Annotated in this window: 53 protein-coding genes, 1 tRNA gene, 1 other RNA gene, 1 riboswitch and 1 other annotated feature; of the genes, 14 read left to right on the forward strand and 41 right to left on the reverse strand. The window is 37.1% G+C overall.

Going from position 1 to position 57,671, the window contains the following annotated elements; genetic code table 11:
• Positions 1 to 438 precede the first annotated feature (438 nt).
• The 4 genes from recR to HMPREF2603_RS02605 form a co-directional block, all read right to left on the reverse strand.
• Positions 439 to 1,035 carry a recombination mediator RecR gene (gene recR, locus HMPREF2603_RS02590; RefSeq protein WP_002480399.1) on the reverse strand — a complete coding sequence of 199 codons (597 nt, stop codon included), beginning with the start codon at positions 1,033 to 1,035 and terminating at the stop codon, positions 439 to 441.
• A gap of 6 nt (positions 1,036 to 1,041) precedes the next feature.
• Positions 1,042 to 1,359: a YbaB/EbfC family nucleoid-associated protein gene (locus HMPREF2603_RS02595; protein WP_002480398.1), complete on the reverse strand. Its 318-nt coding sequence runs from the start codon at positions 1,357 to 1,359 to the stop codon at positions 1,042 to 1,044.
• 209 nt (positions 1,360 to 1,568) lie between these two features.
• A complete protein-coding gene (dnaX, locus tag HMPREF2603_RS02600) occupies positions 1,569 to 3,299 on the reverse strand; it encodes a DNA polymerase III subunit gamma/tau (protein ID WP_060804207.1) in 1,731 nt (576 codons plus the stop codon).
• A 68-nt stretch (positions 3,300 to 3,367) separates the two neighbouring features.
• Positions 3,368 to 3,895, reverse strand: coding sequence for a GNAT family N-acetyltransferase (locus HMPREF2603_RS02605; RefSeq protein ID WP_002480396.1), 528 nt, complete (start codon positions 3,893 to 3,895; stop codon positions 3,368 to 3,370).
• A 224-nt stretch (positions 3,896 to 4,119) separates the two neighbouring features.
• Between HMPREF2603_RS02605 and HMPREF2603_RS02610 the strand changes: the two genes are divergently transcribed.
• Positions 4,120 to 4,305: a hypothetical protein gene (locus HMPREF2603_RS02610; RefSeq protein ID WP_002480395.1), complete on the forward strand. Its 186-nt coding sequence runs from the start codon at positions 4,120 to 4,122 to the stop codon at positions 4,303 to 4,305.
• Between the two features lie 48 nt (positions 4,306 to 4,353).
• On the opposite strand, the gene HMPREF2603_RS02615 is transcribed toward HMPREF2603_RS02610, so the two are convergent.
• Positions 4,354 to 5,535: an MFS transporter gene (locus HMPREF2603_RS02615; protein ID WP_060804208.1), complete on the reverse strand. Its 1,182-nt coding sequence runs from the start codon at positions 5,533 to 5,535 to the stop codon at positions 4,354 to 4,356.
• 126 nt (positions 5,536 to 5,661) lie between these two features.
• On the opposite strand from HMPREF2603_RS02615, the gene HMPREF2603_RS02620 reads away from it, so the two are divergent.
• On the forward strand, positions 5,662 to 6,570 hold the full coding sequence (locus HMPREF2603_RS02620) for a LysR family transcriptional regulator (protein WP_002480393.1): 909 nt from the start codon (positions 5,662 to 5,664) through the stop codon (positions 6,568 to 6,570).
• A gap of 95 nt (positions 6,571 to 6,665) precedes the next feature.
• On the opposite strand, the gene ffs is transcribed toward HMPREF2603_RS02620, so the two are convergent.
• The 8 genes from ffs to gltB form a co-directional block, all read right to left on the reverse strand.
• An RNA gene (ffs, locus tag HMPREF2603_RS02625) (signal recognition particle sRNA large type) lies at positions 6,666 to 6,933 on the reverse strand.
• A gap of 88 nt (positions 6,934 to 7,021) precedes the next feature.
• Positions 7,022 to 7,744 carry a trehalose operon repressor gene (treR, locus tag HMPREF2603_RS02630; RefSeq protein WP_371106795.1) on the reverse strand — a complete coding sequence of 241 codons (723 nt, stop codon included), beginning with the start codon at positions 7,742 to 7,744 and terminating at the stop codon, positions 7,022 to 7,024.
• Positions 7,745 to 7,786: 42 nt separating this feature from the next.
• Complete coding sequence (gene treC / locus HMPREF2603_RS02635) at positions 7,787 to 9,433, reverse strand: alpha,alpha-phosphotrehalase (RefSeq protein ID WP_060804209.1); 1,647 nt, start codon at positions 9,431 to 9,433, stop codon at positions 7,787 to 7,789.
• 97 nt (positions 9,434 to 9,530) lie between these two features.
• Positions 9,531 to 10,958, reverse strand: coding sequence for a PTS system trehalose-specific EIIBC component (gene treP, locus HMPREF2603_RS02640; RefSeq protein WP_002480390.1), 1,428 nt, complete (start codon positions 10,956 to 10,958; stop codon positions 9,531 to 9,533).
• Positions 10,959 to 11,096: 138 nt separating this feature from the next.
• Positions 11,097 to 11,486, reverse strand: a complete 390-nt coding sequence (locus tag HMPREF2603_RS02645) for a VOC family protein (protein ID WP_057510350.1) — start codon at positions 11,484 to 11,486, stop codon at positions 11,097 to 11,099.
• 178 nt (positions 11,487 to 11,664) lie between these two features.
• Positions 11,665 to 11,757 (reverse strand) — tRNA-Ser (locus tag HMPREF2603_RS02650).
• Between the two features lie 135 nt (positions 11,758 to 11,892).
• Positions 11,893 to 13,365, reverse strand: a complete 1,473-nt coding sequence (locus HMPREF2603_RS02655; RefSeq protein WP_057510349.1) for a glutamate synthase subunit beta — start codon at positions 13,363 to 13,365, stop codon at positions 11,893 to 11,895.
• Positions 13,366 to 13,389: 24 nt separating this feature from the next.
• On the reverse strand, positions 13,390 to 17,880 hold the full coding sequence (gene gltB / locus HMPREF2603_RS02660; protein ID WP_060804210.1) for a glutamate synthase large subunit: 4,491 nt from the start codon (positions 17,878 to 17,880) through the stop codon (positions 13,390 to 13,392).
• Between the two features lie 147 nt (positions 17,881 to 18,027).
• Between gltB and gltC the strand changes: the two genes are divergently transcribed.
• From gltC to HMPREF2603_RS02690, 6 genes are all read left to right on the forward strand, one after another.
• The gene (gltC, locus tag HMPREF2603_RS02665) at positions 18,028 to 18,912 is read left to right on the forward strand and encodes a glutamate biosynthesis transcriptional regulator GltC (protein WP_070501902.1); all 885 of its coding nucleotides are present in this window, start codon (positions 18,028 to 18,030) and stop codon (positions 18,910 to 18,912) included.
• 198 nt (positions 18,913 to 19,110) lie between these two features.
• Positions 19,111 to 19,506, forward strand: coding sequence for a hypothetical protein (locus HMPREF2603_RS02670; RefSeq protein WP_002480385.1), 396 nt, complete (start codon positions 19,111 to 19,113; stop codon positions 19,504 to 19,506).
• A 95-nt stretch (positions 19,507 to 19,601) separates the two neighbouring features.
• On the forward strand, positions 19,602 to 20,714 hold the full coding sequence (locus HMPREF2603_RS02675; protein ID WP_002480384.1) for a YibE/F family protein: 1,113 nt from the start codon (positions 19,602 to 19,604) through the stop codon (positions 20,712 to 20,714).
• Positions 20,711 to 21,493 carry a YibE/F family protein gene (locus HMPREF2603_RS02680; protein WP_060804212.1) on the forward strand — a complete coding sequence of 261 codons (783 nt, stop codon included), beginning with the start codon at positions 20,711 to 20,713 and terminating at the stop codon, positions 21,491 to 21,493. The genes HMPREF2603_RS02675 and HMPREF2603_RS02680 overlap by 4 nt, the downstream gene beginning before the upstream one ends.
• An 80-nt stretch (positions 21,494 to 21,573) precedes the next feature.
• Entirely contained in the window at positions 21,574 to 21,846 is a 273-nt protein-coding gene (locus tag HMPREF2603_RS02685) for a hypothetical protein (RefSeq protein WP_002480382.1), read from the forward strand.
• 358 nt (positions 21,847 to 22,204) lie between these two features.
• A complete protein-coding gene (locus HMPREF2603_RS02690; protein ID WP_002480381.1) occupies positions 22,205 to 22,501 on the forward strand; it encodes a HesB/YadR/YfhF family protein in 297 nt (98 codons plus the stop codon).
• Positions 22,502 to 22,590: 89 nt separating this feature from the next.
• On the opposite strand, the gene HMPREF2603_RS02695 is transcribed toward HMPREF2603_RS02690, so the two are convergent.
• Positions 22,591 to 23,598 (reverse strand): LysM peptidoglycan-binding domain-containing protein, encoded by a 1,008-nt coding sequence (locus HMPREF2603_RS02695; protein ID WP_002480380.1) that lies wholly within the window; start codon positions 23,596 to 23,598, stop codon positions 22,591 to 22,593.
• A gap of 518 nt (positions 23,599 to 24,116) precedes the next feature.
• Here HMPREF2603_RS02695 and HMPREF2603_RS02700 point away from each other — a divergent pair.
• Entirely contained in the window at positions 24,117 to 26,570 is a 2,454-nt protein-coding gene (locus HMPREF2603_RS02700; RefSeq protein ID WP_060804213.1) for a 5'-nucleotidase C-terminal domain-containing protein, read from the forward strand.
• Positions 26,571 to 26,660: 90 nt separating this feature from the next.
• Here HMPREF2603_RS02700 and HMPREF2603_RS02705 read toward each other — a convergent pair whose 3' ends face one another.
• Complete coding sequence (locus HMPREF2603_RS02705; RefSeq protein WP_060804214.1) at positions 26,661 to 27,440, reverse strand: arylamine N-acetyltransferase family protein; 780 nt, start codon at positions 27,438 to 27,440, stop codon at positions 26,661 to 26,663.
• Between the two features lie 106 nt (positions 27,441 to 27,546).
• Between HMPREF2603_RS02705 and merB the strand changes: the two genes are divergently transcribed.
• On the forward strand, positions 27,547 to 28,146 hold the full coding sequence (gene merB, locus HMPREF2603_RS02710; RefSeq protein WP_060804215.1) for an organomercurial lyase: 600 nt from the start codon (positions 27,547 to 27,549) through the stop codon (positions 28,144 to 28,146).
• A gap of 71 nt (positions 28,147 to 28,217) precedes the next feature.
• Here the strand turns inward: merB and HMPREF2603_RS02715 are convergent, their stop codons facing one another.
• Positions 28,218 to 29,366, reverse strand: a complete 1,149-nt coding sequence (locus tag HMPREF2603_RS02715) for a bifunctional cystathionine gamma-lyase/homocysteine desulfhydrase (RefSeq protein WP_060804216.1) — start codon at positions 29,364 to 29,366, stop codon at positions 28,218 to 28,220.
• Positions 29,367 to 29,388: 22 nt separating this feature from the next.
• Positions 29,389 to 30,288 (reverse strand): PLP-dependent cysteine synthase family protein, encoded by a 900-nt coding sequence (locus tag HMPREF2603_RS02720; protein WP_060804217.1) that lies wholly within the window; start codon positions 30,286 to 30,288, stop codon positions 29,389 to 29,391.
• 495 nt (positions 30,289 to 30,783) lie between these two features.
• Here HMPREF2603_RS02720 and HMPREF2603_RS12975 point away from each other — a divergent pair, with 495 nt between their 5' ends.
• Complete coding sequence (locus tag HMPREF2603_RS12975; protein WP_197408613.1) at positions 30,784 to 31,254, forward strand: CPBP family intramembrane glutamic endopeptidase; 471 nt, start codon at positions 30,784 to 30,786, stop codon at positions 31,252 to 31,254.
• 237 nt (positions 31,255 to 31,491) lie between these two features.
• Here HMPREF2603_RS12975 and HMPREF2603_RS02730 read toward each other — a convergent pair whose 3' ends face one another.
• The 4 genes from HMPREF2603_RS02730 to HMPREF2603_RS02745 form a co-directional block, all read right to left on the reverse strand.
• Entirely contained in the window at positions 31,492 to 32,823 is a 1,332-nt protein-coding gene (locus HMPREF2603_RS02730) for a sodium-dependent transporter (protein WP_060804219.1), read from the reverse strand.
• Between the two features lie 303 nt (positions 32,824 to 33,126).
• Positions 33,127 to 33,690 (reverse strand): TetR/AcrR family transcriptional regulator, encoded by a 564-nt coding sequence (locus HMPREF2603_RS02735; protein WP_060804220.1) that lies wholly within the window; start codon positions 33,688 to 33,690, stop codon positions 33,127 to 33,129.
• A gap of 281 nt (positions 33,691 to 33,971) precedes the next feature.
• A complete protein-coding gene (locus HMPREF2603_RS02740; RefSeq protein ID WP_082709473.1) occupies positions 33,972 to 34,697 on the reverse strand; it encodes an alpha/beta hydrolase in 726 nt (241 codons plus the stop codon).
• A 158-nt stretch (positions 34,698 to 34,855) separates the two neighbouring features.
• Entirely contained in the window at positions 34,856 to 35,356 is a 501-nt protein-coding gene (locus HMPREF2603_RS02745) for an isoprenylcysteine carboxyl methyltransferase family protein (RefSeq protein WP_023014918.1), read from the reverse strand.
• Positions 35,357 to 35,769: 413 nt separating this feature from the next.
• On the opposite strand from HMPREF2603_RS02745, the gene HMPREF2603_RS02750 reads away from it, so the two are divergent.
• A complete protein-coding gene (locus tag HMPREF2603_RS02750) occupies positions 35,770 to 36,387 on the forward strand; it encodes a LysE/ArgO family amino acid transporter (RefSeq protein WP_002480369.1) in 618 nt (205 codons plus the stop codon).
• A gap of 190 nt (positions 36,388 to 36,577) precedes the next feature.
• Here HMPREF2603_RS02750 and HMPREF2603_RS02755 read toward each other — a convergent pair whose 3' ends face one another.
• The 10 genes from HMPREF2603_RS02755 to HMPREF2603_RS02800 all read right to left on the reverse strand — a co-directional run bounded on the left by HMPREF2603_RS02755 (position 36,578) and on the right by HMPREF2603_RS02800 (position 44,100).
• Entirely contained in the window at positions 36,578 to 37,177 is a 600-nt protein-coding gene (locus HMPREF2603_RS02755; RefSeq protein WP_031262377.1) for an alpha/beta hydrolase, read from the reverse strand.
• A gap of 39 nt (positions 37,178 to 37,216) precedes the next feature.
• On the reverse strand, positions 37,217 to 38,206 hold the full coding sequence (locus HMPREF2603_RS02760; RefSeq protein ID WP_060804221.1) for a ring-cleaving dioxygenase: 990 nt from the start codon (positions 38,204 to 38,206) through the stop codon (positions 37,217 to 37,219).
• Between the two features lie 183 nt (positions 38,207 to 38,389).
• Positions 38,390 to 38,938 carry a hypothetical protein gene (locus HMPREF2603_RS02765; RefSeq protein ID WP_002480366.1) on the reverse strand — a complete coding sequence of 183 codons (549 nt, stop codon included), beginning with the start codon at positions 38,936 to 38,938 and terminating at the stop codon, positions 38,390 to 38,392.
• 166 nt (positions 38,939 to 39,104) lie between these two features.
• A complete protein-coding gene (locus HMPREF2603_RS02770) occupies positions 39,105 to 39,908 on the reverse strand; it encodes a DUF4097 family beta strand repeat-containing protein (RefSeq protein WP_060804222.1) in 804 nt (267 codons plus the stop codon).
• Positions 39,905 to 40,465 carry an HAAS signaling domain-containing protein gene (locus HMPREF2603_RS02775; RefSeq protein ID WP_023014914.1) on the reverse strand — a complete coding sequence of 187 codons (561 nt, stop codon included), beginning with the start codon at positions 40,463 to 40,465 and terminating at the stop codon, positions 39,905 to 39,907. The genes HMPREF2603_RS02770 and HMPREF2603_RS02775 overlap by 4 nt, the downstream gene beginning before the upstream one ends.
• Positions 40,458 to 40,781, reverse strand: a complete 324-nt coding sequence (locus HMPREF2603_RS02780) for a PadR family transcriptional regulator (protein ID WP_002480363.1) — start codon at positions 40,779 to 40,781, stop codon at positions 40,458 to 40,460. The genes HMPREF2603_RS02775 and HMPREF2603_RS02780 overlap by 8 nt, the downstream gene beginning before the upstream one ends.
• A 216-nt stretch (positions 40,782 to 40,997) precedes the next feature.
• Positions 40,998 to 42,122: a 5-methyltetrahydropteroyltriglutamate--homocysteine S-methyltransferase gene (locus HMPREF2603_RS02785; protein ID WP_060804223.1), complete on the reverse strand. Its 1,125-nt coding sequence runs from the start codon at positions 42,120 to 42,122 to the stop codon at positions 40,998 to 41,000.
• A 73-nt stretch (positions 42,123 to 42,195) separates the two neighbouring features.
• Positions 42,196 to 42,430: a binding site (T-box leader), on the reverse strand.
• A gap of 70 nt (positions 42,431 to 42,500) precedes the next feature.
• Positions 42,501 to 42,971 carry a 2-thiouracil desulfurase family protein gene (locus tag HMPREF2603_RS02790; protein ID WP_060804224.1) on the reverse strand — a complete coding sequence of 157 codons (471 nt, stop codon included), beginning with the start codon at positions 42,969 to 42,971 and terminating at the stop codon, positions 42,501 to 42,503.
• Positions 42,972 to 42,987: 16 nt separating this feature from the next.
• Positions 42,988 to 43,170: a hypothetical protein gene (locus HMPREF2603_RS02795; protein ID WP_002480360.1), complete on the reverse strand. Its 183-nt coding sequence runs from the start codon at positions 43,168 to 43,170 to the stop codon at positions 42,988 to 42,990.
• 75 nt (positions 43,171 to 43,245) lie between these two features.
• A riboswitch (SAM riboswitch) is annotated at positions 43,246 to 43,345 on the reverse strand.
• A 122-nt stretch (positions 43,346 to 43,467) separates the two neighbouring features.
• Positions 43,468 to 44,100, reverse strand: a complete 633-nt coding sequence (locus tag HMPREF2603_RS02800) for a DUF5067 domain-containing protein (protein WP_023014910.1) — start codon at positions 44,098 to 44,100, stop codon at positions 43,468 to 43,470.
• A 390-nt stretch (positions 44,101 to 44,490) separates the two neighbouring features.
• On the opposite strand from HMPREF2603_RS02800, the gene HMPREF2603_RS02805 reads away from it, so the two are divergent.
• Positions 44,491 to 44,961: a thioesterase family protein gene (locus HMPREF2603_RS02805; protein WP_023014909.1), complete on the forward strand. Its 471-nt coding sequence runs from the start codon at positions 44,491 to 44,493 to the stop codon at positions 44,959 to 44,961.
• Between the two features lie 52 nt (positions 44,962 to 45,013).
• On the opposite strand, the gene HMPREF2603_RS02810 is transcribed toward HMPREF2603_RS02805, so the two are convergent.
• From HMPREF2603_RS02810 to HMPREF2603_RS02855, 10 genes are all read right to left on the reverse strand, one after another.
• Positions 45,014 to 45,796 (reverse strand): (S)-acetoin forming diacetyl reductase, encoded by a 783-nt coding sequence (locus HMPREF2603_RS02810; protein ID WP_057510334.1) that lies wholly within the window; start codon positions 45,794 to 45,796, stop codon positions 45,014 to 45,016.
• Between the two features lie 140 nt (positions 45,797 to 45,936).
• Entirely contained in the window at positions 45,937 to 46,536 is a 600-nt protein-coding gene (cysC, locus tag HMPREF2603_RS02815; protein WP_002480356.1) for an adenylyl-sulfate kinase, read from the reverse strand.
• Between the two features lie 2 nt (positions 46,537 to 46,538).
• A complete protein-coding gene (gene sat, locus HMPREF2603_RS02820) occupies positions 46,539 to 47,738 on the reverse strand; it encodes a sulfate adenylyltransferase (protein WP_060804225.1) in 1,200 nt (399 codons plus the stop codon).
• A 15-nt stretch (positions 47,739 to 47,753) separates the two neighbouring features.
• Positions 47,754 to 48,668 carry a sulfite exporter TauE/SafE family protein gene (locus tag HMPREF2603_RS02825; RefSeq protein ID WP_060804226.1) on the reverse strand — a complete coding sequence of 305 codons (915 nt, stop codon included), beginning with the start codon at positions 48,666 to 48,668 and terminating at the stop codon, positions 47,754 to 47,756.
• A 158-nt stretch (positions 48,669 to 48,826) separates the two neighbouring features.
• Complete coding sequence (gene cobA, locus HMPREF2603_RS02830) at positions 48,827 to 49,588, reverse strand: uroporphyrinogen-III C-methyltransferase (RefSeq protein ID WP_060804227.1); 762 nt, start codon at positions 49,586 to 49,588, stop codon at positions 48,827 to 48,829.
• A 102-nt stretch (positions 49,589 to 49,690) separates the two neighbouring features.
• Positions 49,691 to 51,397, reverse strand: coding sequence for an NADPH-dependent assimilatory sulfite reductase hemoprotein subunit (locus tag HMPREF2603_RS02835; protein ID WP_002480352.1), 1,707 nt, complete (start codon positions 51,395 to 51,397; stop codon positions 49,691 to 49,693).
• Positions 51,398 to 51,415: 18 nt separating this feature from the next.
• Positions 51,416 to 53,251 carry an assimilatory sulfite reductase (NADPH) flavoprotein subunit gene (locus HMPREF2603_RS02840; protein ID WP_070501905.1) on the reverse strand — a complete coding sequence of 612 codons (1,836 nt, stop codon included), beginning with the start codon at positions 53,249 to 53,251 and terminating at the stop codon, positions 51,416 to 51,418.
• Between the two features lie 159 nt (positions 53,252 to 53,410).
• Entirely contained in the window at positions 53,411 to 54,136 is a 726-nt protein-coding gene (locus HMPREF2603_RS02845; RefSeq protein ID WP_070501907.1) for a phosphoadenylyl-sulfate reductase, read from the reverse strand.
• A gap of 279 nt (positions 54,137 to 54,415) precedes the next feature.
• Positions 54,416 to 56,314 (reverse strand): glycosyltransferase family 2 protein, encoded by a 1,899-nt coding sequence (locus HMPREF2603_RS02850; protein WP_060804228.1) that lies wholly within the window; start codon positions 56,312 to 56,314, stop codon positions 54,416 to 54,418.
• Between the two features lie 134 nt (positions 56,315 to 56,448).
• Positions 56,449 to 57,045, reverse strand: coding sequence for a complement inhibitor SCIN family protein (locus HMPREF2603_RS02855; protein WP_060804229.1), 597 nt, complete (start codon positions 57,043 to 57,045; stop codon positions 56,449 to 56,451).
• A gap of 163 nt (positions 57,046 to 57,208) precedes the next feature.
• Between HMPREF2603_RS02855 and HMPREF2603_RS02860 the strand changes: the two genes are divergently transcribed.
• A complete protein-coding gene (locus HMPREF2603_RS02860) occupies positions 57,209 to 57,613 on the forward strand; it encodes an NUDIX hydrolase (RefSeq protein WP_060804230.1) in 405 nt (134 codons plus the stop codon).
• Positions 57,614 to 57,671: the final 58 nt, after the last annotated feature.

Consider the following 57,671-nt stretch of genomic DNA (forward strand, 5'->3'; position numbering starts at 1 on the left):
TTGACATATTGTCATTCAGTTTTCAATGTTCATTCGGTTTATTTTTCCGACTCACAAGAATCAATTATACTCTCTTAAAACTTCAAAGTCAACACTTTTTTAAAAGTTTTTTAAGAAGTTTTTTCTATGTGATTGTTGAAGTTATTTGTTTCGTTCGTTCAACAGGTATTAACTATACTAGCTTCTGCGTTTTTTTGCAACCCTTAAAACCCATCTTTTTTCGCTCTTAAACTACTCGATGACGCTATTTTCCGTACTTTTATTCTGATGAAACTTGTAATGTTCGTTAAATATCCCCTTACATTTCTATAACCCTTCACAATCTCTTAACATTCCTCACAAAAACCAAACTTTATTTTTTCTAAAAAGTTTTAAAAAAGTGCAGAAGGGCATAATAAGAGGTAGAACCTCTAGTATTATGACACTTCTGCACTGATTTTACATCTCTGTTCTGCCAGCAATTGCGCGTGACAAAGTCACTTCATCTGCATATTCTAAGTCTCCGCCTACAGAAAGACCTTGCGCCAATCTTGTTACTTTAATACCGATTGGTTTCACAAGTCGAGAAATATACATTGCTGTCGATTCACCCTCTAAGTTAGGATTCATCGCAAGAATCAATTCTTTTACTTCTTCATCTTTTAATCGTTCTATTAATGAAGGAATATTAATATCCTCCGGCCCGATACCATCCATTGGAGAGATTGCACCATGCAATACATGATATAACCCTTTATACTCCCTCATTTTTTCCATTGCAATAACATCCTTGTCGTCTTCAACCACACAAATGACAGAACGATCTCTCTGTTTATCTTGGCAAATATAACAAGGGTCTTCTTCAGTAATATGACCACATGTACTGCAATATGTTAATTCACGTTTGACATCTACAAGCGCTTTTGCGAATTGAACGACGTCATCTTCTTTCATATCTAAGACATGAAATGCCAGACGTTGTGCCGTTTTCGGCCCAATGCCTGGCAATTTCATGAAACTATCAATAAGTTTCGAAATTGGTTCTGGATAATGCATGGCTTATCACATTCCAGGAATGTTCAAGCCTTTAGTGTGTTTGCCTAAGCGTTCTGATGTTAATTCATCTGCTTTATTCATCGCTTCATTTGTAGCAGCTAACACTAAATCTTGAAGCATTTCAACATCATCTGGGTCGACTGCTTCTTCATTGATTTCAACATCCACGACTTCTTTATGACCTGTTACAGTTACAGTCACCATACCGCCGCCTGCTGTACCTTTAACTCTTTCGTCTTTTAATTTTTCTTGCTCTTCAGCCATTTTCTTTTGCATTTTCTGCATTTGTTTCATCATTTGTTGCATATTTCCGCCACCGCGCATAATATAGTTCCTCCTTAGATTCTAGCTTTATTATTCAACATAAGTCTAAGATACAAGAGTTCAATCGTATTCAATCGATTTTTTTACTTATAATGGAAGAAACCCATTATTTACTCTCCTACCTCTTCTATTGATATGCAAATTATAACACAAAGCACACAGGTCTTTCGACAATGATGGTATCTGAAAGGCTGTGTGCTGTATTTACTTTATTCTTCATCCATGACATGAACAGTGTCTTCACCAAACATGTCTTTGGCTTTTTGAACAATATCATCTTGAGGTGCTTCTTGTTTCGTTTCTGTTTGGTTTGCTTGTTGATTACGTTTTCGATTTTGAAGATATTCAGAGCGTACTTGCATCCATTGGTCTGCAGGTACACCGACAACTGCAACATCTTTGTTGATAATACTGCGTACAACTTCTTCTAAGTTTTTACGTTTCTCATCATCGTCATTTACGATTTCACAATGAATCTCTGCTTCAAATTGAACCAAGACGCTTTTTTCACTCGCTGCGACTGGAATAGAGTTTTGCAATAAACTCACCAACGCTTTTTGATTGTGATTTTTCGCATGATCAATTACTTCTTGCCAATGCTCTTTTAATAATTGAATATCTTCTTTATTCGCATTATCTAGTACCTTCGCAATTTGCGTCATAGAGTAACTATTCTTACTCTTACGACGCCCTCTAGGGGCTGTATGTTGCTTAGGTGGTGTGTTCACTTGTGGAACACCTTGTTGTTTTAAAGCGTGCAATTCTTGCTCAAGGTGTTCTAAACGTTGTAATAAAGCACTATTAACATCATTGGCACCTGCTGTTTGCGTTGCTTGCGGTTGATTCATTGAAGTTTGAGGCTCTGATGTTTTAGAAGCTCCACCCGCTTTAATCAATTCCGCCAATTTAACTAATAATACTTCAAAGTGTACGTTTTGATTTACACTAAAACGCACAGATACTAATGTATCATTAATTAAATCAATCATTTTATATAAGGTATCAAAGTCAAAGCCCATCAAAGCATCATATTCTGTTTGATTTTGGGCTGTTTTATTCATAATCGTATCACGTACAAAGTAAATCAGATCATTAATTAAACGATTGACTTCCTTACCGTCTTCTATAAATTGATGATAGCGTGCAAAAGCTGCTTTCACTTCTCCATTTGCGACATCATTTAATAAAGCATTCAGAGAAGCTTCATCTACACTACCAGTTACATTCAACGCATCTTGCAATGTTAAGTGTTCATCACCGAATGCAATCGCTTGGTCCATGATACTCAATGCATCACGCATACCACCTTCTGATGCTTTCGCAATAAACGCAATCGCTTCTTCATCGAATTCAATATGTTGAGATTTTGCAACATAACGCAAACGATCAATAATTTGATCTAAACTGATAGCTTTGAAATCAAAGCGTTGCGCACGTGAAATAATAGTAGGCGGAATTTTATGCGGTTCCGTTGTCGCCAGAATAAAAATAGCATGTGCTGGCGGTTCTTCTAACGTTTTTAACAACGCATTAAATGCACCCGTTGTCAGCATATGCACTTCATCGATAATATAGACTTTATATTTTGATTGTGATGGTGCGTATTTCACTTTATCTCGTATGTTTCTGATTTCATCGACACCATTATTACTTGCTGCGTCAATTTCAATGACATCTGAATTAGAGCCTTGCGTAATACTCTTACAAATGTCGCATTCATTACAGGGTTCTCCGTCAACGCTGTTAGGACAGTTGATTGCTTTCGCAAATACTTTCGCAATACTCGTTTTCCCAGTCCCTCTAGGACCGCTGAAAATATAAGCATGCGATTGTTTACCTTTAGCAATCGCGTTACGGAGCGTCTTAGTTACATGCTCTTGTCCAACCACATCACTGAAACTTTGTGGTCGATACATTCTATATAAAGCTTGATAATTCACTTTCGCACCTCCGAATACAAATCATCATTATTATAGCACGCAGACAGGATGCAATGCGATGATAGAAATCAAACTTCATTTTCAAAGATTAACTGTCCTTGTGGATGCGCATCTAAAGTATCCCACAATAGATAAACACTATATTGATCTATATCTTCACCCTCTGGAACTTCTACACTGAAATTACTTAAAGGGATAAAACCGAGCGATCTAAAATAATCTGGTTCACCCTCTACAATAATTTCATTATAGCCAGCCTCTTTTGCTCGGCTTTCTACTGCTTCTACCAAAGCCTTGCCGATTCCATATTCTCTATAATCCTCTTTCACAGATAATGAACGTATCATTAAAGGGCGCTGTATATCTTCTTCATTTCGAATCAACTCTTGCATCATCAAAATATGACCGACGATTTCATTATCATCAGTACGCGCAATCATTTCAAAATCATGATTATAGTTAGGCAAGCGTCTTAATTCACGCAAACTATCTTCGTAATATTCCCCTTCGAAGAGCCCTTCACTGTCTTTTTTGTCTTTTAAGTGTGCAATCACTGGATAATCGTTTTCTGTTACTGTACCTAGAAATATCTGCATACGTTCCCCTCCGTTATTCAGTAAAAAGTAATAAGTACATTATAACGTAACTTACTTTTTTCTCTTATTAATATGGGTTTATGCATTTTCGTCAATCGCTAAAAACCCATGACGCTCCTTTTTTGAAGAAATTATATAATATTTGTAAAATTAATGTAAATTATGTGATAAGATATGAGTTAACTAAGTCAGCATTGTCAAAATCCATTAAGGGGGCGACACACATGGTAATGAAAAATAAAGCTTATACCCTTTTAGGCATCGTGTTTATTGTATTGTGTCTAGCCAATTTTGTTGTTTTGTATAATATATGGGCAGTTCTGCCAGGCTTGATTTGTGGCATCGTCTTTTTACGCTATGGTATTCAATTCAAAAGCGCAGAAGAAATTTTAAAAGAAAAAACACTTTGAACTAAGAACAATGCGGTATACCTCTTTACAGGTACACCGCATTTTTGATTAATATTCCATTGTTTTATGTTTACGACCATGCATGAAATAATAAAGCGCAATTACACCAACTAGTAATAATGCCATTAACATATAAAGGTTTCGATAGCCTACGCTACCAATTAAAATGCCGAGTAACGTTGGACCAGCACCAGCACCTAAATCCGCAAAGATATAGAATGTTGAAGTCGCAAGTCCAATCTTTTCAGGTGGTGAGGCTTGAATCGCAATCGTTTGGAAAGATGGAATTAATGTACCATAACCAATACCGATGAATATAGCTGAGAATAATAACATCCAGCTGCTATGCGTCACACTTAATAACACTAAGCCAATGACGAATAGTACTAACACAGGATAAACAACTTTATTCGCACCATAATTATCGAACACTTTACCTGTAATCGGTCTGACAACGAACGTACTAAATGCGTAAACCACAAAGAAGAAACTTGCGGCAGCCGCTAAACCAATGTGACTGGCATACGAATCTAAGAATGCGAGTACGCTTGAATATGCAATCCCTACAAAGACAATGACAATAGAAATCGGTATGGCCTGTTTTTGTAAAAATTGGCCGATGCCTTTAGCTGAATTCACTTCTTTATTCTCTGCATCTACCATAGGTTGTCTAATATTAGAGATAAAGAGTGATAAAACCCCAGCAAGTAAGATACAGATTAAACATACAATGAAGTTACTTTCAAAACTGAAGCGTTGGTTGATTAAAATACCTAAGAAAGGACCAATCGCTGAAGCTACTGTTGTACTTAGTGCGTAATAGCCGATACCTTCACCTTTTCGATCTTCTGGCACAATCGTAGATGAATACGTTCCTGTTGTTGTAGAAGCCATCCCAAATGCGATACCATGGATTAAACGCACAATGATTAAAACTAATAAGCTATGAATAAGGAAATACAACGCTATGGCCACAAATGAAAAGACCAAACTTGCTAAAAGTGTCTTTTTCAAATTAAGCTGATCAATATATTTCCCAGTAAATAAACGCCCGAATAACATTCCAATAATAAAGATACCAGCAGCTAAGCCACCCATACCTTCTCCCGCATGGAAAGTATCTATTGTAAAAGAAGTTACAGTTACGATTAAGGCGTAATGAATGATATACATTAAGAAGTTAATCAATGTAATAAATATAGAATCTTTCGTCCACAAATGACGATACATATTTGTACACTCCCTCTATACGTCACAAAATTTTCAATGAAACTATTATAATCATAAATAACACTAATGTATAATGGAATTTATTAATGTTTTCATAAGCAGAACTAATGAATAAGAGGTATAGTTATGAATTTCACACAGTTATATTATGTTAAAACAATCACTGAAACAGGTTCAATTACAAAAGCAGCAACCTTATTACATATCACGCAATCCGCGTTAAGTCAGTCTATCTCTCATTTAGAAGACGAGTTAAATTTAAAGCTGTTTCAACGTCAAAAAAGCGGTACGACTTTAACACCGCAAGGCAAAGAAATATATCCCTTCATCTTAGATCTGTTAGAACAAGAATCCACACTTTACGAAAAAATTGAAACTTTGAATTCAGAAATGAAAGGGACCCTTTCAATCGCTACAGTTCCAAGTTTATTTATGACTATCGTCCCAAGTGTAATGTCTACATTTAAAAGAGACAACCCCAATATTGATGTACAAATTACTGAAGCTGAAAATGATGAAGTTCAACGTTTAGTTGTCAGCGGAGAAGCTGACATCGGTTTATATACTATCTTAAAAGAAGAAGACTTAGACGTACGTGGTGCACGTTATGCGCCATTATTCTCTAGCGGTTTTACCGCTATTGTCCCAAGTGACTCTAAACTTGCTTACTATAAACAACTTTCACTAGAAGATATCAAAGGCTTCCCCTTCATTCTATATGATCGCAACTTCTATAAAAAGAACATCCAAAATTTCGAAGAAAAGAATGGTTCAATCAACCTATTATTTTCCACTGAAAACGTCGGTGTATTATTCAATTCTGTTGCGGAAGGCTTAGGTATCAGTATTCTGTCGGATTTAATGGTAGAAAGCACACCTTATTATCAACGCGATATGATTACTACAGTTTCTGTAGGTGCACCATTTAATCAAATGATAGAATACGGAGTCCTTTATATGGAAGATTCCGAGAAACAAAAACAGATTTCAGAGTTCACGAAGTATTTAGTTAAAGCTGCCCATGACAACCATTAAATAATCCAAATTAAAAAGTGCTTTCATAAGATAAGTTTCAACCTACCTTATGAAAGCACTTCTTTATATATTCGTTCATTATAGACATAAAAAAACCGCGCAACTTTGCTTTGAATGTGTATCATGAACGTTACCAAAGTCGACAGCTAAATCTCGGCTACCCTACGGCACATATGATAATCCACTTAATGCTGCTTCCGTCAGGACCTGACATGATTCATGGGTTCATATTGCATAGGACCGAAATCTTCAAACACCTCGTGCTTTGGGCAGACTTCACAAGTACACACCCTAGGCAAAGTATTCAGTCTCGCATAAGCGGATTTCGAGAATAGGGAACCGCTACCTCCCCACCTAGCACGGCAAGTTATATCTTACTATATATTAAGCAGGTAATGCAAGTATTAATGATTTGTAAATCTTCCTCTTAATAAGTGCTTCATTTTCTTCCTTATCTTCTTGAGAAATCCACAAATCTGAATTCAGTCGCAATATGTTTTGCGATATTGTATTGGAATTTCGTTGTATCTTTTAAATGCACGACACCTCTGACGGTGGCAGTGTAAGGTGGATTTACTTGTCCGAAAGCTTCATATTCCGCTTCTCCAAACGCCTCAAACGTAATGGCCTTACTAGAATAACTAATCTCTTGTTTAAGTTGTTGCTCAATATATTCATAAAGCGAATTTTTCACAATCGTTTCAGTTAAACCTGGAACGGCAGCTTCCACCAAGTAATCTTCATCTATAATTTTGACTCTGCCATCCATTTTACGATAACGCACAAGATGCCACAACACGGCATTGTTAGTTAAATCTAGTGCTTCTTGGACAGCAGGAACTTCTTGTGCTCGTACAGTTTCTAATAATTTCACTTCTGTTTCTAAAGTAATCCCTAAATTTTGTTGGACCTCTTTGAAACTTGTCAGCTTAGAAAACGGAAATTCTTTAACACCTTGATAAATCACAATTGAGCCTTTGCCTCTGATTTTTTGAATCATACCTTCACTGACCAATAAATTCAGTGCACGACGTACTGTTTCACGAGAAGCGTGATACATTGTGACCAAATCATGTTCAGAAGGCAGTTGTGCCCCATATTCCAACTTTTCATTTACAATTTGCGTTCTTAAATCATCATAAATCTTGGTGAATTTCTTCGGTTTCGTCATCATCGTTCTCACTCTATCCTTCATTCGTCTTAATCGTTATAGTGCCTAGTTATCCTCTTGTGCAATGACAATCGCACCATAACCTTCAATTTCTCCATCTACAATCGTACCGCGCTCTAAAACAACCTCTCCTGTTGTTTCAAGATCTTCTGGTAATAAAGCCACTTCTTTACTAAAGTTTGCGATTACCAACCATTGTTGATTTTGATACGTACGACGATAAATCATTAATTGCTTATCATCCATATATAATGGCGTTATATCTCCATACGTTATAATATCATGTTCATGACGTAAGCGGATTAATTCACGGTATGTTTGTAAAACAGAATGTTCATTTTCAATTTCATCTTCAACATTAATATAACGTGCGTTGTCTGGAATATCAATCCAAGGTGTACCACTTGTAAAGCCAGCATTTTCAGCCGGTGTCCACTGCATAGGTGTACGTGAATTATCACGAGATTTTTGCGCAAGAATCTGCATAATACGTGCTTCTTCTACACCTTGTTCTTTTAAATTACGATACGCATTCAACGATTCAACATCGCGATATTGATCAATACTTGTGAAATGCGGATTAGTCATTCCGATTTCTTCACCTTGATAAATATAAGGTGTCCCTTGCAGCATATGCAGTGCTACAGCTAACATTTTCGCACTCTTTTGACGTAATTCCTCTGTTGAATCATCTCCAAAACGAGAAACAACGCGGGGCTGATCGTGATTGCACCAAAAGATCGCGTTCCAACCGCCGCCTTCATGAATACCCACTTGCCATTCCATCAAAATGCGTTTAAGTGCTAAGAAATCATAATCTGCATACGTCCATTTTTCACCATTCTCATAATCTACTTTTAAATGATGGAAGTTAAACACACTATTTAATTCTTCACGCTCTGGTTTTGTGTACTTAATACAATTTTCAATCGTAGTAGAAGACATTTCTCCGACTGTCATTAAGTCTTTACCTCCGAATGTTTCTCGATTCATTTCATGAATGAATTCATGTACACGTGGACCATCTGTATAGAACTCTTTCCCAATCGCTTCAGAATCTTTGAATTCATCTTTAGAAATTAAATTGATAACGTCAAAGCGGAAACCATCTACACCGAAATCAATCCAATAATTGATCATGTCGTATAATGCTGTTCTCACTTCAGGATTTTCCCAGTTCAAGTCTGCTTGCGTCACGTCAAAAAGATGTAAGTAATATTCATCGGTTTTTTCATCATACTTCCATGCATTACCCCCAAATTTTGACTCCCAGTTTGTCGGAGGTGTACCTTCTTTTGCGGGCTTACGGAAGAAGTAATAATCACGATATGGATTTTCTTTTGATGAAATCGCTGATTTAAACCACTCATGTTCTGTTGACGTGTGATTGATGACGATATCCATCATCACTTTTAAATTATGCGCATGCGCTTCATCTAGTAAACGTCTTAACTCTTCTTTCGTTCCGAAGTCTTCATTAATATTAAAGTAATCACTGATATCATAACCATTGTCATTCATCGGTGATTGATACACTGGTGTTAACCAAAGGTAATCGACACCTAAATACTCTAGATAATCCATCTTTTCAATAATCCCGTTTAAATCTCCTACACCATTTCCTGTCGTGTCGTTAAATGATTTTGGATAAATTTGATAAACAACAGACTTTCTCCAATCGTTATGTTTCATAGTATGATCACCTTTTCCTCTCTCTTTATAAAAAAACAGAACACCTTTTATATGATGTTCTGTTTTTTAAACGTACGTTTTATATATCTATAATAACTTAATCTACCATTTCTTTTGCTTTTGTTTTCGCAAATTTTGAGAAGATGACTGTTAGAATGGCTGGTACAATCACCGCAATAACTGTACAAATCGCATAGACTACCCAGTATTCTTTTTGGATAGAAATGATTGCGGGCACACCGCCGACACCAACGTTACCTAATACTTTGCTGGCACCGATGAAAGCACCGAGCACACCTGATGTTAAAATTGCCGCAACAAATGGATATTTTAATGGAATGTTTACCCCGAACATTGCAGGTTCTGTAACACCTAGTAAACCAGACACACTTGATGTAATCGCTAAACCTTGTTCTTTCACCATCTTACGACGTTTGTAGACGTACCAAGCACCAAGCGCTGCTGAACCTTGACAGATATTTGAAATCGCAAGAATCGGCCATAAGTATGTCCCTTTTAATGAGCTACCCATTAATTGGAAGTCCACAGCTAAGAACATGTGGTGCAAACCTGTAATTACAAGCGGTGCGTAGAATAAGCCGTAAATCGCGCCGCCTAACCAACCTGCGCGGTTGAATAAGAATGTAACGACATCTGTAATACCTGTACCAATCCATAAAGCAATCGGTCCAATAACTAAGAATGCAAGGAACCCTGTTACTAATAATGCGATAGGGCCTACAACTAACATCTTAATTGAGTCATGAACGACTTTGTTTAAGCCTTTTTCAATTTGTGCTAAAACATAAGAAGCTAATAATACGGGTAATACTTGTCCTTGATAGTTTAACTGTTTTACATCTAATCCGAAGATATGCCAAACAGGAATCTTAGATCCTTCATTTAAAGCATATTGCGATACCAATTGCGGATGCATTAAGACAAGTCCTAATACTAAACCAAGTACTGGGTTACCACCGAATACACGCATACTACTCCAACCAATCAACGCTGGCAAGAAGATAAAAGCGGTTGTCGCAATCACGTTCACAATGTCTGCGAAGTCATGAATTTGCGGGAATTGTTTCACTAATGGTTGCGGACCGAATAAGTCTTCCATTGTTAAAAGGTTATAAATCCCCATTAATAAACCGGCAGTTACGATAGCTGGTAAGATTGGGATGAAGATATCCCCTAATAATTTTACGAGTCTCTGCAACGGATTACCTTTTTTCGCAGCCGCTGCTTTTACTTCATCTTTAGAAGCCCCTTCTTTACCGACTTCATTCATAAAACGTTTATATACTTCATCGACTGTCCCCGGGCCAATGACAATTTGATATTGATTATCCGCTTTAAATTGTCCTTTAACGAGCGGATTCTCACTTAATTCATCCTTATTTACTTTATCATCATCTTTTAATACTAAACGTAATCTCGTGACACAGTGCGTCGCTGTCTCTAAGTTTTCAGCTCCCCCGATTGCTTCCACAATCTGTTTAACATCTTTATCTTTTACAGCCATCTGACTCACTCCCTTTATTTTATCTTTGAATCTATTGTACTTGTCTAGACAAGTTATGTAAAGGCTTTCATCAGAAATATTTTTAAAAAAGCGATAATCCTACAAAAAGATTACCGCTTCTTCGCTAAAACACCATCACTATGGACGCTCTATAATTTGAATTAAATTACCGCAAGTATCATCAAACACCGCAAACTTTACACCATTTCCCATATCCATAGGTGCCATGGTGAACCCTACACCTTGTTCTTTTAAATTTTGATAAGTCGCTTGTACATCATCTACATCAAACATCGTACAGGGAATCCCTTCTTGCTTCAGACCATCCTGATAAGCCTTTGCGACAGGATGTTGATTAGGTTCTAATAATAATTCAGTGCCTTCAGGATTCTCTGGTGATACAATTGTCAGCCATCTGTATTCTCCCGCAGGTTCGTCTGCATGTTTTTGAAATCCTAATACTTCAGTATAAAATTTTAATGCATGGTCTTGATCTTCCACAAAAACACTTGAAACTTTAATTTCCATATGAGTGTACCTCCGTTGTTTCGTCACTCTTTCATTCCTTAATTTTGCACAATTTAAACCTATAGTTGAACCAAACCCTATAACGTTGAAGTTATAACAGAAACTAAAAAGGCAATCATTCAACGTAACAGTTGAGTGATTGCCTTTTTATATCTATTAGTCTTGGATTTAAAAATAATGGCGGAGGAAGAGGGATTCGAACCCCCGCGAGCCGTTAAGCCCCTGTCGGTTTTCAAGACCGATCCCTTCAGCCGGACTTGGGTATTCCTCCAAAATAAGCACAAGAACTATTATATGATATTTATAAAAAGAAGTCAACATTGCTTAAAAAATTAATGTTAAGTTTTGTGAGAATGACGCAAAATTAAAACACACAGCCATTTGATTATAGCTGTGTGTTGTATTATTAACTGAATACAGTTTGTTTTTGTAGATATTTGTGTACAGCTTTCGCAACACCGCGTCCTTCTTTAATCGCCCAAACGACTAAACTTTGACCACGTCTCGCGTCACCTGCCGCAAAGATATGCGGTTGACTTGTCGCATAATCTTTATCATTCGCAACGATACTGTTACGTTCTGTTTTTAAGTTAAAATCATTCGGTACGGTATTTTCAGTACCGATAAAGCCAATTGCTAACAAGACTAAGTCAGCTGGCCAATGACGTAAAGTATCATTCATTTCTGTTGAACCATCTGGTAGTTGTCGCAATGTTTGTGTATACACACCACGTACATTACCAAGCTTATCAACGTCGTAACGCATAGAGTTTTCACCATATGCACGTGGTTCAAAACCGAATTTTTCTTCGTATTCACTATGCGCATAATCCATTTTAAAGACTGGCATAGACATCGGCCAATATGGATTACCTTCTATTTCATAACGCTCTGGTAATCTTGTGAACTGGTTGAACTGTACAATAGATTTACAGTTTTCACGTAAAGCTGTTGCGACACAGTCGGCACCTGTATCACCGGCACCGATTACAATCACATTTTTACCTTCAGCACTGATTGTCGCATCTTCTGGTTTCAATTCACCATTTAAGATTTGTGTTTGTTCTGTTAAATAATCTAAGGCAAAATGGATACCTTGTCCCATACGGCCTTCAAGCGGTAAATCTCTCGCTTGATGTGATCCAGTACAAACGATAATCGCATCAAATTGTTCATCTAATGTTTCCCGGGAAATATCGACACCAACTTCAGTATCAGTGACAAATTTCACACCCGCTTCTTCCATCAAATGAACTCTGCGACGAACAACTGCTTTATCCAATTTCATATTTGGAATACCGTACATTAATAAGCCGCCTGGTTCATGTGCACGTTCATAAACTGTCACATCATACCCCTTCGCATTTAATTCATCCGCAGCTGTTAAACCAGCAGGTCCACTTCCGACAATCGCAACGGATTGTCCTAAGCGTTTCTCTGGTACGCGCGGTTGTACCCATCCATTTTCAAATGCTTCATCAATAATCGTTCTCTCAATCCCCTTGATTGCGATCGACTCTCGATTAATTTTCATCACACACGCTTGTTCACAAGGTGCTGGACAGACACGTCCTGTAAAGTCAGGGAAGTTATTAGTTTCAGAGAGACGTTCATAAGCCTCTCTGAAATCACCGTGATAAACTAAATCGTTCCATTCTGGAATATAGTTACCGATTGGACAACCGATTGTTTGTCGTCCTAAACTTTGACCTGTTTGACAAAACGGTGTACCACAATCCATACAACGCGCACCTTGACGCTGTGCATCTTCTTTAGTGAAACGCTGCTGGAATTGAAGATGGTTCGTTAAACGCTCTGCTAACGAAAGTTCCGGCAGTGCTTGTTTGTCATATTTCATAAAACCTTTGAATTCACCCATATCTAAACACTCCTTCTTATTTCGTTAATAAACAACTGAGAATGGTCCTTCTAAGTCTGTTGCTTTACGTGTATCGTAGAAGGCATTCAAAATTGCTGCTTTAGAATTGTCTGCTTTACGTTCTTGATCTTCAATTTTATGCATCATTAATTTGTAGTCTTTTGGAATAACTTTGACAACTTTTTGAGCCACATGATCAAAATCAGCTAATACTGCTTTGGCTTTTTTGCTGTCTGTGTATTGAACATGTTCTTCTAACATGTCTTTAATAATTGAAAATTCTTCTGGTTCAGTAATGGTATCGAAATCAAGTGTTGGTAATGCATTGTACGATTTGAAGTGTTCCACATCATCAGGGAAGATGTAAGCGACACCGCCACTCATACCTTGACCGAAGTTGTCACCGACATTACCTAATACGATGACACGACCGCCAGTCATATACTCTAAACCATGATTTCCGATACCTTCTACAACTGCATGAACACCACTGTTTCTGATACAGAAACGCTCACCGGCATAACCGTTAATAAAGGCTTTACCGCTTGTAGCGCCGTAGAAGCATACATTACCGACAATAATATTTTCTTCACGTTCTTCATTTGGCGCATTAATGATAATCTTACCTCCGGATAAACCTTTACCAACATAGTCATTGGCATCACCTGTATGATGAATTGTTAATCCTGAAGGTGTAAATGCACCGACACTTTGGCCTGCATGGCCTGTAGTTTCAACATAGATTGTATCTTCGGGTAAACCTTCCGCTCCATGTGCACGAGTAATCAAGCTGCCGGCAGTCACGCCTACATCACGTTGCTCATTGCACAACTTATATGTCCCTCTAAATAAAGTACCGTCTTGAATTGCTGCTTCAGCATCCGGAATCAATTCTGTTTGATCGAAACCTTTTTCTAAGTGATGCTGTTGCTCAATTTGTTTGAATGTCGGTCCTTCATTTTGATAAAGCAACGGTGCCACATCAAGTGAACGTGCTTTTTCATTAGCTACCGAATGATTTGCTTCTAATAAATCAGTTCGGCCAATCAATTCTTCAACAGAACGTAAACCAAGTTCAGCGAGTACTTCACGTAATTCTTGTGCAATAAAGTGCATAAAGTTAACAACGTGATGTGCACGACCGTTAAAGAGTTGACGTAAATCTTCGTTTTGTGTAGCCACGCCGACAGGACATGTATCTTTATGGCACACACGCATCATGACACAACCTAAAACAACTAACGGTGCTGTCGCAAAACCAAACTCTTCAGCACCCAATGCACAAGCATAAGCTACGTCATGTCCAGTTAATAACTTACCGTCTGTTTCTAAACGGATACGTGAACGTAAATCATTCATCATTAATGTTTGATGCGTTTCTGCTAGACCGATTTCCCAAGGCAATCCAGCATGTTGAATACTTGTTTTAGGTGAAGCACCTGTACCGCCGTCATAACCGCTGATGACGATTTTGTCAGCAAAGGCTTTGGCAACACCTGCCGCAATTGTACCGACACCACTCTTAGATACTAATTTCACAGCGATATTCGCTTGAGGGTTCGCATTCTTCAAGTCATGAATCAATTGCGCTAAGTCTTCAATTGAGTAAATATCATGATGAGGTGGTGGTGAAATCAAGCCGATACCTGGCGTTGAACCACGTACTTCAGCAATCCAAGGATAAACTTTCGTACCTGGCAACTGTCCGCCTTCCCCTGGTTTAGCACCTTGTGCGACTTTAATTTGAATTTCAGTCGCATGTTGTAAATAATCACTTGTTACACCGAAACGACCTGATGCAACTTGTTTAATTGTACTTGTATAATCTTCACCTTCTGGACCTTTCACATAACGTTCAGGGTCCTCTCCACCTTCACCGCTGTTACTCTTACCGCCAATTAAGTTCATCGCTTCTGCTAAAGTTTTATGTGCTTCGGCAGAAATTGAACCATAACTCATAGCACCTGTATTGAATCGGTGCACAATATCTTCAATCGGTTCAACCGCATCAATACTGATCGGTGTACGTGATTTGAATTTCATTAAATGACGAATACGATCAGTGCGTTGGTGATTCACTGTTTTTGAATACTCTTTGAACATGTCATAGTCATTTTCACGACATGCATGTTGCAGCAACCTAATAGTAGTTGGGTTGAAAGCGTGATATTGACCTTGTTGACGCCATTGGAACGTACTGCCTGATTCAAGATGTTCTTCTTTACGACCTTGACGTTTTTTATTTTCTTCATCAATCAAATCAATCGTTAAACCAGATAACTTAGATTGAGTACCTGTGAAGTATTTATCGATGACGTCATGTGATAAACCGACTGCTTCAAAGATTTGTGCACCTTGATAACTTTGAACCGTTGAAATACCCATTTTAGACATGACTTTTATAACCCCTTCAGCTAACACGTCTGTATAAGTTTTCACTTGTGCTTCAACAGGTCCGGATAATTCACCTTGTTCTACCAATGCCGCAATTGTTTCTTGTGCTAAATAAGGTACAACTGCGTTAGCACCATAACCTAATAAACAAGCGACATGGTGGACTTCGCGTATTTCTCCACCTTTCGCAACTAAACTTGTTTCTTGGCGTAAATCTTCAGTAATCAACGCCTGATGCAAGTAGCTGACTGCAAGTAAAATCGGAATCGCGTAGCCAGGTTCATCACGTAAACTGCTGTCATCTAATACTAAAATGTCATAACCCGCTTTAACCGCTTCAACCGCTTTCTCTCTCAACACTTCTAGCGCATCTTCTAAGCTGCCGCTATATACTGTAGATAAATGTTTCGCACGGAATGGTCCGTTCTCTGCTACTTTTAATTGCGCTTCTGTTAAAACAGGATGTTTCAATTGAAGACGATTCAACGCATCTGTATCAGGTACAAGCAAGTTACCTTCTTTACCCAAGTATGACAATTCACTTGTTACGATTTTTTCACGATACGCATCAATTGGCGGATTCGTAACTTGTGCGAATAATTGTTTGAAGTAATTGAATAATGATTCAGGACGTTCATTCAATACCGCAAGCGGGGCATCATAACCCATCGCACCGATTGGATCTTTCTTACCACGTACTAATTCAGCCATATATTTATGAATTTCTTCACGTGTATAACCGAATTGTTTTTGTAAACGTTCAACCGTTTCAAAATCCCAACCTTTTGATTCAAACGGCACTTCCAAATCTAAATCGACTTTATGTTTTTTCAACCATGGTTCATAAGGCAACTCGCTTGCGATTTCTGCTTTCAACATATGGTTATGTACCACTTCGTGTTTATCAAAATCAACTAGTAATAAACGACCTGGATTCAAGCGACCTTTAAATGCAACATCTTCTTCCTCTACATCGATTACACCGACTTCAGAAGAGAAGATAATATAGTTGTCTTTCGTAACTGTATAACGACCTGGACGTAAACCGTTACGGTCAGTCAAAGCACCGATTTTGTCACCATTACAGAAAGCAATCATCGTTGGGCCATCCCATGGTTCCATCATATAACTGTAGTACTCATAAAAAGCACGGACAGCACTTTGGTTAGCTTTGCTGTATTGCCATGGTTCAGGCACTAATAACATCGCAGCTTTCTCAGGTTCCATCGCAAGCGATAAAAACTCAAGCGCATTGTCGACAATTGCAGAGTCACTGCCGTCTACATCTAATACAGCATGTACTTTTGGTCGATCATTTTCATCAAAAATGGTTTCAACTAAACGTTTCTGACGTGCACGCATCCAGTTGACATTGCCTCGAATCGTATTGATTTCACCATTATGCATCAACAAACGGTTAGGATGGGCACGTTTCCAACTAGGAAATGTATTCGTACTGAAACGAGAGTGTACTAAACCTAATTTAGATTCATAATCAGGATGATTTAAATCTTCATATAATCCTTTAATTTGGTCAGAACGTAACCAACCTTTATATACAATTGTTTTCGGAGATAAACTTGTGAAGTATAGTTCCAACTCTTGTTCATCACCGTAAAATTCAATTTGTTTACGTGCGAGATATAAGCGTTTCGCCGCATCTGCACTATGATTTAAATCGATAAAGACCTGTTGAATGACCGGCATTGTTTCAGCAACATGCGGTGCAACAGCTGAAACATCCACAGGCACATCGCGATACCCGATCACGCGAAGACCTTCAGTTTCAAAATAGGCTTTAAAGATTGTTTCGTGTCTTGAACCTGCAATGCGTTCATTAGCGAAAAAGAAACCGACAGCGTAGTTACCTTCTTCAGGCAAGTCTAAGTCTGTCTGTTCTTTGAAAAATTTAAATGGAATTTCAGTCATAATTCCTGCTCCATCACCAGTCATCCCGTCAGCACCGATTCCCCCACGGTGATCCAAACGGCGCAGCATTTCTAGTGACTTAATGACAATATCATGCGATCGTAAATTGTCCATGTTTGCATAAAATCCTATGCCGCAAGCATCATGTTCGTTTCTTGCATCGTACAAACCTTGATTCTGCTCATTTACCATGCTTGCTCCTCCTTTAAATATGCGTTGTATGAATTTTCAGATTATTATCGATAACTATTATAATATAGGAGGGTATTCTTCTGTTCAATTCAAAAATTAGATGATATCATTCTAATAATTAGAACAATAAGTGTGGTGCAGAAAATCATGGAATTTAAACAACTTAAATACTTCATTGAAGTTGCTAAAAGAGAACATTTATCTGAAGCTGCTTTAGAACTGAACATTGCGCAATCAGCCATCAGTCGCCAAATTTCACAATTAGAAGAAGAGTTAAATACAAAACTATTCAGAAGAGAAGGCCGAAATATTTATTTAACCGAAGCTGGTCAACGCTTTATGACCCAAGCAACGAAAATTGTCGAACAAACTGAACAAACTTTAAATATGTTTCGACACGAACAAGAAGCTGAAGCTAAACGTATTAAAATCGGTTATGTCGAAAGCTATGTCTCACAACTCTTAACATTACTCATACAAAAATTTGAAAAAGAACATACAACAACACTCCTCCCTATGAGGCAATCAAATGAAACATTATTAAAATCAACTCTGAATCGTGATTTAGATGTAGCATTTGTTGATTTAACTTCTTTATTAAAGAAATATAATGAAATTGAAATCATACCGTTATTCGAAGATAACTATCAATTATATGTGCCAAAACAAGATCCATTAACTGCGACAGTCAATCCGCCTTTAAAACAACTGAATACACAACCGATATTTTTAATGACAGATTTACCTCAGCAACTGATACATCTTCTTGAAAACACAGCGAAATGTACTACATATCGTATTTCAACTGAACGTTTAGCAAACTATTTATTGAGACATAATCGCGGTTATGTCATTACACCACAATATATTGCTTTACCAGAAAGCGAACAGTTTGTACGTTTAAGCCTAGCGCACACAGAACTCAAACGAACGTTATGCGTAATCGTCAGAAAAGATAATCATAAACCAGAACTGACTGCTTTACTCAAAGAAATTACTACCCTGCTTTCTCATACTTCGGTTTATCATTAAAATGAACAATAATATTCTGTTCTTATTAAAACCTCTACGACATGTCGATATAATTCGGCGCACCGTAGAGGTTTCTTTGTTTGTTAATTTTGACTCTTAAATCATTTGAATTTCTATTAAACAAACGCTTCCAAAAATGACTACTTTATTATAGATTTAAAGTTATAATACAAATAAAAGATAGAAAGGAACTTTTCAATGCGTTACAAACTTAAAGAAAAAGATTTATTAGAATGTTTGAAACTTCATCATCCAGAACATGAATTTAAAGAGGGACGCTTACTCGTCGGTCAAAACAAACGTAACAATTTAGAAATTTATTATTTAGGAGAAGAAGATTTTTTCGCAGTGGTGACGGTTGATTTCTTCACTTTTGATTTCCTTGAAATAGCACTCGTAGACAAGACAAGCATTGATGAAATTTATTTGAAAGATGGTTTGCTGTATAGAAAAATGTTTGTGAAGGTCGGCGATGAAATCGTGAAATATAGTACATCTCGAATGTTGCTCACGGACTTCCAACAAGCACATTATAATAAGTTCATTGACGGACAAAAAGAACGTGTTATTTATAAAGATGGAAAGTTTTTGTAAAAATAATATATTTGAAATCATTGGCATTCTGCTTCCATTAAGCTTATAATCACGTTGTTAATATTTGATTGAGAATCTTAGAAAGGGTGACGATTATGTCATTCAAACAAAGACTGCATCAGCCGTTTTCTTGGGTGTTGATCAGCTTTGCGGTTATTTTTATCGCAAGTCTGCTATTCACATTATTTAATGCCCGTTTTTACCACATGCCTATTGGTGAAATTACAAAAATTCATCACCAAAAGTCGGTTGATGTAACGGATGAACATCATAATCAAGATACAAAATATACGGAACAGCTTAACTTCAAAGTATTAAATGGAAAGTTCGAAGGTCAAACCGGAACCATTAAGCACACTTATTATCAATCACAAGTGGACTCTGAAAAGTTTCATGTGCATAATAAAGTGCTGTTACATATTAATAAGCATCCGAATGATGCGACGATTATAGAAAAGAAACGCGATACATTAGTGGTAGCCATCACTGGTATCTTCTTACTGATAGTATTATGGGTTGGCCGCAAAGTCGGCATACAATCAATTTTATCGCTGATTATTAATAGTGGCGCTATCTTAGGCGCCATTGCGATTCACAATGCGGTACCCTCAGTCAGCCTCTTTTGGTTAATGAGTTTGGCAGTGATACTAGCAACTGTCATTACATTACTGTTAGTCACAGGTTGGCATTGGCGGACACTCATTACCGTTATCAGTACTCTATTCGGCACCTTTATTTGTGTCGGTATTGCAGAGTTGGTGATTCAAGCTACAGGCGGTTCTGGTATTAAATATGAAACAATGGATTTACTGACATTACCGCCTAAAGAAGTCTTTATGGCTTCAGTAATTGTCGGTACATTAGGTGCTGTGATGGATGTAGCAATTACTATCGCAAGCGGTATGTATGAAATCAAAGAACGTACACCTGCGATTGATTTAAAAAGATGGGCACTAGCCGGCCGACATATCGGCCAAGATATTATGGGTACGATGACTAACATCTTACTCTTCTCTTATTTAGCAGGCAGCTTGCCGATGATGTTGATCTATTTAAGAAACGCCAATACGATTACCTACACTATTTCTATGAACTGGTCATTAGAAATTGCACGTGCGCTCATTGGCGGAATTGGTATTGTGTTAACGATACCTGTCACGATTTTATTAATGGAACTCTGGGTGAAAGTAAGGGGTGAGCAAACATGAATGCGGTAGTTATTTTAGCTTTAATTCTTTTGATTTTAATGATCATCTTCGGTGGTAAGAAAGGCGCTATTTCTTACGCCATGTTATTTCTGAACTTTGTCTGTGTATTGCTTGCTTTGATTGCGATTGTATTGCAGTTACCCATTCCGATTATCGCTTTAATCTTCTGCATAGTAGTCGCAAGTTTGAACTTATTTGGTTTAAATGGCAATAATGTTAAAACACAAGCTGCCTTTTATAGTACTTGTATTACGACACTTGTTTTATTAAGCGCAATATATCTAGCCGTGGCATTCGGTCATTTACAAGGGTTTGCGGCCGAACAACAAGACGAAACCTACGTTTACTCTATGAATATCGGTATTAACTTGGTTCAGTTTATGGTCTTCACCACCTTGCTTGCGGTCATTGCGGCAGTGGTAGACCTTGCCATAACAATCAGTTCACCAATGTATGAATTAAGCGAAACGAACCCTGAATTAAATCGACGAGAATTGTTTAAGTCAGGCATGCGTATAGGCAGAGAAATTTTAGCTACTTCCGCAAATACCATTTACTTAGCATACTTTGGTGGCCAATTAACGTTATTCTTTTGGTTCTTTAAATTGAATTACTCTTTCGGCCATATCATTAACTCTAAAATATTCGCACAAGAATTTGTTTCTATCCTATTTGGAGGCATCGCGGTTGCGATGAGTATACCGATTACCGCCTGGATAACTGCTTGGCTAATCAAACGTCAAACAAAAGCTAAAGTCGTTCAGACTACACAAAACTAAGGTGAGTCAATCTATCGTCATACATTTTGCACAATGTTATAATGTGTAGGTATCTAATCAGGATAGGAGGTTTATTTTTCATGGCAAAACAACCTAAATCAAAATTACGTCGTTTATCTAATACGTTAAATATTGTCGGTTATGGTATTGAAGCTTATAATGCTTATGCCTATGATTCTAAAAATCGTAAATTATCAAGCATCGGTTTAGCGATTAACGTCACAGGAGGCATTCTTGATTTCTATACAGCATTAAAATCAGGACGCTTCCTTACAAAAGTATTCTCATTCGCTAACTTAGCAACAGTCGTTGTCACTTCTTATAACCGCTTCAAATCATTAAAATCAAAATAAATTTAAAATGAAGGCTCTATTTTATGTCACTTGGATATAAAATAGAGCCTTCATTTTTTCGATGATACAACTTATTCCACTTATTCTATTTGAAGTTCCACTGAATTAAATCGCTGTCTTTGGTAGTTATGACAACCTATTCATCCAACTTAACACACAAAGTTTCACTTTCATTCAACTAATTTGTCCAATCTATTACAACTGATTATCAATTCATTTTTTAATAGCTTTAAATACAGATTGTGCAAGACTTTTCTTCAAAAGACTGCTATAATCGGTGGTAAATAGAGATATATTTCAATAGTACTTCTGCCTATCGACACAGTTTAGTATGCAGCAACACCTAGGAGGTAACAACATGAAACTTCAAATCACTGACGAAGCATTGAAATGGTTTAGAAACGAATTAGACTTAGAGCCAGGAGATAAGGTCAACTTCTACGTACAAGCTTATGTACACACTGGTTTACATGAACATTTTACAACTGCATTCAAGATTGAACCGCATGACAAAAACGCATCTGTATCAGTTACAGTCGACCGCATCACATTCTATATCAACGATTCTGATGAATGGTTCTTCAAAGGACTAGACTTATTAGTAGATTACAACTCTGAAACAGATGAAATTGAATACAAAAGCACAAAACTATAAAATAACGAGAGGCATTGGTATAACCAGTTCCTCTCGTTTTTCATATTAAAAACCCAGAGGCCTATCCACCTCTGGGTTTAACATCCAAATTAATGAATGAAATTATAATAGCCGACTTGGCTTGCTGGAATTGTACGGTAAGTTGTGTAACCTGGGTTGCCTGTAAAGTTCATTTCAGACACCAATACACTGCCGTCACCATTAATACGTTCTACGAAAGCAACATGGCCGAAGTAACCTGCATCTGATTGTAAGATTGATCCTACTGTCGGGTTGCGGTCTACTGTGTAACCATCTGCACGTGCTGCGTTGTCCCAATTGTATGCATGCCACCAGTAAGTACTGATTGGTTTGCCGATTTGAGCACGACGGTTAAACGTATGCCATGTACATTGACCCCAGTCGTATAAATTAGAGTGATTGAAAACTGGTGAATAGTATCCACCTGTTGATGTTGATACACCTGGTGATGGCGAATTTGTATTCGCTGCAGTTGTACCTGTCACTTTTAATTTTTGACCTGGATAAATAAAGAAGTTATTCAAACCATTTAAACTCATAATGTTTTGGTAAGTTGTGCCGTATTTAGATGCGATCAATGATAATGAATCACCTGGTTGCACTGTATATACTGAACCACCTGAAACACGTGTCGTATTAGAAGTTGTCGTACTGTTAGACGCTGTACCTGACACCTTTAATACTTGTCCTGGATGAATTAAGAAACCGTTTAAACCATTTAATCGCATAATATTTTGGTAAGTTGTACCATATTTAGACGCGATTAATGATAATGAATCACCCGGTTGTACTGTATAAGTTGAACCACCTGACACAGATGATCCACCTGAAGTACGTTGACTGCTTGTATTAGCAGAACCAGCTACTTTTAAGACCTGGTTCGGGAAGATTAAGTTTGAACTTAAGTTGTTTAATGATTTAATGTTCGCAATTGACGTATTATGACGTTGAGCAATTGACCATAAAGAGTCACCAGCTTGGACTCTATAAGTCGTAGCTGCATCTGCAGCTCCAGCTGTTGCGATAGCGGAAACCGCACTTGTTCCTACAACAGCAGCAATAATTTTCTTTTGCAATGGAAATGCCTCCTGACAATAGTATATTCTCTCTTTCAGTCTTGAATCTTCTGTTCTGCCCCAACAGAAGTTCAATAACCGTTTTCTCTCTTTTCCACCTATACACTTAATTATTATACACATCATTGAGCAAGGCTATATTATTATTAGATGACATTTGTATTACAAAAGATTCTTTTAACTTTTTTAAATAGTAATGTAAGCGCTTAACTTATTGATGTAATAGCTTTGTGTAGACCTAATAATCCTGAATCTCATACTATTCGTATCTCTTCTATTTAATACATTTTTGAAAGATTACAGCCTCATAACGTATTCAAAAACCTACTTTTCAAGAAGACTTTCTATCTTTTATTATCCAATACAAAGCTTCATCATATTAATCACACAATTTGATTAAATAATTTACAAAATTAACAAAAAGACAATACCCCTCTACAACTTTCATTGATAAGATAGTGTTGTATGCATGACATGCATATATAACTTCATACGAGATATAGAAAAGGAGGCTCCTCATGCACAAGCTACTTATCAGAACCTGCTTCTTAGTTGCGATGTTGTTCATGGTATTCAGTTTCACAAGTTTCGCGGCAGAAACAACGCAACCTGAAACTAATACAACAGATGTAAAAGTCGAACAGCCGGCACCGACACCTGCATCTGACACAACAACGCAATCAACACAAGCAACACCTGAACCTGTTCAACCATCAGCTTCACCAGAACAACCTGCAGAAGATGTTGCGTCAAAGACTGATTTAAATGAACCGGCAGTGACAACAGAACAGGCACCTACAGATAAAACAACACCACCAACAACACAAACACAGACGGTTGAACCTAAAACAGAAGCAACTGTTCAATCAAATGAACCAGCGCAAAAGACAGCACCTTCAACTGAAGCTACTCCAGATACAACACCAGCTGTATCTGAACCTAAAGCAGCTGAACCGGCACCTACAACGACACAACACACGAAAATTCTTCACACGAACGATATGCATGGACGTATCTTAGAAGAAGACGGACGTGTCATCGGGATGGCTAAATTAAAAACAGTCAAACAACAAGAAAATCCTGATTTAATGTTAGATTCTGGTGATGCTTTCCAAGGCTTACCAATTTCAAACAATACGAAAGGTGCAGACATGGCAAATGCTATGAACGAAGTAGGTTACGACGCAATGGCAGTCGGTAACCATGAATTTGACTTCGGTGTTGAACAAGCACAAAAGTACAAAGAACAATTAAACTTCCCTATTCTTTCCGCAAATACATATAAAGATGGGAAGCTTATGTTTGACCCTTACACAATCGTGAACAAAAATGGGATTAACTACGGCATTATCGGTGTGACGACACCAGAAACAGCTGTCAAAACACACCCTGATAACATTAAAGGTGTCACATTTACAGAACCGATTCCTGCTGTCCAAAACATCATGAATCAAATTAAAGCTCAAACAGATATCTTTGTTATTTTATCCCACCTAGGCATTGATCCTTCAACTAAAGCAGAGTGGCGCGGAGATACACTTGCGGATACACTCGCACGTGACCGTCGTTTCTATGACAACGAAATCATCGTATTAGACGGCCATTCTCACTCAGTTATTGAAAATGGCAAAATTAATCGTAATACTTTACTAGCACAAACAGGAACAGCACTCGCTAATATCGGTAAAGTTGAATTCGATTATCAAAATGGGACTATCTCTAACTTGAATGCTTCATTAATCAACGTTAAAGATACAGCAGATGTTACACCAGACCCTGTTTTACAACAACAACTTGATGAAGCTAAAGCGAAATTCGATGCTCAAGTTTCAGAAGTCATTATTCCTAATAATACCATTCAATTCCAAGGTGAACGTGATGACGTGCGCAGACACGAAACAAACTTAGGTAACGCAATTGCGGACAGTATGGAAGCATACAGCCAAAACGGCTTTTCCCATCCTGCTGATTTCGCAGTCACAAATGGAGGCGGAATCCGTGCTTCTATCGACAAAAACCAAGATGTTACACTAGGCGATATCATTACTGTCTTACCTTTCGGCAACACGATTTCACAAATCCAAGTCAAAGGGACAGATGTCGCAAAAATGTTTGAACATAGTTTAAGCGCACCTGTTGAAAATGGACAATTAGGCGCTAACGGCGCGTTCTTGCATATTTCTAAATCAATTCGTGTTTATTACGATATTAATAAAGCGCCCGGCGAACGCGTGTTAAAAATCGAAGTATTAAACAAACAGACACAACAATTTGAAGCGTTAGATCCTAACCGTACTTACTACATGACTACAAATGACTTTACCGCTTCAGGCGGCGACGGTTACGACATGTTAGGTGGTTTACGTGAAGAAGGCGGCTCTTTAGATAAAGTCTTCTCAGATTACTTAAGAGAAGCAGACTTATCACAATACGACACTGACAAAATCAGCCGTATTATCAACGGTCAACCACCTGTGGCACAAACAGAGGAACAAGCAGATACAGAAACACAACCAGCACCAAATACAACAACACCTGCAGTACCGACACAACCAGCATTACAACCTGTCGCAAGCACACAAACAACGCAATCAACAGCTTCAACTTCAAATGTAATTCCGTTCCCTGCAGCTACAACAACAGCACAAGCAGGTACATCACAAGTTAATGCGTCACAAAACAGCTCATCAATGACAGCACATCAAACAACTACAGCACAGGTTAACTCAGCTGTGACAAACCTAGAGACAATTCAGTCTCATCTAACAACAAAAGCTTCAAATGTTTACCCATTGCATGCCAACCATGCACAACAACAAGCTAAAACAGCTTCAACTACGAAAAATGACTCAAACACTGAACAGACTTTACCGGATACAGGAAGCAATGATCTTCCAGTATGGCCAATCGGTTTAGTACTGACAGGTTTAGGTGTGGCATATATCTCACGCAAACGAGATCATGCGGCATAAAAAACACAGCACAACTTCTGATTTTTCAGAGGTTGTGCTGTTTCTTTTTCTCACTTATGATTTTACTGTTTTCATCTCATAACTGTATGACTATTCAAATGTCTGAATCGTCATTTCAGGAATTCCAAAGTACTTCTCTAAGAATGCTTGATAATTATCAGGCGTTGTATCTTGAACAGTCTTCTCACCATTGACCAATAATGTTAAATGATTTTCAGTCAACGTATTACGTCCGACTTCGGTTGCTATTGTGATCAATAAACCTTGCACAAAGATAGAATCTGGACTGGATTGGTTAAATTCAATGCCATCTTTAAAATCATCTAATTGTTTTGGCTCATTTAATACACGATAACTAGTCTGCCATTGATGATTATCATTAGACCATTTTTCAATATCATAATGTGTCTCATCGACGTGATGCACACGATAACTGCCTGTCACGTCCTGCATACTCGTTTCATCCATCGGCAACGCAAACTTCGGCATATCTCCAAAACCGACATCTACAACATACGGTACACCTTCAATTACGACTTGAAGTGACATATGCGAACCTTCACGCGCCCACCCTTTTGGACTTAACACAGTTGCAGATAATGCCTTCACTTCAAAACCTTTATATTCCAGATAATGTTTAAAGAAATAATTCATTTCATAACAAAAGCCTCCACGTTGTTCATAAACAACTTTATGCATCATCGCTTCATCTGTTAACGCAAGCGGCCAGCCATTTTGTACATTGATATTCTCAAAGGGTACATGCAGCGCATATTGTCTGATATAGGCATTTAATGTTTCTAAACTTGTATCATGGTATTGATCAGTATCTATTTCTAAATATTGTTCTAGTCTTGTAAAATCCACCATACTTTATCTTCCCTTTCTATATATTTTGTTTTATTTGTTTAATATGTTTAATAGGCGTAGAATTAATTCGAAATTATTACGATTAAAGAGAAAGGAGTCGTTTTAGATGCATTACTTTAATTTTGACGCGTTACTTACACCGCATGAACATCAACAAAGACAATCTTTAATTCGAGAGATTGTTAAACAACCGACTACTCCCCCTGCATTTACAGACGCTTATCAAACATTACTTGATAAACATGTGATTGTTGTACAAGACCACCTTATCACTTGTCTCTATCCTTTTGCGACACATCCAACTTCATTTAAAGTTCAGTTTTCAAATCATACCACTGTCTATGCGATGTGTGCGATTGATGCATTAGGCATTCATTATGCCTTGAATGAACCGATTCATATAGAAGCACAATGCGCAGAAACGAAAGAACCGATTCAAATCTCACTTAAAAACGGTCAACTTAACACTGAGAATCCAGCTATCTATGTATTATTTAAAAACTTATGTTCAGAAACACAGTGTGCAGACAGTTGTTGCCCTGAAATTCAATTTTTCATCAATAAAAACGCATTAGATCAATACTATCACACACATATCAATCAAAATATTGCGGTCGAAAATCATACAACTTATCACGCTTTACCACTTACTGAAGCCGATACGGTTGCTAAAGAGATTTTCGAAATTCGCGAAATCAATGAATAACAAATTGCTTAAATAATAAAGGTGCCTCTCCGACTTGGAAGGCACCTTTATCTATACATCTTTATATGAAATTATTTTTGTAATTGGTCTAAAGCTTGTTTTAAATCAGCGACTAAGTCTTCTGTATCTTCAATACCAACAGATAAACGGATTAAACCGTCTTCAATACCTTCTTTTTCACGCACTTCTTTTGGAATAGAAGCGTGTGTCATTAGAGCAGGTACTGAAATTAAACTTTCCACTGCACCTAAGCTTTCAGCTAATGTGAAGTATTCTGTTTCACGAATCACTGCCTTTGCGGCATCAATATCAGAAACTACAAATGACACAACACCTGTATGACCTGATGCTTGGTTTTCATGTACATCGTGATTTGGATGACTTTCTAAGCTTGGATGATATACTTTTTGAACATTAGGGTGTTCCGCAAGCATTTTCGCAACTGCCACTGCACTACGGCTGACTTGTTCCATACGTAAACCTAATGTTTTAATACCACGAATTAATAAATAACTGTCTTGTGGTCCAAGCACACCGCCTGTTGAGTTTTGAATGAAGCCAAGACGTTCAGCTAAAACTTCATCGCTTGTTGCGAGTAAACCACCGATAACATCACTGTGGCCACCGATATATTTAGAAGCAGAATGTAAGACAATGTCTGCACCTAGTTTTAATGGATTTTGGAAATAAGGAGACATGAATGTATTATCCACTACAGAAATCAAATCATGCTTTTTCGCAATTTCTGCTGAAGCTTTAATATCCGTCACACGTAATAATGGGTTAGATGGTGTTTCAACCATTAACATTTTTGTTTCTGGTTTAATCGCTGCTTCAATTTTTTCAACTTCTGTTGTATCTACAAAGTCCGCATCAATACCGAAGCGATTGAACACTTTTGTCAACACTCGGAATGTACCGCCGTAGACATCAGAATTCACAACGATGTGATCACCTTTATCTAATAACATGATAACTGCAGACATCGCGGCTACACCTGAGCCGAATGCGAAACCAAAATGTCCATATTCTATATCTGCAATCGCACTTTCTAGGGCAGCACGTGTTGGATTACCGCTACGTGAATATTCATAACCCTCACGCAAATCCCCGATATCATCTTGTAAATAAGTGCTTGTTTGATAAATCGGTGTCGTTACCGCACCTGTATAATCATCTGTTGTATGGCCGCCATGTACCATTTGTGTTTTCTTATTCATAAATCTTTAACTCCTTTACGCCTTATTTTTTTCCCGAATAATTAAAAATCGATTTAGACATATAACGATCACTGCCGTCTGGGAAGACTGTGACAATCGTTCCTTTGTCTATACGTGCTTTAATTTCTAATGCACCTTGTAATGCAGCACCTGAGGAACTGCCTACTAACAGTCCTTCTTGTAGCGCAAGTTGTTTTACATTATGAAAGGCATCTTCATCTGTAATAGTTAAAATGTCCGTTACTAAACCTTTATCTAAGAAGCCCGGCCATTTTTCAGAACCGATACCTTCTGTGTCATGCAGGCGTTTTTTACCACCGTTTAACACTGACCCGACAGGTTCAACAATGACATTTTTAACACCGTGTTGTGCTAATACTTCGGCAGTTCCTGTAAATGTTCCGCCTGAACCGACACCTGCCACAAAGTAATCTACTTCCGGCAATTCTTTTAAGATTTCTTGTGCCATCGTATCTCGATACGCACCTGGATTATCTTCTGACTCAAACTGATTCGTATAATACGCACCATGTTCAGCCGCATAATCACGTGCCGCTTGTTGCGCACCTAACATACCGCCATTTTGCGGTGTACGAATCACTTTTGCGCCTAATGCTTCCATAATTGAAATCTTTTCTGCCGCAAAACCGATCGGCGCATAAATCACACATTGTAAACCATAGTGGTTCGCCGCAATTGTTAAGCCAATACCCGTATTGCCTGCTGAGGCTTCCACTATTGTGTCACCGCGCTTAATTCGTCCACGTTCCATTGCTTGTTCAATTAAATATTTGCCTAAGCGGTCTTTTACACTGCCGCCAGGGTTGAATTGTTCTAGTTTTGCATAAATTGATACTTTATCATCACTGAACGACTCTAATTTAACCAAAGGTGTATTGCCGATTAAATCAAATCCAATCATAGATGTCCTCCCCGTGTAATGCATGATGACAGGCCCGACTCCTGTTTCCCATCATTCATTCCCATTATTCCTATCTTACTGGTATGAATTATAGCGTAATGCAGTTGTAAATGCAATTTTCTCTTAAAGTGTAACTTAAAAATATTGATGTAACTTCATTGTGTCTATTCACAAATAATCAAAATAAAATTAAAAGTTAGGAGAGGATGCAACGTGCTTCACACGCACAATACTTTTAAAAACTTCATACAAACTATTTTTCTAGCAATTAAATGGATTATCATATCAATACTACTCATGAGTGCTTTTATGTATAGCTTATTATTTGCGACTGATCACTTTGAAAATCCGATAACACTATGTGTACTTTATATTATTATTCCGATACTCGTTTTATTCGTTTATCAGTATTATTTGAAAATATGTCATATACCTTCTTTATTCAACCCCAAATACGTTCAATCAACAAAATTAGGTTGATCTATCAAATTTCCCTTGATTACTGTTTCCTATTTTTCCACAAGTATTCTAAGTAGACTTGTTTACACAGGCGAGTCAGAGAATCAAAAGATTTTAAAAGAGAAAGCTGTTGATTTTCCTTCTTCATTTCTTGGTACTAGTTTTAATGCACCTATCATAGAAGAAGTAATATTTAGAGGTATGCTTTTTATCATTATTTTAACCGCCACTTCTTTTCTGTTTAACGAAACTAACCGCAAATCCATGTTTTTGAGAATGGCAATTTATGTAACACTTTCTACAATCATTTTCGGCTTTCTTCATGTGGTAGTCTCAGGCGATTACCAGCATGTTTTCCCTTATTTAGTTCCAGGATTCATTTACAGTATCGTTTTTGCATTAACTAGAGATATCAAAATCACTATCTTACTGCACACACTTAATAATTCTAGCGTTCACCTCTATGAATATGGCTATGAACAGATGTTGTTATTAATATCTTGTTAGTTTTAACTGCACTTATAGGGTTACTTGTCTATCTTAAACCTGATGACTTTAAACAGTTGCGTCATAAGTGGGAGCATCACCAATATATAAAGCTAAAGCGTAAATTCAATAAGGTGGAGACTCCATAAAACTTACTGGATACATTCTCAAATTAAGTTAGATATTGAGGTTAAATAGTAAAAAATTCCCGTTGCATACATGATGCAACGGGAATTTTCTTTTGTGATTCATTTTATTTTAATTAAAGAATTGGATGACGAAAACTAAGAGTATTACCACAGGCAAGACATATTTAACTAAGTAATACCAAGGCATAAAGATTTTCAAACGATCATTACCAAATACTGATTTCAGGTCTTCTTTTTTCAATAATTGACCGACAAATAAAGTCGTCGCAAGTGCGCCTAAAGGCATTAAAATATTAGAAACTAAAAAGTCCATATTGTCGAAAATCGTACCCGCTAAAAAGTGTATATGACTTAATGTACTAAATGATAAAGTTGCTGGGATACTGATAATAAAGACTAATATACTGCCGATTAACGCTACTTTACCACGTTTACGGTTGTCATTCTTAGTAAAGTTAGACACATTCAATTCCAGTAATGAAATGGATGATGTTAACGCTGCGAATAAGAATAAAATCAAGAAGATGAAATAAAATCCTGGACCAAAGCTCATTTTCTCAAATACATGCGGCAGTACTTTAAAGAGTAAGCCAGGACCTTCTTCTGGTTTATAACCAAACGCATTGATCGCAGGGAAGATCGCTAAACCTGCAAGTAATGCCACAATAATATTCATAATTACAATGGATAACGCAGAAGTTTTAATCGTCATTTCTTTAGGGGCATAACTTGCGTACGTAATCATCCCTGTCGTTCCTAATGAGAGGGCGAAGAATGATTGGCCAAGCGCAAAGAGAATACCTTCCATAGATAACTCTTCCATACGTGGTTCTAATAAGAAACGTACACCTTCAGAAGCACCTTCCAATGAGAGTGAACGTACCACAATTAATATTAAAAAGATGAACAGCAAAGGCATCATAACTTTAGATGCTTTCTCAAGCCCATGCTCAACACCTAACATAACAATTACCATCGTCACTAAGATAAAAGAACCTTGTCCTAACATGGTATAAAGCGGACTTGAGATGACTTGTTCAAATTGAATACTGCCAAGTGTCCCGTCTCTTAGTCCTATTATCTGCATCGCAACTTGTGCGATATAAATCATAATCCAACCACCAACAACGCTATAGAAACCAAATAAGACAAAGACAGCGAGGTTACCGCTCCAGCCGATAACATTTGTCCATTTCTTATTTGATAATTTACCGAAAATAGCGGTTGTATAAGTTCTTCCAAGCTTACCGATTGTAAATTCCATAATGAGTAACGGCAAGCCTATAAAAATTGTAAATATTAAAAACATAAGTAGAAACGCACCGCCGCCATAGATACCAGCCATATATGGGAATTTCCACATGGCCCCTAATCCGATGGCCGAACCTGCGCTTGCTAAAATAAAACCGGTTGAGGTTTTCCACTGTGATTGTTTCGACACGCTGCTCATCCTTTTCTGTTATTTTCAGGCTAAAAACTAATTTACTTTAAAGCGTTAAAGCGTTCATGTAAGTAAGTATACTATAACACAAATATAGCAATCCCTCAACTAGCAATTAAACAGAATATCTTGTTGTAACCTTGTCATCATAGGCTTTCTCATATATTTTTGATTTTTTCTACCCCGTATCTCTTAAAGCTGCTTAACATTGCTTATGCATTCATTTTCAACTCAAAATGGCATAAAAAAAGATTACCCTTTTAGATAATCTCATCTTGCTTTAAAGTTACGATCAATATGCACTTATTCTAATTCCAGCAAAGCGTTTAATGTTGCTTCAACATCTTTTTCCATAGTATATCTGCGATAACTTAATTCATCAAAGTAATTAACGAAAGTTGTTCTAATAAAGCCGCTTTCCATAATACCTAACATTAAATCTTTAAACTCTCTGATAGGCATTGAAATGTCATTTACCTCGTAATAAAGTTCTAAAATACGATTCAATTTACTATGCAGTGTAGCAATACCTTGATACAGTTGTTCTTTAAACTCATTTGGTGCTTGGTTAAATTGTATATACATACGTAAATAACTGATGTTAGGTTTAAAAACCATATCTATGATAAATTGACGTAAGTTTTCTAAAGTACGTTGCGATATATTTTCTTGTAAGTCTAAGATTCTATTAAAATATTGGATAATTCTATTTGAACATGCTTCATAAATATTAGCTTTGCTTGGGAAATAATAGTATAAGCTCGCTTTTTTTATAGATACACTGTTGGCTATTTCTTCTAAAGTACAACCATAGTATCCTTTTTTCGCAAATAGCTCAATCGCGTTGTTGACTATTTCGTTTTTCATAACGAAATCCCTCCAATTCATCTTTCTCTTTCTCTTCTTCTTGGGTGGAAATATCTATTTTTCAGGGTAATTAGTTTTTGTTTGTTGATTTACAATCGAATACTCTATATTTAACTATCACAGTCAACACACGGTTCGAGTGTTCGTAGAAAATTTAATAGTAAAAGTACTCTTATGGCCATCTTATCATATACGAACACTCTGAAAAAAACATTATCTTGTATGATTTTACGCTACTTTCGTTGTTAAGTAAAACGGTTTCACAAAAATTCATTTTAATCTTACATAAAATTAATGATTTTTTCTATGATTTTTTGTTTCTCTGTGCTTCTTGTCATTAAATGTCCTGAATCCTCAAAACATCCAGTTTCAATATCCGATGCATGAACCAACTTTTTAGCGATGCTATCTACACTTTCCTTATACGAAACATCATCTTTTCCACCGTATAATAACAGCGTCGGTGCTTTGATTCTGCCAAGCTCATTCATGGTTTGATTCACAAACGCTTCAAAATGGGCGGCACCCTCTTGATAAGCAGGCACATATGCCATTTCTTCTGCTTGTTCCTCTTCAGTACAACCAATATAGTATTGTAGTCGTGTACCATAATGGTTCAATCTGCTTAACACACCTTCTGCAGATTTATGATAAGGCACTGACATCCCAATCACACGATCTACGTCAAATTGTTCAGCTATTTTTAATGCAAAAATACCACCTAACGACACGCCAAGAACAGTGATTTTACGGTATCCCTTTGCATGTAGAAAACCATAAGCCGCTTCTGCATCTTCCCACCAATCTCTAATATCATATTGTACGAACTCAGAAACAGGCAGACCATGCCCCCTATAACAAGGCGCATAACAGGTATAATCCTCTTTATGTAATGCTTCTGCTACTTCTTTGACATCTTGTACAGTCCCAGTAAAAGAATGCAACAACAACACCGCTTCATCTCCCCCTTCCAAAAAGAGATGTTTCGGTGCTTTCACCTTCAACATACTTACTCACCTCCAACACATTCGTATTAATTCTATTATAGGTTCTCTTTCCTCCTTATTTCCACCTTCAATTAAACGCCATTAAATATTGTAAAACTCTTAACAAAAAAGACTAAGAACGTTTAAAATTTGTTCTTAGTCTTACACCGTTATGTTATTTATTTAAGATGTGCCATCGCGCTTTCTTCTTGTTGAATACGTACATATAGTGAAACTGCATACGGAATAAGCAGTACACTTACTGGATAAGCTTGTGTTAATAAAATCACACCGATTAATTCAGGAATAATATTTAAGAAGTAATTGGGATGTTTAACGAATTTAAAGAGCCCTGATTTTACAATATGATGTTCTTTAAGTATGTAGACCTTCAACGTCCAAATTGGACCTAGTGTACGAATGACCCAAAACAACATCACATAACTGACGATCAGTAATACGAGGCCAATTTGTGATACTACATTAAATGCGGGTTGAGCGATTGTCGCATAAACAAAGCTGACCACATAAATTAAAATATGTAATAACGCAAGATATTTTGAGTTCTTTGCGCCATATTGCACTGCACCTTGCGCAATCAATTCACGCTCATGACGAATAGAGATGGATAAAGAGTATAAGCGAATAATAAAGAATAAACCTAGAATCATTAAAACCATAAAAAGCGTAACCTGCCTTTTCTCAAAGAATTAAAAAATCCGAATTTTGAACGATAGCCAAAATCCGGATATCCAACGAATAAGGATAATTGGTTTCATATAGCGGTCAACTAATGAAAATCCATAGAAAATAATTACTTAATTTCCTATTTTCAGTGTAGCGTTTTGTATCTGCATACACCATAAACCAAAGTTTAATAAATTCTTAATTCGAGTTAACAAAATAGATTACAAACGAATGAGACACTGAATTATATACCTATCTTATTCATCTTTTTGTTATGCGTTGTTCACCGTTTAGTTTTTGTATATACTACAAATTAACTAACATACATACAATCCCTCTTTATGTACACGCTTAGCCCAATCACAAAATCAAAGAGACATTGTATAGAGAAAGTGGGCAGTCATTTATGTTACAAGCGATACTTCATGGTGTTTTGTTAGCGTTAGGTCTGATTTTGCCTTTAGGCGCACAAAATGTCTTTGTGTTTAATCAAGGTGCGAATCAGAAAAAATTGACGCATGCTTTACCTGTCATCCTCACTGCAGGATTTTGTGACACATTTTTAATTGTAGTCGCAATACTCGGAGTGTCTTTGATTTTAATGTCTATGCCGACGTTACAATTAGTGATCTATATCATCGGTTTTGTATTCTTAATCTATATGGCTTGGTCACTTTGGAAAGAAAAGCCTTCTAATATTGATGAAATTGAACCGATGAGTCCTAAGAAACAAATTCTATTTGCGCTCTCTGTTTCCTTACTTAACCCACACGCTATTATGGATACAGTCGGTGTCATTGGGACAAGTGCCTCAATCTATGAAGGGGATGACAAATTGGCCTTTTCTATCGCCACCATCTCCATTTCTTGGATTTGGTTTATCTTCTTGGCAGTTTTAGGACGTATAGTCGGCACTGTCGATAAGTCTGGCAAATTCATTTTAATTCTTAACAAAGTATCCAGCGTTATCGTTTTTTTGGTCGCGTTGATTATATTAAAGAATATTCTCGCTTTAATACTCTGAATTTAAAAAGATCTATCCGTATTAATTTAGCTTCTGTGTCTGCAGAAGCTTTTTATTATACTTTCACATATTAAAAAGCACTCAGCACTTTTTGAATTTTAGTCAAAAAGCCTGAGTGCTTGATTACGGGGTTTGATTGAATTGGTCTGGAGGTCCTTCAATCACGTGTCTATTAAGCTATTATTTAAGTTTATTGTTCGTTCACAACTTTCACTGCTTCATTAAGTGACTCTTCAGTAATGCCGTGTGATTGTGTCCAATGTGTTGTAACATTCGCACCTGAACGTTGGAATAAATCAATTAAACGTTCACTTTCAGATACAGGTACGATAGGGTCATGCGTACCCATTGAAAGATAGATGTCTGTGCCACTTAAATCTTTCACATGGTCAATGTGTGTTGGATAAAGCCCTGCGAATAATAATGCTTTCGCAAATTTAGTTTCCTCACGTAATAGTAAGTTAATCGCAATGTTCGTACCATTTGAGAAACCAACTAAGATTGCATTTTCTAAATCAAAGTCATATTCTTTTGCGGCTGCTTGTAAGAACTCATATAATTCTGTGCCGCGTTCTTCTAAGTCTTTCCAATCATATTGACCTTCACCATGACGTTTGAAGAAACGTGTCATACCATTTTCATCCACATTTCCTTTCACACCTAACATGTTATAGTTTGGGTTCAAACGTAATGCGAGCGGGAATAAATCAGATTCGTCTCCACCTGTTCCGTGTAATAAGATGAATGTAGGTTGATCTGAACTTTGACCTTTTCTAAAAATGTGCTTCATTGTATCTAAAGCCATGATACCTGCCTCCTTAGTGATAAATTATTGATTTGTACGGCCTGGTTGGTTGTGGCGCGTTGTTTCAATATGACGTACTTGTGCTTCGATTTGTTCTCTTTTTGGTTCCAAGAATGGTGGTAATGATAAGATTTCACCTACTGTTTCGTATGGTTCATCTCCCATGAAACCTGGACCATCTGTCGCAATTTCAATTAAGATACCTGGATAGAATTTAGAATAAAGCGATTTGAAGAAGTAACGTTCTACAAATCCAGAGTTGCCGATTTGATATTTATTCAAACGGTCAATCCAGACATCTAATTCATCTTTATCAGCCACACGGAACGCAGTGTGATGGATTGTACCATAACCTTGCATACCTGGGTTGCCGCCAAGTTTACGTACGATAACTTGTCCGCCGTTACCGCCTTTTCCTGTTTCGAATAAGTGATAGTCGCCTTCGGATTCAACTTCTTTATAGCCGTATACCTCTTCGAAAATTTGTTTGAATGGATCGAAACGGCTCACGTTTAATTCGATAGGTCCTAAACCGACAATCGCATATTCTTCTGGTACTGGCGCATTTTTCCAAGCAACACCTGGTTCTACACTGTCTGCTGAATCTGATTCATCAGAAATTAATGTGTAAAGTTGGCCATCAAAATCTTCAAAACGTAAGATTTTTTTACCAAATAGTTCTGTTGGCGCTTCATGTTTCACGTCAAACTCACTTAAACGGTCATTCCAAAATTCAATCGTCGCATCTGATGGTACACGTAATGTAATACGTGCAATTTCATCTGTTCCATGTGTACCTTTAGGAATTCCAGGGAAATCGAAGAATGTGACATCTGTTCCTGCATTCCCTTCATCATCCGCAAAGAATAAATGATACGTTTGGATATCATCTTGGTTTACTGTTTTTTTCACTAATCTTAGACCTAATACGTCTGTAAAGAAATCATATATTTTAATCGCATCACTTGTAATCGCAGTGACATGGTGCATACCTTTTAAGTTGTTGTTGTTCATTTATTTCATCTCCTTATCTTTGAATAACTTCCCTTTTCTACTCTTTTCTATCTTATAATGAGGACGTTGTTCTTCTGATATACTTATTATACTTCATATAATAATACTACTTTAGGAATAATGCAAGTATTTATGCTCATACATAAAAAAAGACCCCAAACTTGATATTTTGGAGCCCATTCACTATTGGTTAATCGCAGATTTTTGAACAAACTGCAATTCATAGATTGGATTTTCATCTAATTGATTGAAACTATCGATTTTACCGAATAACTCTATATGCTGTGTTTTACGGCTTAAGTTGTGTTTGAAGTTTATATCTACTTTTAAAGCTGCTTCATAGCCATTCTGTTGAATCGTTTCTTCTAATTCATGAAAGACACCTTCATTAATAGGCACAAGATAATACTCTTTACTTGGTAAAATACTGACATATTTCCTTTGAAGTACTTCTTCTTTACCCATGTGTGTGATAGTGACTATCACTTCTTTTGCGGCACCGCCGCCTAAGTTATACAGCTTTAAAAAGCGATTGCTATCTTGGTTTGCTGCGCTGATATTAAATAACTTCAATCGATCATTTTTACTTGTCTGCAGTAAAATTTGATTAAAACCAATGGCTGGCGTAAATGAAATACGCAGTTGATAGAGTTGAATCGATACAGACACTAAATAGAACAAAGCCATAATAAATGTCCCGATAGATCCAATGGCTGATAACAGATTAATCATATATTTCTCCTTTCTTTCATTTTCGCAAAAGACATTCTAACGTATACACAAACGAGAAAAAAGTAATTAAACTTATATACGAAAATAAATTTAAAAATATTAATTTTATCAATATAAAGAAGCACCTAGACAGAACTTCTCTGCTTAGGTGCTCATAGTGATAACTTTAATTAATTTCTACTGTACCTGTATCTGATTCTAATTCAATTGTGTGCGAAGCATTGCCATAACGTTTTGCTTTTAAAGCAGGTTGATGAATATCCATATCTACATCTTCTTTATGAATAACCTTAGTATTTTTAGGTGGTTCTGCATAATCTACCTCAATATCACCTGTGTCTGATTGTACTTGGAGATTCACATCGCCTTTGATACCTTTGACTTCAGTATCGCCAGTATCATTTCCAATTCTCATATTTTTGAAAAGTGTTTGCGTGATTTCAATATCACCTGTATCACTTGTTAAATCTACTTTATTAAGATTAGCTGCTTTTAACACTAACTCTCCTGTATCCAATTGCGCTTCTAAATGATTCGCTTTTAAACCTTCAATTGTCATGTCTCCTGTATCATTGTAAATTGTCACATCTGACAATTGACGTTCAGGTACTGTAATTGTGATAGTACTGTTTGTAATATTTCCAAATGTAAAATTGATCGTAGGGTTTGGAAGTTTTGATTCAACTGCTAATGTATCACCTTTGATAGTACTGTTAATTTTTGTTTTTCCTTTAATACCACCTTCCCCCTTAACATGGAAGTGGTCACCTTTTTTAATGATGACGTTTGATGTATCCGTATTGATTTTCAAGTTTTTTATTTTCGCATCTTCATGCTTATAGTCTTTTGTGTAATGAATTGGATTATCAGCTTTTTTAAGTTGTTTTTTTCCTTCTACATAGCCCGCAATTCCGAAACCGACTGTAATCACTAAGCCTATACTAAAGATAATCAACAATGCTTTTTTCATGATTGCGCACTTCCTTTCACAACTTTAATATTCCAACGTAAATATTTCATAAAGAGAACGAAGCTCCATTTATAAGCAAGGTACGTTACTGTAAATAACATCAATCCGATTCCAAAGCATGTAAATGAAACATAGATATCTAGAGGAATAATTTCTCCAAATCCATCTATCATGCCTTTGACCAGTAAGAATATAGGTGCAGCTAGAAAAGTAAGCGTCGCCACACCTAAAGATAAAAGCACACCGAACCATGTCGCAATTACAATGGTAATAACGAAGAAGTTTAAAATACTTAATCCCATAACCGCTAACACAGCATTCGTGACATTGCCGGCATTGCGAGAAGATTCTGCTTTATCTACCGCCGCATTCGCACTCATTTCACGCCCGATGTCTTTCGGATTACCTAATTCCCGGGAAATTTCTTCTTCAGTTTTTCCTGCTTCTTTACCACTGATGAAGTGTGTTTCATACTCGTTTAAAATATCTTGGCGTTCTTCCGGTGAAACGCGCGTTAAATAACGATTTAATAACTGTAAGTATTCTTGTTTACTCATCTCTCTCACTCTCCTCAATAAATAAATCTACAGCTTCTGTAAAGGCCTTCCATTCTTCAAGTAGTGCTTCTAAACGTTCATGACCTTCTTCGGTAATTCGGTAATACTTGCGTGCTGGTCCTTCTGTCGACGGTTTAAAATAAGTTGTTAAATAACCTTCCTTAACTAAACGGCGCATTAAAGGATAGACGGTACCTTCTGCGATTGTGATACGCGGTGTTATCTTTTGTACAAGTGAATAGCCATACTGATCTTCACCTTGAATAATAAGCAAGACTAAAAATTCAAGTGCGCCTTTCTTAAATTGTATATTCATAGCAAACCTCCAACACATTATTCAGTACTGTTTAATGTTTAATAGTAGTTCACTTATAATATACCCCTTACTATTAAATAATACAAGGTAGTGATTAAAAATCTTTGTCAGCTTGGTGACTTTTGTGAAGTTAACTTAAAGAAATGAATAAAAAAAGATGAATTCCACCTTCTGTAGTGAAATTCATCTTCTATCATTCATTAATGTATTGATGATTTAGCCTTTTACTTTTTCAGGCCATACTTCTTCCGCAATACTTTTGACTAAACGAATTTTAGCCCATTGTTGTGCTTCAGTTAAGTTATTACCTTCTTCTGTTGATGCGAAGCCGCATTGCGTACTTAAAGCTAAACGATCTAACGGGATATATTGTGACGCTTCTTTAATACGTTTTATGACTTCATCTATATCTTCTAATTCACCATCTTTAGAAGTAATGAGACCTAATACGACTTGTTTATCATCTGATACGTATTGAAGCGGTTCAAATCCACCTGAACGATCACTATCGTATTCTAAAAGATAAGCATCTACATTTTCTTGGTCGAACAACGGTGTTGCGACACTGTCATATGCGCCTGATGCGAACCATGTGGAACGGTAATTACCGCGACAAATATGAGTTTGAACACGCAAGTCTTTAGGTAAACGTTCAATTGCGCGGTTATTCACGTCTTTGAATAATTGTTTTAAGCGTTCTTTTTCTTGTTGGTCACCGTTTTTACCGTTAATTTCAGTTTGGTCTCCGACTAAACGCCCCCATGTTGTATCGTCAAATTGAATCGTTTTGAGACCCGCTTCATATAAATCTTCAATCACTGTTTGATATGCATCCGCAATGGCATCAATTAATGCGTCATCTGTTTCGTAATATTTGCGTGTTGCTTCAATATTTTCTTTTCGTGTCAGCTCTGAGAAGAGTCTGGCAGGTGCTGGTACAGTTTGACGTGCCTCGATACCTTCTGGTGTATGAGCTAATAAGAATTTGAAGTCTGCCACAAACGGATGATTGTCTCCTGAAATCGGGCCTGATAAACGTGCTGTTTCAATACGAGATTGAACCGCATCGAACTCAAATCCGCCTTCATCTTTGACTGTTTCTACACCATTCAATCCCCAGAAGAAATCTAAATGCCACCAACTTCTACGAAATTCTCCATCTGTAATTGATTTCAAACCATTCTCTACTTGCTTCTCAATCAATGTTTTAATCTCACGGTCTTCTACTTCTCTTAAGGCAGCTTGACCGATTTCTCCTTTTTCGAACGCTGCACGCGCTTCTTTTAATGCCTCTGGTCTTAAGAAACTTCCTACAATATCATAACGTAATAATTCACTCATCTTAACTTCTCCCTATGTTTATGTTCTTATTTCAAATAATAAAAAAGCCCCCATAAAGCCTATACTAAAGCTTTACAGGGGCGTAGAATTCGATTCTGCGCGGTACCACCCAGTTTCAAGAAGTCCATACTTCTCCTCAACAGTACTATCATACTCGAGCAGTGGTAACGTTTGCTAACACGTGCCAACTTAACGATTCAGCTGACAGATTCAGAGTCCATTTTCGATATTGTCGAATTACTTTTTCACACCAACCAAAAGCTCTCTGTTAATTCTTCAATATGTACTTTACTCATCATAATCAATTAATATTATTTGAATTAATCCTAGTCTATAGTTAAAAGAATATTCTGTCAATAAGAAAATTCACACTAAAATTTAAATCGACGTGAAATCTAATTTTTCTTTCCAGTTTAATTCATTCATAATTGTAATTCCATGCTGTATTAATAACGCTGTACAGACACCCTCGCCTGATTTCAAGTCACCACTGAATGTCCCATCATAAATCTCAGAGGTTCCACAAGAAGGACTTTTCGACTTTAGAATCATTGCCGTACATTGATGTGCTTGTAGCAATTCCAATGTCTTTAATGCACCTTCTTTAAATGCCTCCGTAACATCTTCACCTGTCGTCGCAATGACTTTAGCACGACCTGACCACACATCAAAACCATCCCCGCCAACAATTTCAGCTGCTAGTCTCGGTGTAGTCAAACCGCCTAATACTTCAGGACATAGCGCTATCGCTTTATCCTCTTGAACAAGTTGGCGTAATGTATCATTCAATTTATGACTGCCGTCGTAACGTACATTCTCTCCAATTAAACACGCACTGATTGCGATCATGAACTTCTCTTCTTTCTTACTTTTCTTCTAGCCAATCTTTAATCACTTCCAATGGAACCATTTGTCTGATTGTTGCCTCAATATCATGAATTTGGGCTTTTCTTCCCATACTGCTAGCCATATTCATTGGTTCATAATTCTCCCATTGTTCCAGCTCTTGCATTTTCTCTCTGATTTGTTGTTTAGCGAATGTTGTCATTTTATTTACCACCTTTTTCTCATTTTGGATAAATAAAATAGCCCTCCTTGCAAGAAGAAGCGCTTCACGTACGTCTTCTTATCTTTCAAGTTACCTTGTTGGATTTAGCACGTCACCTTGCGGTTGTTGCTGGAGCTTCACAGGGCCAAGTCCCTCCACTCACTCTTAATAAGAACTATTTTATTTATTACTATCATACCGTATTAACTTATTTTTTCAACTTATTTGATAAACTTTATTGATTTAAACCAACATAATAAAACACTGAAATATCGTTTATTCCAGTGTTTTGATTTCTTATAAGTCAGTCATATCCTCACTTTTAATATCGTCTTCAGATGACTTCTTATCAGATGATTTATTATCAGATGATTTCTTGTCTTTAATATTAATTTTGATTGAACCGATGTTTGGATCCTCGTAGTTCTCTTGATCTTTCGCTTTTAATAACACAGGTGACTCTAAATCATTTAACTTGTACGTTTCAATAGATGAAATTGTACTTCCTTTTTTAATATTATCTTCACCTTTATCTCTTTCACTATCATAAGTTTCTCCTCTTACATGACCGTAATCTAAGCGCTTTTCTGAATCTTTACTATCTTGATACGCTTCAAACACTTTCAAATAAGACCTAGTTGGTTTAACTTCATTGTCATCTTTACTGTTATTCGTCACTTCATATTTTACAACTAAAACATCATCATCTTGATATTCTGTTGTCCCCTTAGGCACAATTTCTGTACCCACAATTTTCACCTTTACCCCTTTGATTTCAACTGCGTTATCTTTAATTTTAGGTTTTTCTTTTGTTTTTGCTTGTTTCGCATCTAAACTAGATGTCTCCTCTTTCTCCGACTCCTCTTTTTTGTCACCACAAGCCGCTAAAATTAATACTGATGCACTTAATAAACATAATAGCCTCTTCATGATATCCCCCCATTTGTTTAATGTGTTGCATTATTATAAATCATTATACACAAATTTCATAAAATAGTTAACTTTATACAGAAGAATATTTTAGTTCTATTCTTTATATATTCTTTAACATTTACTATACTTTTTCGATGATAAATTTCATTGATAATACACTTCAGCAAAATAGTTGGTATTGTATCTCTTACTTAAATTGATAATTTGAATTCATTTTTAGAATGTGCGAATAAAATAATTCTAATCCTGTTTCAATTTCAGGAACGTTTCTCCTACTTTAGTCACTTCATACGAATGTCATCATAGTCTAAAGAAAGTACGTCCAAGCTATCGATTTCATTTATATGATACACTGCAGTTATATGCATTAAAGGGGGAAAATTAAATATGGGGTACATTTATACTTATGAGGATAAGGTGCATCCTTCTTGGATTGATCATAATCAACATTTACATGATGCACAGTATTTTTCAATTTTCAGTGATGCGGTCGTCGGTTTCTTTGCGAAAATGGGGTTCTCGATTGATTACCGACAAAAACATGACACAACAATTTTTAATTTAGAAGCACATATCACTTACTTAAAAGAAATGTTGCTAGATGAAACGTTTACGGTAGAAGTTTATGTTTATGACTATGACCACAAACGTGTACATTTCTTTTTAAAGATGTTTAATCAAGATCAAGTCCCGACTGCAACGTATGAGGTTATCATGATGGCTATTGATAACCAACAACGTCGCAGCAGTGCTTTTCCAGATTTTGTTTTTGATAACATCAAAACATATTATGAGGAACAAGGGGAATTTGAAACACCGAAACAACTCGGTCATGCAATTGGTATTCCTAGAAAATAAAAAGAAGGCAAGTGTCCTGTTTAGGTGCACTTGCCTTTCTTTATGTCTTGTATTAATTGAAGACCATACCGCCATCAATAATTAAAGCTTGGCCAGTCATATAATCACTATCTGGTCCTGCAAGATAAGATACACATGCTGCTACATCTGAAGGTTCTGATAAACGTTTTAATGCGATATTTTTAGAGAATTGTTCCATACCCCATTCATATGGTTTACCTGCTTCATCAGCTGTTTTTTGTGCGATATCTTCCATCATCGGTGTTTTAACGATACCTGGGCAATACGCATTCACAGTAATACCTTTATCAGCTAAGTCACGTGCTGCAGTTTGTGTAATACCACGGATTGCGAATTTAGTTGCGCCATATAATGCAAGTCCTGGGTTTCCGACTTGTCCTGCTTGAGAAGAAGCGTTAATAATTTTACCACCGTGACCAAATGATTCAAAAGCTTCAACCGCTGCTTGAATGCCCCAGAAAATTGCGCCGACGTTTACATCGAAAACTTTGCGATATTGATCATACGTAATTGTATCAAGTGGTGTTTGTGGTCCTAATCCAGCGTTATTAACAATCACATTAAAATCTCCGAAGTGATCTTTCACTGTATTGACTGCTTGGAAGACTTGATCACGATCTGATACATCTACTTTAACCGCAAGTGCTTCATAGCCTTCATCACGTAAGCTTTGTGCAACCGCTTCTGCAGTTGTTTCATTAAAATCTGCCACCCCTACTTTAAACCCGTCTTTTGCGAGTCTGCGACAAATTGCTTCTCCGATACCTTGTCCGCCGCCTGTCACCATTGCTACTTTGCCTTTTACTTCTGCCATGTTGTTCGACTCTCCTTGTTGTTCCATATATTATTGTACACTTCTATTTTAATTCAATTTCAGAATAATCGCAAAACTTAACCGTGATAATAGCCACCAAAAAAGCACACACAATTTAAGGTTTGTGTGTGCTCGGGATATTAAATAATTTGTTTGTCTTCTAAATAGTTTAGAATCTGCTGAACCGCTTCTTCCACAGAAGTTGTCTCTGTATCCACGACAATTTCCGCATGTTCTGGCGCTTCATATGGCGCATCAATACCAGTAAAGTTCTTAATTTCTCCTGCACGTGCTTTTTTATACAACTGTTTCGGGTCACGCTGCTCACACGTTTCAACACTGGCTTTCGCATATACCTCGATAAATTCGCCATCTTCTAAAATTTCACGGACACGATCACGATCTTCACGATAAGGTGAGATGAACGCCGTTAATGTAATCAGTCCTGCATCTGCTAATAATTTACTGACTTCACCGATACGACGGATATTTTCTTTACGGTCTTCCGGACTGAAACCAAGATTATTATTTAAACCATGACGAATATTATCCCCATCTAAACGATACGCATGAATACGACGTTCGAATAATGCTTTTTCTAAAGCAACACTGATGGTAGACTTACCTGAACCGGATAAACCAGTGAACCATAGGACTACACTCTTATGGCCATTTTGAGCTTGACGTTCTGTTTTCGTTACTTCTGAATCATGCCATGTAATGTTTTGAGATTTTGTCATCGTTACGCCTCCTCATTTTGTTCTCTATGTCTGCGTAAACCGCGAATTAACACTTCAGCGACTTCAGGACGTGAGAATTCTTTCGGTAAAGATTCTCCATTACGTAATTTTTCACGGACTTTTGTCCCGCTTAAATGCACATGATGTTCTGCACCATGCGGGCACGTTTTCGCTGTCGCCATATTACCGCACTTCGTGCAATAGAAAGCATGTTCAAATTTTAAAATATGAATACCCAACTCTTCTTGATATTTCGTAATCAACTCTTGCGCTTCATATGTACCATAATAGTCACCTACACCTGCATGGTCACGTCCTACAATGAAATGTGTACAACCATAGTTTTGGCGCACAATCGCATGTAAAATCGCTTCACGCGGTCCTGCATAGCGCATCGCAGCTGGATAAATCGCTAAGCGTGCACGATCTTCTGGATAATAGTGTTTTAAAATCACTTGGTAACTTTCCATACGAACATCCGCTGGGATATCATCAGACTTTGTTTCGCCTACTAATGGATTCAATAAGAGACCATCAACTGTTTCTAACGCACTTTTTTGGATATACTCATGTGCACGATGTACTGGGTTACGTGTTTGGAAACCTACGACTGTTTTCCAGTCCAAATCATGAAACATTTGACGTACTTCAATCGGATCTAATTCAAATTCTTCAAACTCACTATGGTCTGGACGATTTACTAATTGAATCGGACCTGCTAGATACACATTACCTTTGTCATATACTTTTTTGACGCCTGGATGAGCTTCTTCTGTCGTTCCATAAACATTTTGTGCTTCTTTTTCTTTATCATACGTATATTTTTCTTCTAAAGTTAAGACACCGTATAACTGTTGATCTCCTCCATAAAGCGCAATCTGTTCTCCAATTTCATATTGGTCCGCTTCTGCTTCATTAACTGGTAAAGTAATTGGAATACTCCATAACGTTCCATCTACAAGATGTAAGTTTTCAACGACGTTTTGATAGTCCGCTTCTCCCATAAATCCTGTTAATGGACTGAACCCGCCAATTGCGATTAATTCTAAGTCAGATAAACTCCATGCGTTTAACGTTAATGTTTTAAAAGCTTCTGCTGCTTCAATTAATGCTTCACGTTCTGCTCCTTCAAGTTGACGATTAATTAACTTCCCACCATGCGGTGTGTTCGTATGTTCTAAAATTTGTGTTGTTGTAGCCATTTAACTCATCTCCTCTTATTGTTTTACTCTTCCTACTTTATTTGCTTCTTTTTTGTGAAAAAAGTTCGATAATTTACCTTCTTTGCGCAAAATGACAAACAATAATGCAAACCAACCGATAACCACTGCGATTCTTACGAAAGCAATCGCTTCACCCGGTGCACCAAATGCGTTCAACAAAGTATTGCTGTTGGTAAAGATAATCAAACCACCCACAAAAATGCCTAAGACATTTACTGGGATGATCTTAACGAGCCATGCCGCAAATGGTGCAGCCGCAACGCCTCCGACACTTAATGCCAGAACCAATCCCCAATTAATTAAATGAAGGGGTAAGAAAATCAAGAAACTGATAGACGCTGCAATCGTTACGAAAAACTCACTGATAGATACACTGCCGATAACATGACGAACATTGATATCACGACGTGCAAGTAATGCAGAAGTATTGACTGGTCCCCAGCCGCCTCCACCGATAGCTGTTAAAAATCCAGCAGTCGCACCAAGCGGAAACATAAATTTATTACTCAACTCTGACCCTCTTGTCAGCTTTTTAGTTTGTCCGCGTTTAAACGCAAATTGAACTAAAATATAAATACCGATGGTAATCAGGAACAAAGCAACGACAGGCTTAACTAAACCTGCATGCAGATGGCTGACTGCTGCTGCACCAATGAAAGCTGCCATCGATCCCGGCACCGCTAATTTCAGTATTAAACGCTTATCTGCGTTAGAGAATGACATGTGCGAAACACCTGATGCTGCTGTTGTCGCAATTTCAGAAAAATGGATTGTCGCTGATACAATGGCTGGTGCTAAACCAAGCGATAACAAAATCGATGATGATGTTACGCCGAAGCCCATGCCGAGGGAACCGTCAACCAATTGTGCAAAAAACCCTACGAAGGCAATAATTAATAGTTTTTTCATTGTCTTTGCTCCTTTCTTTCAATAATCAAGTTTTGATTGTTAGAATTTTCATATTATTTATGTTGTGTAGTACATAGACGATACTATTCTTATCAGTTTACAAGGAATTAAAGTTAAAAAAATGAACTTAATATGTCTTGCTTGCCGGTATGACACATTTATTGATGCGCTGCTACTTGGGCTGAAACAGATTCAAACCAGCTGATTTTCTCACGTAATTGTACGACTTCACCGATTACAATCATTGATGGATTTTTAAAATCTTTTGCGACATCAACAATGGTTTCTAAAGTACCAACTGCAGTTTGTTGAACTCCGCTTGTTCCTTGATAAACCAATGCGGCAGGTGTATCTTTCGGTCTGCCATGTTGCACTAACAAGCGACAGATTTCAGGCAACCTGCTGACACCCATGTAAATACACAGTGTTTCAGGACCTAATGCTAAATGTTTCCAATAATCTTCTTTTAACGTTTTCTCTTTATTAACACCTGTCACAAATGCGACAGAAGAACTATAGTCTCGATGTGTAACTGGGATACCTGCATAAGCAGGTGCGGCGATACCTGAGGTAATACCAGGTACAATTTCAAAAGCGATGTGATGTTCTGCCAGAACTTCCGCTTCTTCTCCACCTCTACCGAACAAGAAAGGATCTCCGCCTTTTAATCTTGTTACAGTAAGACCTTTACGTGCGAAACTCACCATTAATGCATTGATTTCTACTTGAGGAATTGATAAACCACTCGGGTCTTTCCCACAATAAATCAATCTTGTATTCGGCTTTGCATATTGCAATAAGGCCTTATTAACGAGGCGATCATATAGAATCACATTGGCTTGTTCTATAGCTTTGACACCTTTTACTGTGATTAAATCCGGATCTCCGGGACCTGCGCCTACGATATATACTTTTCCCATTCGATCACCTCTTTGTTTTATTTAAATAGATGTTGAGCATTACTGGAGAAAGGACGTATCCAAGTGCGTAGATACGTCACTTTCTGAGGTAATGCTTACTGCTTATCTGAAGTCACGACCATCTGTAACTTTTTCTACAATGCCTTTACGTACTACAAAGTCACCGAAGTGTTCCCCTGTTTCACGTTCTTTACTGTATTGTTCTAAAATTGGACGTAAGCTTTCTAAAATTTCCGCTTCTCCGATATTTTCTTTATATAATTTATTCAAACGTTCACCGATAAAGCTGCCGCCTAAATAGAAATTATATTTACCAGGTGCTTTACCAATAAAAGCAATTTCAGCTAATGCAGGACGTGCACAGCCGTTCGGGCAACCTGTCATACGAATCGTAATTTCTTCTTCTCGTAAACCAAATTCATCTAAAATGTCTTCAATTTTAGTCACTAAAGAAGGTAAATAACGTTCTGACTCTGCCATCGCAAGCCCGCAAGTCGGAAAGGCCACACAAGCCATAGAGTTACGACGTAAACCACTGTAATTTTTGCCGTCTGTTAAACCATACTCTTCGATAATCGCATCAATAGCGGCTTTATCTTCTTTCTCAACATTCGCAAAAATCAGGTTTTGGTTCGGTGTCATGCGAATTTCACCTTTATGTGTTTGCGCTAATTTCTTAATCGCTGTTTTCAACTTAAAGTCTTCTGTATCTTTAATACGACCATTTTGAATGAATAATGTATAGTGATACTTACCTGAACCTTCAACCCAACCTAAACGGTCACCGTTACTGTCAAATTCAAATGGTTTCGCATCTTCGATTTCCCAGCCTAAACGACGATTTAATTCTTCACGAATCCAATCCACGCCTTTACGTTCCACTGTATATTTGAAACGCGCTTGTTGACGGTCTGCACGGTCACCGAAATCACGTTGAATCGTTAAGATTTTCTCACAAACTTCCGGTGCTGTTTCTTTAGGAATATAACCTAATACTTTACCGACTTGAGGATGTGTTCTTAAATCATCATGCTTACTGCCCATACCGCCGCCGACAGTTACTGTGAAGCCGGTTAATTCATCATTTTCAACGATACCGATTAAGCCGATATCTTGTGAATAGACATCAATATCGTTAGAAGGTGGTAACGCAATACCGATTTTAAATTTACGTGGCAAGTATGTTTTACCGTACATTGGTTCATGATCTTCTTGTTTAGAATCGATGATTTTTTCACCGTCTAACCAAATTTCATGGTACGCTGTTGTCTTCGGTAATAAGTGTCCGCTGATTTTATCCGCATAATCATTTATTTCACTATACACATCAGATTGGTAGGGATTAGGGTTGCACATGACATTACGATTGACGTCACCGCACGCTGCGATTGAATCAAGTACAGCTGCGTTAATCGCTTGCATTGATTTTTTTAAGTTGCGTTTTAAAATCCCATGATACTGTACAGTTTGACGTGTGGTTAAACGAATTTGTTCACCTGCATAATCATCTGCCAATTGATCTAGCTTCAACCATTGATCCGTGGAAACACGGCCTCCAGGGATACGTACACGAATCATAAATGCGTAGAGAGGTTCTAATTTTTGTTTGCGTCGTTCTTGACGTAAGTCACGGTCATCTTGCATATAGCTGCCGTGGAATTTTAATAACTTGGTATCATCATCAGCGATTGCACCAGTCACAGGGTCTTTTAAACCCTGTGCAATGGTACCGCGCAAATAATTGCTTTCGCCTTTATTACGTTCTAAATCATCTAAGCCTTTATATAAATCATTGTTATTCTCAGCCATAATTTGCCTCCTCAAAAATTAATACACGTCACGTTGATAGCGTTTTTCTTTTTTCAATTCTGATAGGTACTCTTCTGATTCTTCTTCAGATAAGCCGCCTTCTTTTTCCAATACATGAATGATGGCTTGATGTACATCTTTCGCCATGTGTTTTTCATCGCCGCAGACATAAATTGCTGCGCCATTTCTTAACCATTCATAAAATTCTGCACTGTTTTCATCGATTAAATGCTGAACATAACGTTTTTCTTCTTGATCACGTGAAAAGGCTAAATCTACTTTTTCTAACACACCGCTCTTCAACCAATCTTGAATTTCGGTTTGGTATAAGAAGTCTGTTGTAAAGTGTGGGTTACCAAAGAACAACCATGTGTTGCCTGTTAAATCCAATTCTTCTCGTTCTTGTAAGACACTGCGGAATGGAGCGATACCTGTACCTGGTCCAATCATGATGACTGGTGTGTTCTCATCGAATGGGAATTTAAAGTTAGGATTTTTCTTCAAGTATACTTTTAATTTATCGCCCGGCTCTACACGTTCTGCGAGTTGTACACTGCAGACACCTGAGCGTTTACGATTATGTGCTTCATAACGTACTGCACATACTGTAATGTGTACTTCATCTTCATTTGCTTTATGACTGCTTGAAATAGAGTAACTGCGTGCAGGAATTTTTCTTAAGACTTGATGTAATTGGTTCGGTTGTAGTGACTCTGTAGGGAAATCATTCAATAAGTCTATTAAGTCACGACCGTAGATATAATCTTTCACCCATTCACTATCAGAGGCTCTATCTAATAAGTCTTCATTATCAAAGAGCTGTGCTGCACTTTCGATTAATGGTTTCGTTAATTTTGTGATTTCAAAGTATGACGTCAATGCTTCTTCTAGCGACATTTTGTCACCTTGTGTATTCACAGTAATATCTTTTTCTGCCACCCAATCTTGCATATCGATAATTTCATCCACAAGTTCTGGGTCATTTTCCGGTAAGATATTAATGGAATCGCCTGGTGCGTAGTCATCGCCATAACCTTCTAATGATAATTCAAGGTGGCGAACTTCTTTATCAGAACCACGACCAGTTAAATTAATATTTTCTAAGACTTCTGCTTCGTAAGGAAATGTTCTTGAGTAAATGGGTCCAGAAGCATCTTCAACAGGTGCATCTTGTGCCTCTTGAACCACTTGCTTTACTTCTTGATCACCTAACTCATTAATAATGTTTTCAATCCATTCATTAGCGAGTTCTTCGAAGTCAATATCACAATCGACACGCGGTAAAATACGGTCAGCGCCTAATTCTTCTAAACGTGCATCAAAGTCTTTACCCGTTTGACAGAAGAATTCATAAGATTGGTCACCTAAAGCAAGTACTGAGAAGCGTGCGCCTTCTAATTTAGATGCTTTACGTCCGTATAAGAATTCATAGAAAGATAATGCGTTATCCGGTGGATCGCCTTCACCATGTGTCGACGTTACGATAAGTAGGTCTTCAACATTTTTTAAATCTTTCGTTTTATATTGATCCATTTCAGTTAATGTGGCATCAAAATCGTTTTCTTTTAATTTACTTTCGAGTAATTCTGCCACCCACTGTGCGTTACCAGATTCAGAACCAAATAATACAGTGACTTTGCGTGGTTCTACAGCTTGTTGTTGCGCTGGTGCTGCTGGCGCCTGCGTTGCTGCTGCGCTAGAAGCAGGTGCTTGTGTTGCTGTGCCATCTTGGAGATGTGCCGTTAAATAACCGCTAAGCCAGAGCTTCTGGTCATTTGATAATGTTGATAACGCTTGATTAATGAGTTGTGCCTGTTCATCGTTGAATGGACTATTTGTTGCTGATAAATTCAAGTGTCTTCCCCCCATATGATAGATTTTATCCTTAGTTTTTTAGTAGGAATTGAAACTAAAAAAATATCTACACTTAATTCAAGTATAGTCATTGTGCTTTCAAAATTCCAACATATCCACTAGGAATTATATACAAAAAAATTAATTGTAACTTTCAAATTAAGATTTACGTCCGATGTGCAAACCACATTCAGTTTTCATGTTGTTTTGCCATCTGCCTTCTCTAGAGTCGCCGCCTTCAAAAACAGGTGAAGTACATGGTGCGCATCCGATGCTTGGATAGTTCTGATCATGTAAAGTATTATAAGGTAAATCATTCGATTTAATATAATCCCATACATCATCCCAAGTCCAATGGATTAACGGACAAACTTTAATAGATTCAAAACGGTCGTCTTTATTCACAAAGTTTGTGTTGCGTCTTGTTGGAGATTGTTCACGTCTCAATCCTGATACCCAAGCTGTTTGGCCAGTTAATACTTCTTCAAGCGGTTTAACTTTACGGATATAACAACATTGGTTTGGATCTCTACGCCAAAGATTACCGCCATATTCTTGAGCTTGTTGATCAAGTGTTAAATCTGGCTTCTTCATAACAATGTTCAATTTAGGATATTTTGCTTTAACACGGTCGATTAAATCGTACGTTTCATCGAAATGGAGACCCGTGTCTAAAAAGACGATACGTGCGTCTGGTTTTACTTGCGAAATTAAGTTAATCAGAACGATGCCCTCTGCTCCGAAACTGCAAGCATATACAATTTCATCTCCGTAAGTATCATATGCCCATTTCAGAACATGATACGCACCTTTTGTTTCATCTGAAACATCTAATGATTCAAAAGGGTCTGAGGTGAAGTCTGTATAAGTAATTTTAGAAGTCAATAAAATACTCTCCCCTCATAGTATATAGATATAGCACCCTACAATTCAAATTGATACAATGATATTCGAATTGTCAGAAAATAATTATGTATTGAATCTTACCGTTTTCTCTATCCCCTGTCAACAATATTTATAATAATTTCACAAACTTAATAACCTTCTAGCAATATACGTTATTTTATACTATTCATAACCGATTTCTTTAAAATATTTAATGATACTTTAACGCATTACCACGTTATCCAAACAAAAAGAAGAAGAGATTTTCATCCCTTCTTCTTACTTTACAACCTGCACAAAATCTCGATTTGCGGTGATAAAATAACCCGCTTTTGTTTTTAAGCGCGGTGTCCCTTTAGAAGAACACACAATTTTATCTATTTCTATCGTGTCATTTAACTTCGGTTGGAATTCTGCTTCAGTTTTAAAGTTACGATCTTCATAAGCTTTACACTTTTTAATGACTTGAATCGTGATTGGCCAGTCTACAATATAATGTTCAGACAGATCACTGTCTAACTGTTCGACAAACTTTTTATTCGCAGTAATCACGTTCCCATCCTCTAATACTAATCGCGGTGTCCCTTTTTTAGAATACTGTATCTCTGATACATTAAACACCTCACCGACTTCCATAGATTGAGCTTGTTCTTGTGTAAATTCAGTATCACCATACACTTTAAACTTCTTAGTCGCCCATACTTCCCCTGGATTTTCAGCATAATACTTTGTAGTATCCACCTCATTAGGTTCAGCTGATGATGCTTGTTCTTGTTGTGTTGAAACGTATTCTACTTTCTGACCTTGACGTTTTAAAGCATGATTTTCCGTAATGCTTGGCAACATCATGTGTACTAAAAATGGTTTGTAGTGATCATAAATAACTTGCAGATTAAAATCGAAATCTACGTTTAATGCATCTGAAGGTATCCAGAGTTGATTGTCTTGCTGCTCAAACGTTACTTCCTGCGTAACGGATTCATCAGAAAGCTTCACCAAATTCACTGCGTCGACTTCTGTTGAATCCTCTTTATATAGCGTAATAACCTCATAGAACTGATTATCTTTAAGATGTGTGCCGCTATAGACCGCATAGAAGGGTTCGTATAAGGGTTCAACGGTGTGCAAGTCTTCCGGCAAATGATAATATACTAATCCGTCTGCAATATAATGTGGTGCTCGTATACCTTCGCTTAATAAAGTAATCAACGCTTCTACTTTTTCTTTATCGCTATTTAATAAGCATTCACATACTTTTTCATATTTCGGTTCAGTCAAGTAATCTTTAATATCTAAGTCATGTTGGTCTAAAGTTGAAACTAACTGATCAAAAGCTTCATAGAATTTATTTTTCTCTGCGCTTTTTAAGAAGCGACGATTCATGAATAAGCGTGATAAATAATCCATTTCTACTATTCGACTGATCGCATGTTTGCGTGCAGTCTCCGGGATGTCTAAATCTAATAACTGCTTTAACACTTCTAAATTAAAAGCTGTTTTTTCAAAAATATCTGTTTCACTGACCAATGATTGATTCGCACCATATCGATTCACATGATAGACCACGATATCATTCATAGCGGCAGTTTTAGCGTGCGCAATTACTTCAGTAAAGAATAACTTATCTTCTCCGTATTTCATCGGTTCAAAATAAAGATGATAATCTTGAATCACTGATTGTTTTATTATTTTTCCAGGTGGACCGACGGCACGAAAGATTTTATCAATTTCGTAAGGCACAAGTCCTTCTTCTTTTGTATAAGCACTAAAGCGCGCAATTTGGCTCACAGACTGGTCCTTATGTTTTAAACTTTGACCGAACACTATATCGCTCTCTGTAGTTAAAGCTTGGTCAAGCAACTTTGGAAAACCTTCTGTATCTAACCAGTCATCTGCATCTAAGAACGTAATATAAGTGCCTTCAGCCGCTTCCATCCCTACATTTCTTGGCTTAGCTGGACTACCGCTGTTTGCTTCTAACTCTATAACACGCATGTAATCACGCGTTTGTTCAAACTGTTTTAATTGTTCCAATGAGTCATCTGTTGAAACATCATCAACAAAGATGGCTTCTATCTCATCATGATTCAACTTTAACTCATCAATAGATGATACACATTGTTGTAAAAACTGAGATTTATTATATACAGGAACAATAATCGATAATGCTTTAGACATAACATTCCCCCCTTGGATGTTGTCTCTCATATGTGTAGTTATGTTTACCCATATACCCCTCAGTCAAAAAAACTGAACATAAAAAAACACAGCAACCCTATAGAGATTACTGTGTTCTATCGCTTATACCTTTATTAATGATGTGCTACAAATGCCTGATATGACTCTACATTTTGAATGTGTTGTTGAACTGCGTTAATCGCATTCACTAATTCAAAGTCTGGTGTTGTTTGGTTTAATACAGCTTGTGCTTGCGCAACAGTTTGTTTTAGCTGCGCTTCATCTTGATTCATTGAAAGATGACTTTCAGTTAATAAATGGTTTGCCTTTACAATTAGGTTTTGTAGTTCTGCTTTTTTACTTAAGATGTCGGCACTGCCTTTTTCAGTTTGCAAATGCAATTGAAATACCTCATTATAGATAGCTGAAAGTTGATTAATTGCTGTCACAACTTGTGAATCATTATTAGACTTTTGTTGTTTCTTAGCAAAATAAATCGCTTGGTTTAATTTATTCTGGTAGAATGTTGCACCTGATTCTTTCGCCATGTCTTTATAATAGTGACTCGCGTTCAATAAGTTTTTCAAGTTTTCTTTAGGTTGTACGCTGTAATCACGAAATTCGTGTGCGCCGAATTGGGCAGCTTCTGCTTGATATGAAAATACATGTGCACCTGCTGATCCAAGTAATACACTTGCGAGGCCTGTCAGTAAAAATTGTTTAAAATTCATCGTTGTTGTCTCCTTTAATTTACATGCTTTTATTATAAAACAGACATATACTACAATTGAATTAACTAATTATTAACTATAAATTATTTTTTACATATTTTTAGACACTAGCTGTTCACTTTTAACGAGTATCATTCAATAACACAACTCTAGGAGGATTAAGATGACCCCAAAACATATTGTTTCCGCTTCATGTGTGGTCACAAATGATGAGAATAAAATACTTTTAATCAAAAGTCCTTTGCGTGGCTGGGAAATTCCTGGCGGGCAAATTGAAAATGGTGAAACCATTCGAGAGGGTGTCATTCGTGAAGTGAAAGAAGAAGCTGGAGTCACCATCAAACTCACGACATACTGTGGTGTCTTTCAAAATACTGAACACAGTATCATCAATCATTTATTTAAAGGGATCTACACTGACGGCACACTTACGACTAGCGATGAAAGTTTGGAAGTTGGATTCTTTACTTATGAAGAAGTCATGCAAAAGGTCACTTGGGGGAATTTCACAGAACGCATTCGTTTATGTTTAACAGAAGACGAACAACCCTTCTTAGTATCCTTTTGATATAGAGATACTATAGAATTGATCATAAAACTCAAATACATGTCATTCACAAATTTTA

It is taken from the genome of Staphylococcus sp. HMSC055C03 (assembly GCF_001809385.1).
In the GTDB taxonomy this organism is placed as follows: Bacteria; Bacillota; Bacilli; order Staphylococcales; family Staphylococcaceae; genus Staphylococcus; species Staphylococcus simulans.

Bases quoted from the DNA above. Each gene is read 5' to 3' on its own strand.
- HMPREF2603_RS02755 (WP_031262377.1), bottom strand. From the start codon at position 37,177: ATGAAGCACATTTTTAGAAAAGGTCAAAGTTCAGATCAACCTACATTC.
- treC (WP_060804209.1), bottom strand. From the start codon at position 9,433: ATGAAACATAACGATTGGAGAAAGTCTGTTGTTTATCAAATTTATCCA.
- HMPREF2603_RS02595 (WP_002480398.1), bottom strand. From the start codon at position 1,359: ATGCGCGGTGGCGGAAATATGCAACAAATGATGAAACAAATGCAGAAA.
- HMPREF2603_RS02800 (WP_023014910.1), bottom strand. From the start codon at position 44,100: ATGAAGAGGCTATTATGTTTATTAAGTGCATCAGTATTAATTTTAGCG.
- HMPREF2603_RS02825 (WP_060804226.1), bottom strand. From the start codon at position 48,668: ATGAAAAAACTATTAATTATTGCCTTCGTAGGGTTTTTTGCACAATTG.
- sat (WP_060804225.1), bottom strand. From the start codon at position 47,738: ATGGCTACAACAACACAAATTTTAGAACATACGAACACACCGCATGGT.
- HMPREF2603_RS02680 (WP_060804212.1), top strand. From the start codon at position 20,711: ATGAATGCGGTAGTTATTTTAGCTTTAATTCTTTTGATTTTAATGATC.
- HMPREF2603_RS02855 (WP_060804229.1), bottom strand. From the start codon at position 57,045: ATGAATTTTAAACAATTTTTACTGACAGGCCTCGCAAGTGTATTACTT.
- gltC (WP_070501902.1), top strand. From the start codon at position 18,028: ATGGAATTTAAACAACTTAAATACTTCATTGAAGTTGCTAAAAGAGAA.
- HMPREF2603_RS02610 (WP_002480395.1), top strand. From the start codon at position 4,120: ATGGTAATGAAAAATAAAGCTTATACCCTTTTAGGCATCGTGTTTATT.
- HMPREF2603_RS02785 (WP_060804223.1), bottom strand. From the start codon at position 42,122: ATGAGTGAATTATTACGTTATGATATTGTAGGAAGTTTCTTAAGACCA.
- HMPREF2603_RS02620 (WP_002480393.1), top strand. From the start codon at position 5,662: ATGAATTTCACACAGTTATATTATGTTAAAACAATCACTGAAACAGGT.
- HMPREF2603_RS02805 (WP_023014909.1), top strand. From the start codon at position 44,491: ATGGGGTACATTTATACTTATGAGGATAAGGTGCATCCTTCTTGGATT.
- HMPREF2603_RS02670 (WP_002480385.1), top strand. From the start codon at position 19,111: ATGCGTTACAAACTTAAAGAAAAAGATTTATTAGAATGTTTGAAACTT.
- HMPREF2603_RS02750 (WP_002480369.1), top strand. From the start codon at position 35,770: ATGTTACAAGCGATACTTCATGGTGTTTTGTTAGCGTTAGGTCTGATT.
- HMPREF2603_RS02835 (WP_002480352.1), bottom strand. From the start codon at position 51,397: ATGGCTGAGAATAACAATGATTTATATAAAGGCTTAGATGATTTAGAA.
- HMPREF2603_RS02645 (WP_057510350.1), bottom strand. From the start codon at position 11,486: ATGGAAATTAAAGTTTCAAGTGTTTTTGTGGAAGATCAAGACCATGCA.
- HMPREF2603_RS02715 (WP_060804216.1), bottom strand. From the start codon at position 29,366: ATGAATAAGAAAACACAAATGGTACATGGCGGCCATACAACAGATGAT.
- merB (WP_060804215.1), top strand. From the start codon at position 27,547: ATGCATTACTTTAATTTTGACGCGTTACTTACACCGCATGAACATCAA.
- HMPREF2603_RS02745 (WP_023014918.1), bottom strand. From the start codon at position 35,356: ATGGTTTTAATGATTCTAGGTTTATTCTTTATTATTCGCTTATACTCT.
- HMPREF2603_RS02685 (WP_002480382.1), top strand. From the start codon at position 21,574: ATGGCAAAACAACCTAAATCAAAATTACGTCGTTTATCTAATACGTTA.
- HMPREF2603_RS02795 (WP_002480360.1), bottom strand. From the start codon at position 43,170: ATGACAACATTCGCTAAACAACAAATCAGAGAGAAAATGCAAGAGCTG.
- HMPREF2603_RS02690 (WP_002480381.1), top strand. From the start codon at position 22,205: ATGAAACTTCAAATCACTGACGAAGCATTGAAATGGTTTAGAAACGAA.
- HMPREF2603_RS02780 (WP_002480363.1), bottom strand. From the start codon at position 40,781: ATGAATATACAATTTAAGAAAGGCGCACTTGAATTTTTAGTCTTGCTT.
- HMPREF2603_RS02720 (WP_060804217.1), bottom strand. From the start codon at position 30,288: ATGATTGGATTTGATTTAATCGGCAATACACCTTTGGTTAAATTAGAG.
- gltB (WP_060804210.1), bottom strand. From the start codon at position 17,880: ATGGTAAATGAGCAGAATCAAGGTTTGTACGATGCAAGAAACGAACAT.
- HMPREF2603_RS02655 (WP_057510349.1), bottom strand. From the start codon at position 13,365: ATGGGTGAATTCAAAGGTTTTATGAAATATGACAAACAAGCACTGCCG.
- HMPREF2603_RS02860 (WP_060804230.1), top strand. From the start codon at position 57,209: ATGACCCCAAAACATATTGTTTCCGCTTCATGTGTGGTCACAAATGAT.
- cobA (WP_060804227.1), bottom strand. From the start codon at position 49,588: ATGGGAAAAGTATATATCGTAGGCGCAGGTCCCGGAGATCCGGATTTA.
- HMPREF2603_RS02615 (WP_060804208.1), bottom strand. From the start codon at position 5,535: ATGTATCGTCATTTGTGGACGAAAGATTCTATATTTATTACATTGATT.
- HMPREF2603_RS02675 (WP_002480384.1), top strand. From the start codon at position 19,602: ATGTCATTCAAACAAAGACTGCATCAGCCGTTTTCTTGGGTGTTGATC.
- HMPREF2603_RS02770 (WP_060804222.1), bottom strand. From the start codon at position 39,908: ATGAAAAAAGCATTGTTGATTATCTTTAGTATAGGCTTAGTGATTACA.
- treR (WP_371106795.1), bottom strand. From the start codon at position 7,744: ATGATGACGAAACCGAAGAAATTCACCAAGATTTATGATGATTTAAGA.
- HMPREF2603_RS02735 (WP_060804220.1), bottom strand. From the start codon at position 33,690: ATGAAAAACGAAATAGTCAACAACGCGATTGAGCTATTTGCGAAAAAA.
- HMPREF2603_RS02605 (WP_002480396.1), bottom strand. From the start codon at position 3,895: ATGCAGATATTTCTAGGTACAGTAACAGAAAACGATTATCCAGTGATT.
- HMPREF2603_RS02705 (WP_060804214.1), bottom strand. From the start codon at position 27,440: ATGGTGGATTTTACAAGACTAGAACAATATTTAGAAATAGATACTGAT.
- HMPREF2603_RS02765 (WP_002480366.1), bottom strand. From the start codon at position 38,938: ATGATTAATCTGTTATCAGCCATTGGATCTATCGGGACATTTATTATG.
- cysC (WP_002480356.1), bottom strand. From the start codon at position 46,536: ATGACAAAATCTCAAAACATTACATGGCATGATTCAGAAGTAACGAAA.
- treP (WP_002480390.1), bottom strand. From the start codon at position 10,958: ATGGCTGTAAAAGATAAAGATGTTAAACAGATTGTGGAAGCAATCGGG.
- HMPREF2603_RS02775 (WP_023014914.1), bottom strand. From the start codon at position 40,465: ATGAGTAAACAAGAATACTTACAGTTATTAAATCGTTATTTAACGCGC.
- HMPREF2603_RS02790 (WP_060804224.1), bottom strand. From the start codon at position 42,971: ATGATCGCAATCAGTGCGTGTTTAATTGGAGAGAATGTACGTTACGAC.
- recR (WP_002480399.1), bottom strand. From the start codon at position 1,035: ATGCATTATCCAGAACCAATTTCGAAACTTATTGATAGTTTCATGAAA.
- HMPREF2603_RS02850 (WP_060804228.1), bottom strand. From the start codon at position 56,314: ATGTCTAAAGCATTATCGATTATTGTTCCTGTATATAATAAATCTCAG.
- HMPREF2603_RS02700 (WP_060804213.1), top strand. From the start codon at position 24,117: ATGCACAAGCTACTTATCAGAACCTGCTTCTTAGTTGCGATGTTGTTC.
- HMPREF2603_RS02740 (WP_082709473.1), bottom strand. From the start codon at position 34,697: ATGTTGAAGGTGAAAGCACCGAAACATCTCTTTTTGGAAGGGGGAGAT.
- HMPREF2603_RS02760 (WP_060804221.1), bottom strand. From the start codon at position 38,206: ATGAACAACAACAACTTAAAAGGTATGCACCATGTCACTGCGATTACA.
- HMPREF2603_RS02810 (WP_057510334.1), bottom strand. From the start codon at position 45,796: ATGGCAGAAGTAAAAGGCAAAGTAGCAATGGTGACAGGCGGCGGACAA.